At 71.7% G+C, this 56,634-nt stretch carries 55 protein-coding genes and 1 tRNA gene (1 of these 56 only partly in view); 34 read left to right on the forward strand and 22 right to left on the reverse strand.

Features of this window, described 5'->3' with window-relative positions:
• The first annotated feature begins 176 nt into the window (after positions 1-176).
• Together PYR91_RS14800 and PYR91_RS14805 are read left to right on the forward strand one after the other, a co-directional pair.
• Positions 177-404, forward strand: a complete 228-nt coding sequence (locus PYR91_RS14800; protein ID WP_279780764.1) for a cellulose binding domain-containing protein — start codon at positions 177-179, stop codon at positions 402-404.
• A 112-nt stretch (positions 405-516) separates the two neighbouring features.
• On the forward strand, positions 517-1,908 hold the full coding sequence (locus PYR91_RS14805; protein ID WP_279780382.1) for a non-reducing end alpha-L-arabinofuranosidase family hydrolase: 1,392 nt from the start codon (positions 517-519) through the stop codon (positions 1,906-1,908).
• Positions 1,909-2,381: 473 nt separating this feature from the next.
• Here PYR91_RS14805 and PYR91_RS14810 read toward each other — a convergent pair.
• Together PYR91_RS14810 and PYR91_RS14815 are read right to left on the reverse strand one after the other, a co-directional pair.
• Positions 2,382-2,455, reverse strand: a tRNA-Pro gene (locus tag PYR91_RS14810).
• 145 nt (positions 2,456-2,600) lie between these two features.
• Positions 2,601-3,506, reverse strand: coding sequence for a metallophosphoesterase (locus tag PYR91_RS14815; protein ID WP_279780383.1), 906 nt, complete (start codon positions 3,504-3,506; stop codon positions 2,601-2,603).
• Between the two features lie 77 nt (positions 3,507-3,583).
• Here PYR91_RS14815 and PYR91_RS14820 point away from each other — a divergent pair, with 77 nt between their 5' ends.
• Positions 3,584-4,039 carry a GatB/YqeY domain-containing protein gene (locus tag PYR91_RS14820; protein WP_279780384.1) on the forward strand — a complete coding sequence of 152 codons (456 nt, stop codon included), beginning with the start codon at positions 3,584-3,586 and terminating at the stop codon, positions 4,037-4,039.
• A gap of 245 nt (positions 4,040-4,284) precedes the next feature.
• On the opposite strand, the gene PYR91_RS14825 is transcribed toward PYR91_RS14820, so the two are convergent.
• Positions 4,285-6,510 carry a transglycosylase domain-containing protein gene (locus PYR91_RS14825; RefSeq protein ID WP_279780385.1) on the reverse strand — a complete coding sequence of 742 codons (2,226 nt, stop codon included), beginning with the start codon at positions 6,508-6,510 and terminating at the stop codon, positions 4,285-4,287.
• Positions 6,511-6,780: 270 nt separating this feature from the next.
• Between PYR91_RS14825 and PYR91_RS14830 the strand changes: the two genes are divergently transcribed.
• Positions 6,781-7,077, forward strand: a complete 297-nt coding sequence (locus PYR91_RS14830; protein WP_184978494.1) for a WhiB family transcriptional regulator — start codon at positions 6,781-6,783, stop codon at positions 7,075-7,077.
• Positions 7,078-7,269: 192 nt separating this feature from the next.
• Here the strand turns inward: PYR91_RS14830 and PYR91_RS14835 are convergent, their stop codons facing one another.
• Both PYR91_RS14835 and PYR91_RS14840 read right to left on the reverse strand, forming a co-directional pair.
• Positions 7,270-8,421, reverse strand: coding sequence for an ArsA family ATPase (locus PYR91_RS14835; protein ID WP_279780386.1), 1,152 nt, complete (start codon positions 8,419-8,421; stop codon positions 7,270-7,272).
• Positions 8,418-9,422: an ArsA-related P-loop ATPase gene (locus PYR91_RS14840; RefSeq protein ID WP_279780387.1), complete on the reverse strand. Its 1,005-nt coding sequence runs from the start codon at positions 9,420-9,422 to the stop codon at positions 8,418-8,420. Before PYR91_RS14840 ends, PYR91_RS14835 begins: the two co-directional genes overlap by 4 nt.
• Positions 9,423-9,582: 160 nt before the next feature.
• Between PYR91_RS14840 and PYR91_RS14845 the strand changes: the two genes are divergently transcribed.
• The 4 genes from PYR91_RS14845 to PYR91_RS14860 are packed head-to-tail and all read left to right on the forward strand — an operon-like array spanning position 9,583 to position 11,898.
• Positions 9,583-9,738 carry a DUF4177 domain-containing protein gene (locus tag PYR91_RS14845; protein WP_279780388.1) on the forward strand — a complete coding sequence of 52 codons (156 nt, stop codon included), beginning with the start codon at positions 9,583-9,585 and terminating at the stop codon, positions 9,736-9,738.
• Positions 9,735-10,205 carry a RidA family protein gene (locus PYR91_RS14850; protein ID WP_279780389.1) on the forward strand — a complete coding sequence of 157 codons (471 nt, stop codon included), beginning with the start codon at positions 9,735-9,737 and terminating at the stop codon, positions 10,203-10,205. The genes PYR91_RS14845 and PYR91_RS14850 overlap by 4 nt, the downstream gene beginning before the upstream one ends.
• Positions 10,206-10,258: 53 nt before the next feature.
• Entirely contained in the window at positions 10,259-11,104 is an 846-nt protein-coding gene (locus PYR91_RS14855; RefSeq protein ID WP_279780390.1) for an NUDIX hydrolase, read from the forward strand.
• Complete coding sequence (locus tag PYR91_RS14860) at positions 11,101-11,898, forward strand: MBL fold metallo-hydrolase (protein WP_279780391.1); 798 nt, start codon at positions 11,101-11,103, stop codon at positions 11,896-11,898. The genes PYR91_RS14855 and PYR91_RS14860 overlap by 4 nt, the downstream gene beginning before the upstream one ends.
• Positions 11,899-11,905: 7 nt before the next feature.
• Here the strand turns inward: PYR91_RS14860 and PYR91_RS14865 are convergent, their stop codons facing one another.
• The 3 genes from PYR91_RS14865 to PYR91_RS14880 form a co-directional block, all read right to left on the reverse strand.
• Positions 11,906-12,586: a Crp/Fnr family transcriptional regulator gene (locus PYR91_RS14865; protein WP_279780392.1), complete on the reverse strand. Its 681-nt coding sequence runs from the start codon at positions 12,584-12,586 to the stop codon at positions 11,906-11,908.
• A 402-nt stretch (positions 12,587-12,988) separates the two neighbouring features.
• A complete protein-coding gene (locus PYR91_RS14875; protein WP_279780393.1) occupies positions 12,989-13,771 on the reverse strand; it encodes a hypothetical protein in 783 nt (260 codons plus the stop codon).
• A 126-nt stretch (positions 13,772-13,897) separates the two neighbouring features.
• The gene (locus tag PYR91_RS14880; RefSeq protein ID WP_279780394.1) at positions 13,898-15,613 is read right to left on the reverse strand and encodes a serine/threonine-protein kinase; all 1,716 of its coding nucleotides are present in this window, start codon (positions 15,611-15,613) and stop codon (positions 13,898-13,900) included.
• 308 nt (positions 15,614-15,921) lie between these two features.
• Between PYR91_RS14880 and nth the strand changes: the two genes are divergently transcribed.
• The 3 genes from nth to PYR91_RS14895 all read left to right on the forward strand — a co-directional run bounded on the left by nth (position 15,922) and on the right by PYR91_RS14895 (position 18,712).
• Positions 15,922-16,653 (forward strand): endonuclease III, encoded by a 732-nt coding sequence (gene nth, locus PYR91_RS14885; RefSeq protein ID WP_279780766.1) that lies wholly within the window; start codon positions 15,922-15,924, stop codon positions 16,651-16,653.
• 94 nt (positions 16,654-16,747) lie between these two features.
• Entirely contained in the window at positions 16,748-17,395 is a 648-nt protein-coding gene (locus PYR91_RS14890) for a CoA pyrophosphatase (protein ID WP_279780395.1), read from the forward strand.
• A 126-nt stretch (positions 17,396-17,521) separates the two neighbouring features.
• Positions 17,522-18,712, forward strand: coding sequence for a MarP family serine protease (locus PYR91_RS14895; protein WP_279780396.1), 1,191 nt, complete (start codon positions 17,522-17,524; stop codon positions 18,710-18,712).
• Between the two features lie 11 nt (positions 18,713-18,723).
• Here PYR91_RS14895 and PYR91_RS14900 read toward each other — a convergent pair whose 3' ends face one another.
• From PYR91_RS14900 to acs, 4 genes are all read right to left on the reverse strand, one after another.
• Complete coding sequence (locus tag PYR91_RS14900; protein ID WP_279780397.1) at positions 18,724-19,212, reverse strand: DUF309 domain-containing protein; 489 nt, start codon at positions 19,210-19,212, stop codon at positions 18,724-18,726.
• Positions 19,209-20,135, reverse strand: a complete 927-nt coding sequence (locus PYR91_RS14905) for an alpha/beta hydrolase (protein ID WP_279780398.1) — start codon at positions 20,133-20,135, stop codon at positions 19,209-19,211. The genes PYR91_RS14900 and PYR91_RS14905 overlap by 4 nt, the downstream gene beginning before the upstream one ends.
• Before the next feature lie 8 nt (positions 20,136-20,143).
• Positions 20,144-20,647, reverse strand: a complete 504-nt coding sequence (locus PYR91_RS14910) for a phage holin family protein (RefSeq protein WP_279780399.1) — start codon at positions 20,645-20,647, stop codon at positions 20,144-20,146.
• A 302-nt stretch (positions 20,648-20,949) separates the two neighbouring features.
• A complete protein-coding gene (gene acs / locus PYR91_RS14915; protein WP_279780400.1) occupies positions 20,950-22,926 on the reverse strand; it encodes an acetate--CoA ligase in 1,977 nt (658 codons plus the stop codon).
• A 408-nt stretch (positions 22,927-23,334) separates the two neighbouring features.
• Between acs and PYR91_RS14920 the strand changes: the two genes are divergently transcribed.
• From PYR91_RS14920 to PYR91_RS14955, 8 genes are all read left to right on the forward strand, one after another.
• On the forward strand, positions 23,335-24,123 hold the full coding sequence (locus tag PYR91_RS14920; protein WP_279780401.1) for an oxidoreductase: 789 nt from the start codon (positions 23,335-23,337) through the stop codon (positions 24,121-24,123).
• An 821-nt stretch (positions 24,124-24,944) separates the two neighbouring features.
• Positions 24,945-25,985, forward strand: a complete 1,041-nt coding sequence (ssd, locus tag PYR91_RS14925) for a septum site-determining protein Ssd (RefSeq protein WP_279780402.1) — start codon at positions 24,945-24,947, stop codon at positions 25,983-25,985.
• 143 nt (positions 25,986-26,128) lie between these two features.
• Positions 26,129-27,295 carry a TadA family conjugal transfer-associated ATPase gene (locus tag PYR91_RS14930; protein ID WP_279780403.1) on the forward strand — a complete coding sequence of 389 codons (1,167 nt, stop codon included), beginning with the start codon at positions 26,129-26,131 and terminating at the stop codon, positions 27,293-27,295.
• A gap of 270 nt (positions 27,296-27,565) precedes the next feature.
• Positions 27,566-28,306 (forward strand): type II secretion system F family protein, encoded by a 741-nt coding sequence (locus PYR91_RS14935; protein ID WP_279780404.1) that lies wholly within the window; start codon positions 27,566-27,568, stop codon positions 28,304-28,306.
• 491 nt (positions 28,307-28,797) lie between these two features.
• Positions 28,798-29,379, forward strand: a complete 582-nt coding sequence (locus PYR91_RS14940; RefSeq protein WP_279780405.1) for a type II secretion system F family protein — start codon at positions 28,798-28,800, stop codon at positions 29,377-29,379.
• A 277-nt stretch (positions 29,380-29,656) separates the two neighbouring features.
• The gene (locus tag PYR91_RS36400; protein ID WP_347943131.1) at positions 29,657-29,926 is read left to right on the forward strand and encodes a DUF4244 domain-containing protein; all 270 of its coding nucleotides are present in this window, start codon (positions 29,657-29,659) and stop codon (positions 29,924-29,926) included.
• A 123-nt stretch (positions 29,927-30,049) separates the two neighbouring features.
• Positions 30,050-30,394 (forward strand): TadE family type IV pilus minor pilin, encoded by a 345-nt coding sequence (locus tag PYR91_RS14950; protein ID WP_347943132.1) that lies wholly within the window; start codon positions 30,050-30,052, stop codon positions 30,392-30,394.
• A 244-nt stretch (positions 30,395-30,638) separates the two neighbouring features.
• The gene (locus PYR91_RS14955; protein ID WP_279780768.1) at positions 30,639-31,001 is read left to right on the forward strand and encodes an Rv3654c family TadE-like protein; all 363 of its coding nucleotides are present in this window, start codon (positions 30,639-30,641) and stop codon (positions 30,999-31,001) included.
• Between the two features lie 462 nt (positions 31,002-31,463).
• Here the strand turns inward: PYR91_RS14955 and PYR91_RS14960 are convergent, their stop codons facing one another.
• Positions 31,464-33,860 carry a DEAD/DEAH box helicase gene (locus PYR91_RS14960; protein WP_279780407.1) on the reverse strand — a complete coding sequence of 799 codons (2,397 nt, stop codon included), beginning with the start codon at positions 33,858-33,860 and terminating at the stop codon, positions 31,464-31,466.
• Positions 33,861-34,015: 155 nt separating this feature from the next.
• Here PYR91_RS14960 and PYR91_RS14965 point away from each other — a divergent pair, with 155 nt between their 5' ends.
• The 4 genes from PYR91_RS14965 to PYR91_RS14980 all read left to right on the forward strand — a co-directional run bounded on the left by PYR91_RS14965 (position 34,016) and on the right by PYR91_RS14980 (position 38,234).
• Positions 34,016-34,366: an STAS domain-containing protein gene (locus PYR91_RS14965; protein WP_030456213.1), complete on the forward strand. Its 351-nt coding sequence runs from the start codon at positions 34,016-34,018 to the stop codon at positions 34,364-34,366.
• Between the two features lie 2 nt (positions 34,367-34,368).
• A complete protein-coding gene (locus PYR91_RS14970) occupies positions 34,369-34,839 on the forward strand; it encodes an ATP-binding protein (protein ID WP_279780408.1) in 471 nt (156 codons plus the stop codon).
• Positions 34,840-35,340: 501 nt separating this feature from the next.
• On the forward strand, positions 35,341-37,677 hold the full coding sequence (locus PYR91_RS14975; RefSeq protein WP_279780409.1) for a sodium-translocating pyrophosphatase: 2,337 nt from the start codon (positions 35,341-35,343) through the stop codon (positions 37,675-37,677).
• Positions 37,678-37,751: 74 nt separating this feature from the next.
• Positions 37,752-38,234 carry a histidine phosphatase family protein gene (locus PYR91_RS14980; RefSeq protein WP_279780410.1) on the forward strand — a complete coding sequence of 161 codons (483 nt, stop codon included), beginning with the start codon at positions 37,752-37,754 and terminating at the stop codon, positions 38,232-38,234.
• 30 nt (positions 38,235-38,264) lie between these two features.
• On the opposite strand, the gene serB is transcribed toward PYR91_RS14980, so the two are convergent.
• The 4 genes from serB to PYR91_RS15000 form a co-directional block, all read right to left on the reverse strand.
• Positions 38,265-39,503, reverse strand: coding sequence for a phosphoserine phosphatase SerB (serB, locus tag PYR91_RS14985; RefSeq protein WP_279780411.1), 1,239 nt, complete (start codon positions 39,501-39,503; stop codon positions 38,265-38,267).
• A gap of 136 nt (positions 39,504-39,639) precedes the next feature.
• A complete protein-coding gene (locus tag PYR91_RS14990; RefSeq protein WP_279780412.1) occupies positions 39,640-40,185 on the reverse strand; it encodes a hypothetical protein in 546 nt (181 codons plus the stop codon).
• A 72-nt stretch (positions 40,186-40,257) separates the two neighbouring features.
• A complete protein-coding gene (locus PYR91_RS14995; protein ID WP_279780413.1) occupies positions 40,258-41,271 on the reverse strand; it encodes an S-adenosylmethionine:tRNA ribosyltransferase-isomerase in 1,014 nt (337 codons plus the stop codon).
• Entirely contained in the window at positions 41,268-41,945 is a 678-nt protein-coding gene (locus tag PYR91_RS15000) for an SDR family NAD(P)-dependent oxidoreductase (RefSeq protein WP_279780414.1), read from the reverse strand. Before PYR91_RS15000 ends, PYR91_RS14995 begins: the two co-directional genes overlap by 4 nt.
• Before the next feature lie 127 nt (positions 41,946-42,072).
• On the opposite strand from PYR91_RS15000, the gene PYR91_RS15005 reads away from it, so the two are divergent.
• Together PYR91_RS15005 and PYR91_RS15010 are read left to right on the forward strand one after the other, a co-directional pair.
• Entirely contained in the window at positions 42,073-43,206 is a 1,134-nt protein-coding gene (locus tag PYR91_RS15005) for a GAF domain-containing sensor histidine kinase (RefSeq protein ID WP_279780415.1), read from the forward strand.
• Between the two features lie 55 nt (positions 43,207-43,261).
• Positions 43,262-43,906: a response regulator transcription factor gene (locus PYR91_RS15010; RefSeq protein ID WP_279780416.1), complete on the forward strand. Its 645-nt coding sequence runs from the start codon at positions 43,262-43,264 to the stop codon at positions 43,904-43,906.
• Positions 43,907-43,983: 77 nt separating this feature from the next.
• On the opposite strand, the gene PYR91_RS15015 is transcribed toward PYR91_RS15010, so the two are convergent.
• A complete protein-coding gene (locus PYR91_RS15015) occupies positions 43,984-44,781 on the reverse strand; it encodes a hypothetical protein (protein WP_279780417.1) in 798 nt (265 codons plus the stop codon).
• 132 nt (positions 44,782-44,913) lie between these two features.
• Here PYR91_RS15015 and PYR91_RS15020 point away from each other — a divergent pair, with 132 nt between their 5' ends.
• The 4 genes from PYR91_RS15020 to PYR91_RS15035 all read left to right on the forward strand — a co-directional run bounded on the left by PYR91_RS15020 (position 44,914) and on the right by PYR91_RS15035 (position 47,923).
• On the forward strand, positions 44,914-45,714 hold the full coding sequence (locus PYR91_RS15020) for an ABC transporter ATP-binding protein (RefSeq protein ID WP_279780418.1): 801 nt from the start codon (positions 44,914-44,916) through the stop codon (positions 45,712-45,714).
• A 117-nt stretch (positions 45,715-45,831) separates the two neighbouring features.
• Positions 45,832-46,755, forward strand: a complete 924-nt coding sequence (locus PYR91_RS15025; protein WP_279780419.1) for an SPFH/Band 7/PHB domain protein — start codon at positions 45,832-45,834, stop codon at positions 46,753-46,755.
• A gap of 139 nt (positions 46,756-46,894) precedes the next feature.
• Entirely contained in the window at positions 46,895-47,650 is a 756-nt protein-coding gene (locus tag PYR91_RS15030) for a sulfite exporter TauE/SafE family protein (protein WP_279780420.1), read from the forward strand.
• Between the two features lie 30 nt (positions 47,651-47,680).
• Entirely contained in the window at positions 47,681-47,923 is a 243-nt protein-coding gene (locus tag PYR91_RS15035; RefSeq protein WP_279780421.1) for a hypothetical protein, read from the forward strand.
• A 23-nt stretch (positions 47,924-47,946) separates the two neighbouring features.
• On the opposite strand, the gene PYR91_RS15040 is transcribed toward PYR91_RS15035, so the two are convergent.
• Positions 47,947-48,888 (reverse strand): Rieske (2Fe-2S) protein, encoded by a 942-nt coding sequence (locus tag PYR91_RS15040; RefSeq protein ID WP_279780422.1) that lies wholly within the window; start codon positions 48,886-48,888, stop codon positions 47,947-47,949.
• 71 nt (positions 48,889-48,959) lie between these two features.
• A complete protein-coding gene (locus PYR91_RS15045; protein ID WP_279780423.1) occupies positions 48,960-51,161 on the reverse strand; it encodes a molybdopterin-dependent oxidoreductase in 2,202 nt (733 codons plus the stop codon).
• A 329-nt stretch (positions 51,162-51,490) separates the two neighbouring features.
• Here PYR91_RS15045 and PYR91_RS15050 point away from each other — a divergent pair, with 329 nt between their 5' ends.
• The 4 genes from PYR91_RS15050 to PYR91_RS15065 all read left to right on the forward strand — a co-directional run bounded on the left by PYR91_RS15050 (position 51,491) and on the right by PYR91_RS15065 (position 53,770).
• A complete protein-coding gene (locus PYR91_RS15050) occupies positions 51,491-52,312 on the forward strand; it encodes a helix-turn-helix transcriptional regulator (RefSeq protein ID WP_279780424.1) in 822 nt (273 codons plus the stop codon).
• 64 nt (positions 52,313-52,376) lie between these two features.
• On the forward strand, positions 52,377-52,556 hold the full coding sequence (locus PYR91_RS15055) for a DUF397 domain-containing protein (protein ID WP_279780769.1): 180 nt from the start codon (positions 52,377-52,379) through the stop codon (positions 52,554-52,556).
• A gap of 167 nt (positions 52,557-52,723) precedes the next feature.
• A complete protein-coding gene (locus PYR91_RS15060) occupies positions 52,724-52,915 on the forward strand; it encodes a DUF397 domain-containing protein (RefSeq protein ID WP_279780425.1) in 192 nt (63 codons plus the stop codon).
• A 513-nt stretch (positions 52,916-53,428) separates the two neighbouring features.
• Entirely contained in the window at positions 53,429-53,770 is a 342-nt protein-coding gene (locus PYR91_RS15065) for a hypothetical protein (protein WP_279780426.1), read from the forward strand.
• A gap of 61 nt (positions 53,771-53,831) precedes the next feature.
• Here PYR91_RS15065 and PYR91_RS15070 read toward each other — a convergent pair whose 3' ends face one another.
• A complete protein-coding gene (locus tag PYR91_RS15070) occupies positions 53,832-55,283 on the reverse strand; it encodes a catalase (RefSeq protein ID WP_279780427.1) in 1,452 nt (483 codons plus the stop codon).
• Between the two features lie 52 nt (positions 55,284-55,335).
• A complete protein-coding gene (locus tag PYR91_RS15075; RefSeq protein ID WP_279780428.1) occupies positions 55,336-55,752 on the reverse strand; it encodes a Fur family transcriptional regulator in 417 nt (138 codons plus the stop codon).
• A 125-nt stretch (positions 55,753-55,877) separates the two neighbouring features.
• Between PYR91_RS15075 and PYR91_RS15080 the strand changes: the two genes are divergently transcribed.
• On the forward strand, positions 55,878-56,634 hold the 5' portion of the coding sequence (locus PYR91_RS15080; protein ID WP_279780429.1) for a CapA family protein. 428 nt of this gene lie beyond the right edge of the window; only the first 757 of its 1,185 coding nucleotides appear in the window; its start codon is at positions 55,878-55,880; its stop codon lies beyond the right edge, outside the window.

Genomic DNA, 56,634 nt, shown 5'->3' on the forward strand with positions numbered 1-56,634 from the left:
TGAACGCCCTCAACGCCGCCACCCCCAGCCCGAGCCCCACGGCGACCCCGACGGTCACCCCCACCGTGACGCCCACCGTGACGCCGACCGTGACGCCCACGCCGGAGCCCGGGACGTGTTCGGCGACGCTGAGCACCACGAACTCCTGGCCGGGCGGCTTCCAGACCACGGTGACCGTGCGCGCGGGCAGCTCGTCCCTCAACGGGTGGACGGTGCGCTGGACCTGGCCGAGCGGGCAGACGATCGCCAGTCTGTGGAACGGCGAGCACACCGTGTCCGGTTCCAGCGTGACGGTGCGCAACGCCCCCTACAACAGCTCCGTCCCCGCGGGCGGCTCCACGACGTTCGGCTTCACCGCGAACGGCAGCGCCGCCACCCCGACCGCGACCTGCGGCAGCTCCTGACGGCGGCGGAAGGATGAGGAGAGTACAGATGCGTCTACCTTGGCGAAGGACGCCCCGTCCCGCCTCCGTCACCTCGACGGCGTCGCCCCGCCGGGCCGTACGCCGAGGCCTTGTGATCGGTACGATCCCGGTCCTGCTGACCACGGCCGTCGCGCTGCTGACCGCCCCCACCGCGCAGGCCGCCGTGGCCTGCCGGGTCGACTACGCCGTCAGCTCAAGCTGGCAGGGCGGCTTCGGCGCCAACGTCACCATCAACAACCTCGGTGACGCGGTCAACGGCTGGCGGCTGACCTGGTCCTTCGGCGCCGGACAGCAGATCTCCCAGATCTGGAACGCCACCCACACCCAGTCCGGCTCAGCGGTGACCGCCACCAACGTCTCCTACAACGCCGCCATCCCGTCCGGCGGCAGCATCAGCTTCGGCTTCAACGGCTCCTGGAACGGCAGCAACCCCGCACCCACGTCCTTCTCCCTGAACGGCGTGGCCTGCACCGGCGACCCCGGTGAGCCCACCCAGACGCCGACCGTCACCCCGACGGTCACCCCGACGGTCACACCCACCGTCACCCCGACACCGACACCGACGCCGACGGCCACGTGTCCCCTTCCGTCGACGTACCGGTGGAGCTCGACGGGCGCGCTGGCTCAGCCGAGGTCGGGCTGGGTCTCGCTCAAGGACTTCACCGTGGCCCCGTACAACGGTCAGCAGCTGGTCTACGCGACCACGCACGACACGGGCACCAGGTGGGGTTCGATGAACTTCAGCCTGTTCTCCAACTACTCGCAGATGGGCTCGGCCAGCCAGAACGCGATGAACACCTCCACCGTGGCGCCCACGCTGTTCTACTTCGCCCCCAGGAACATCTGGGTGCTGGCCTACCAGTGGGGCAGCTCCAAGTTCTCCTACCGCACGTCGAACGACCCGGTCAACCCGAACGGCTGGTCGGCGGAGCAGCCCCTGTTCACCGGCAACATCTCCAACTCCAACACCGGGCCCATCGACCAGGCGCTCATCGGCGACAGCCAGAACATGTACCTGTTCTTCGCCGGGGACAACGGCCGGATCTACCGGGCCAGCATGCCGATCGGGAACTTCCCCGGCAACTTCGGCTCCAACTACACCACGATCATGACCGACACCACGAACAACCTGTTCGAGGCCGTGCAGGTCTACAAGCTGCAGAACGAGAACCGCTACCTCATGCTCGTGGAGGCGATCGGCTCGCAGGGCCGCTACTTCCGCTCCTTCACCGCCACCAGCCTCGGCGGCTCGTGGACCCCGCAGGCCGCCACCGAGAGCAACCCGTTCGCCGGCAAGGTCAACAGCGGTGCCACCTGGACCAACGACATCAGCCACGGTGAGCTGCTGCGCACCAGCGCCGACCAGACCATGACCATCAACCCCTGCAACCTGCAGCTGCTCTACCAGGGCCGCAGCCCCAGCTCCGGCGGCGACTACGGCCTGCTGCCCTACCGCCCCGGACTGCTCACCCTCCAGCGCTGACCACCTGAAACCGGTCTGACTCAGCCGTCCCTGACGCTCACGACGAAGGCGCATGCCGAAGCGAGAGCGGTCATCACGGCACACGACCAGGACCACGAGGAACTGAAGTAGGCGGGCTCGGCACAAAGCCGAGCCCGCCTAGTTCACGCGGAACACAGAGCACGCCTCCGCGTAGACGTGAAGAGAACGGCCTGGGCGCCCCGCGGGCCGTCTCGGCGGGCTGACCGGTCGCGAGCAGAATCCGGCGCGCCCTACGGTGAGGGCGCGAAATCCCCGAAACTGAACCCTGGGACGTCGAACACCACCGTGCCGTTCACCACGCCCCGGGGGTTGCCCTCCGCTGTCGGCGGTGACCGGATCATTGGCGAAGCGCCCGGTGGGCCGGACGGCGGTAGTGACCCAGTTGGTCGCTCAGCCAAAGCGAAAGGCCGGGTCCGAAGATCGGAACCGGCCTCTGAGCTGGTACTTCTGGGTCGGGGTGGCGGGATTTGAACCCACGGCCTCTTCGTCCCGAACGAAGCGCGCTGCCAAGCTGCGCTACACCCCGGTGCACAGGCGCGTTTGCTTGTGCTCGCATGAGTCTAGCGGACTTTGGCGGTACTCGCGTCACCCCGAGGGGGCCGGGGATCCGCTGTGAGGACGGGGGTGGCGGGGTGGCCGAGTGGGGTCGGCGGGTGGGCGGCGGGGGTGGGTCAGGGGCGCTTGGGGCGGCGGGGGACGAGGGTGAGGAGGGTCGCCTCGGGGGGGCAGGAGAAGCGGGCGGGGGCCATGGGGGAGGTGCCCAGGCCCGCTGAGACGTGGAGCCAGGCGCTCTCGTGGCGGTGCAGGCCCTTGACCCTCGGCTTGTCTATGCCGCAGTTGGTGACCAGGGCGCCGTAGAAGGGGACGCAGAGCTGGCCGCCGTGGGTGTGGCCCGCCAGGAGGAGCTGGTAGCCGTCCTGGGCGAAGCGGGTCATGTTTCGGGGCTCGGGGGAGTGCATGACGCCCAGCCGGAGATCGGCCTCGGCGGGGGCCGGGGCCGCGATCTCGTCGTAGCGGTCTCGGTTGATGTGGGAGTCGTGGATGCCGCCGACGAAGACGTCGAGATCGCCGACCTTGACGCGGGCGGTGGCGTTGTTCATGTCGTGCCAGCCGGCGGCGGTCATGCCGGCGCCCAGCTCCGTCCAGGGGAGGTTGGGGATGTGCTGGCTCTTGTCCTTGGAGGACGGGCCCAGGAGGTAGCGGGCCGGGTTCTTGGGCTGGGGGGCGTACAGGTCGTTCGACCCGTAGACGAACAGGCCCGGGCGGGACAGGAGCGGCTCGACGGCGTGCAGGTACGCCGGGACCGCGTCGGGGTGGGAGATCGTGTCGCCGGTGTTCACCACGAGATCGGGGTTGAGCTCGTCGAGCGAGCGGACCCAGTTGATCAGGCGGGTGCGGCGCGGGGTGAGGTGGAGGTCGGACAGGTGCAGGATGCGGACCGGCCGCTGCCCGGGCGCGAGGACCGGCACGTCGAACCGGCGCAGACGGAACCAGTTGCGCTCGATCACCGAGGCGTAGCCGAGGCCGGCGACGCCGAGGCCGAGCAGGGACAGGGGTATCGCGGCAGCTTTCCTCACCTGTTCATCATGCCCGAGGGGGCGCGATGGTGCCTCATTCATCATGCTGGAGGGGCGAGCACGGCAAGATGGTGGTCATGAGTTCTTTGAAGGACACGCTGAAGGCCGACCTCACCACCGCCATGAAGGCGCGGGACGAGATCCGTACGCGCACGATCCGCATGGCCCTGGCCGCCGTCAGCACCGAGGAGGTCGCCGGGAAGGCGGCGCGCCAGCTCTCGGACGACGAGATCGTCAAGGTGCTGACTCGGGAGGCCAAGAAGCGCCGCGAGGCGTCGGAGGCGTTCGCCGGCGCCGGGCGGGCAGAGCAGGCGCGGGCCGAGCTGGACGAGCAGGCCGTGCTGGAGGAGTACCTCCCGGCGCAGCTCAGCGACGAGGAGCTGGACGCGTTGGTCCAGGAGGCGATCACCGAGAGCGGCGCCGAGGGCCCCAAGGCGATGGGCCAGGTCATGAAGGTCCTCAACCCCAAGGTCGCCGGCCGCGCCGAGGGCGGCAGGGTCGCCCAGGCCGTCCGCGCCCGCCTGGCCGGCTGACCCCTCCACACCCGGCTGCCCCCCAACCCGGCTGCCCCCCAACCCGGCTGCCCCCCAACCCGGCTGCCCCCCAACCCGGGTGCCGTTCGCGGTCTGCGGGCCGCTGGGCTGGTCGCCGCGCGCGGCGCCGGGTTCGCCGTGCGGGTGCGCGTCGTCCCGGCCTCCGATGGGTGCATCGCCGCGACCGTGCGACATTCGGACATGAGCGTGCCCTCCCCGTTGGCGGGGAGGGCACGGTGCTCAGGTCACTCGGTGCCGGGTTCGGGGACCAGGGGGTTCTGGTCTACGCCGGTGTTGTCGTTCGGGGCCGCGGTGCGGTCTTCGGGGACGCGGTAGGCCTCTCCGTCGTTGCCGCGGTCCTCGTCCTCCTTGGGGGGCTTGGGGGCGCAGGAGGTGCTGCAGCCGCCGAAGCGGCTCATGTCGGGGGAGCTGAAGGACGACGCGGAGATGCCCTTGAGGGCTTCGATCATCGTGGCCTTCCAGATCTGGCCCGAGATGGTGGCGCCGAAGACCTCGCCGTAGTACCTGCCGCCGATGCGCACGTTGCGCAGCGGGTGGGTGTAGGAGCCGCGCGGGTCGCCGAGGCTGACGGCGCTGGCGAGGTCGGGGGTGTAACCGGCGAACCAGGCGGTCATGGAGCCGTCGGTGGTGCCGGTCTTGCCCGCGGCGTCGCGGCCGATGCCGCCGACGCCCGACATCGTGCCCTTGGTGAAGACGCCGGACAGGATGCTGCTGGCGGCGTCCGCGACGCCCTCGTCGATGACCTGCTTGCACTCGGGCTTGAACTTGTCGACCTTGCCGTCCCGGTCGGTGATCTGGGTGATCGCCATCGGCGCGCAGTACTTGCCGCGGGCGCCGAGGGTCGCGAAGGAGCTGGCCACGGTGATCGGGTCCATCTCGTTGACGCCCAGCGTGAAGGTCTCGACCTCCTTGAGCCTCTGGCCGTCGGCCCGCTTGATGCCGAGCTCCTTGGCGGTCTCGACGACGTCGCAGAGCCCGACCCGCTGCGTCAGCCTGACGAAGAAGGTGTTCACCGACCTCCAGGTGCCGGTCTGCAGGGTCTCGAACCCGCCGCCGCCCTCGGTGTTGTTGACGGTGTGCGTCGGGTCGCCGACGGCCCTGCCCTTGCAGTCCTTGAAGTCGCCGTAACCGCCGGCCGTGTAGCTGCCGCCGGCGTTGATGCCGTCGTTCAGCTTCATGCCCTCCTTGAGGGCGGTGACCAGCGTGAACACCTTGAAGGTCGACCCCGCCTGGAAGCCTGCTCCGCCGCCGTGCGCGCCGTCGGCCACCAGGTTGTAGTTGGACTCGTTCTTCTTCTTGCTGGCGCCGAACTTGCGGCTGGCGGCCATGGCCTTGATGGCGCCGGTGCCGGGCTCGACGAGGGCCTGGGCCGCGACCGGCTTGTCGGAGGTGTGGACCCACTTCTTGATGGCCTTGTCGGCCGCCTTCTGCATCTTGGTGTCGAGCGTGGTCTTGATGACCAGGCCGCCCCGGGTCAGGAACTCGCGGCGGGCCTTCTCGGTCTTGCCGAACTGCTTGTCGTTGAGGATCTCCTGCTGCACGTAGAGGCAGTAGTACGGGTACGCGCTCGCCTCGCAGCCGCCGGGGATGGGGATGTCCTTGTAGACCAGCTTCTTGGTCTTGGCCTCCGCGGCCTGCTGCGGCGTGATCTTCTTCAACTCGGCCATGCGGTCGAGGACGGTGTTGCGGCGCATGAGCAGAGCGGCGCGGCTCTTCTTGCCGAGGTTCGGGTCGGTCGCGTTGGGGTTCTGGACGGCGCCCGCCAGCGTGGCCGCCTGCTCAAGGGTGAGCTTGGAGGCCGGCTTGTCGAAGAACCGCTTGGACGCGGCCTGGATGCCGTACGCGCTGGCCCCGAAGTAGGCGATGTTGAGGTAGCGCTCCAGGATCTCGTCCTTGGTGTACTTGTCCTCGACCGCCATGGCGTAGCGGAGCTCGTTGAGCTTGCGGGAGACCGTGGGCGCGATCGCGGCCAGCTGCTCCTCTTTGGTCTCCGCCTGGTTCAGCAGCACCTGCTTGACGTACTGCTGCGTGATCGAGGAACCACCCTGCGAGACCGCGCCGGACTGGAAGTTCTTCATCAGCGCGCGGACGGACCCCTCGAGGTCGAGGGCTCCGTGCTCGTAGAAACGGAAGTCCTCGATGGCGATGATCGCCTCACGCATGATCGGCGCCACCTTGTCCAGCTTCACCGATTCGCGGTTCTGGAAGTAGAACTGGGCGATCTGTTTGCCCTTGGCGTCGAGGATCTCCGTCTTCTCCGGAAGAGGATCTTCCTGGAGATCTTCGGGCTTGAGGTTGAGCACGTCGGTGGCGCTCTTGACGCCTACTCCGGCCCCGCCGACGGCGGGCAAAGCGAGGGCGGCCGCGAGCACTCCAGCCGCCGTGGCGGCCGCGATGAGCCGCACGAGGTTGATGATGATCGACCCGAGTCCTTTACCTTCACCTTGCACGTGTCCCAGAGTATGCCGAGTGACTGACTCAATAGGTACTCAAAGTCCATTTCGCATTGACCCGTCCCCGACCGGAGGAGGGGAGGACTAGTCATTCCCGGCCACATGGCCTGACATGACCATGTGGGAAATTGACCCGCCCGGGGTCTGTCGGTCCCATCGTCTGGTTGCGTACGTTCTCCTCTGCGGCAACTGAATAAAGGAGGCTCGACGCCCGCGCCCGTCGGCCGCCTAGTGACGACTGACCACCTATAGGGGAGTGGGGTCGAGATGTGGATCACGGATTGGACCTCCCGTGCCGCCTGTCGAGGTGCGGATCCTGACGCGTTGTTCGTGCAGGGTGCCGCCCAGAACAGGGCGAAGTTGATCTGCCGAGGGTGCCCGGTCCGTACGGAGTGCCTTGCGGACGCGTTGGACAATCGCATCGAGTTCGGGGTCTGGGGCGGAATGACCGAACGCGAGCGGAGGGCGCTGCTCAGGCGCCGCCCCGATGTCACCTCCTGGCGCGACCTGCTGGAGCTGGCGAAGGAAGAGTACGAACGGACCAACGAGCTGATCGCCGGCTGAGGCGAGGGCGGAGGCGCGAGCCGCCTGCCGCCTGCGCCGTGACGCGGAGGGGCTGGAGCTTCAGCCCCTCGTCTGCGTCAGAGGCATGGTCATGGACGTCACCACCGGCTCAGCCGACGCCGTCACCGGCGTCGTCAAGCCGACGACGTCGCCGAATCGATACACGACACCCGGGGCGCCGGCCGCCGGGTGTCACGCCGTGAGGAGTTCGCCGACCCTGCGCAGACCCGCCAGGTCGTGAACGTCCTCCGGCATCGCGAGCACCTGCGCGATCGGGACAGTGGGGTGGGCCGACGCGAAGTGCTCCTGTTCCCGATGCTCGCGCGCGGCGAGCTGCATACGGCCGGCGTGCAGCCGCAGCACGGCGGCCGTGAGCTCGTGCTCACCACGTGACTCCAGATCCTCGGCGGCCGCGGCGCTCCGGGCGGCCGAGAGGGTCGGGGCGAGCGAATGGTGCACGCGGTTCACCACCAGGCCGGCCAGGGGCATGCGCTCATCGGCGAGCCGCTCCACGAAGTACGAGGCCTCGCGCATGGCGTCCCGTTCGGGCGCCGCGACGACGAGGAAGGCGGTGCCGGGCGCCTGCAGCAGCCGGTACGTCTGCTCGGCTCGTTGCCGGAACCCGCCGAACACGGCGTCCAGCGCCGAGACGAACATCTGGATGTCCTTGAGGAACTGCGCCCCGAGGATCTTCGTCATCGCGCCCGCCACCAGGCCGAACCCGGCGTTGAGAAGCTTGAACGCGCTGCGCCCGCCCGCCTTGGCCGGGGCCATCAAGATCCTGATCAGGCGGCCGTCCAGGAACCGGCCGAGCCGTTCCGGGGCGTCGAGGAAGTCGAGCGCCGACCTGCTCGGAGGGGTGTCGACGATGATCAGATCCCACTCGTCCGACCGCCGGAGCTGGCCGAGCTTCTCCATGGCCATGTACTCCTGCGTGCCGGAGAAGCTGGACGACAGCGACTGGTAGAAGGGGTTCGTCAGGATCTGCCGGGCTCGCTCGGGATCGGCGTGCGCCTCGATGATCTCGTCGAACGTGCGCTTCATGTCGAGCATCATCGCGTGCAGCTCGCCGGGCCCGTCCGTGCCGGTGACCGGCCGCGGGGTGTTGTCCAGCTCGGTGAGCCCCATCGACTGCGCGAGGCGCCGGGCGGGGTCGACGGTGAGCACCACCACCCGCCGGCCGCGTTCGGCCGCGCGCAGCCCGAGGGCCGCCGCCGTCGTGGTCTTGCCCACGCCGCCCGAGCCGCAGCACACCACGATGCGGGTGTCGCGGTCGTCCAGCAGGGCGTCGACGTCGAGGAAGGGGGAGATCCTGCGGGGGGCCTCGCCCGTTTGAGGTGTCACGCTGCTCCCTGGGAACGGATGGATCGCGCCAGCTCGTACAGGCCCGCGAGGTCGGCGCCGTCGGCCAGCAACGGCAGCTCGTAGCGCGGGGCGCCGGCCTCGGCCAGCGTCTCCTTCTCGCGTCGCTCCAGCCGCGTGCGCACGGCGTGCTCGGCGATCTCCTCGGCCAGGGAGTCGGCGATGGGGGACGCGTCGGCCGGGCCGTCGGCGAGGCCCGCCGCCTTGAGGCCGAGCGCCAGCTCGGCGGCGTCGAAGTCGCCGTCGGCGGCCGCGTCGAGCGCGGCCTCGGGCAACAGCTCCGGCCGCACCATGTTGACGAAGACGCCGCCGACCGGAAGCTGGGCGGCGCGCAGGCTCGTGATGCCGTCCAGCGTCTCCTGGACCGGCATCTCCTCCAGGAGTGTGACGAAGTGCACGGCCGTCTCCGGGGAGGCGACCACGCCGCGCACGAGGTCGGCGTGGTTGCGCACGGGGCCGATGCGGGCCAGCCCGGCCACCTCGGAGGTGACGTTGAGGAACTTGGTGATGCGGCCGGTGGGCGGGGCGTCCATGACCACGGCGTCGTACACGCGCCTGCCTGCCTTGTCGCGGCGCCGCACGGCCTCGCTGGTCTTGCCGGTCACCAGCACGTCGCGCAGGCCCGGGGCGATGGTGGTCGCGAAGTCCATGACGCCGAGCTTGGTGAGGGCCTTGCCGGCCCGCTTCAGCCCGTAGAACATCTCGATGTACTCGAGCATGGCCTCTTCGGGGTCGATGGCGAGCGCGTGCAACTCACCGCCCCCGGGCGCGACGGCGATCCTGCGCTCCTCGTACGGCAGAGGCGGGATGTCGAAGACCTGGGCGATGCCCTGACGGCCCTCGACCTCCACGAGCAGCACCTTCCGGCCGCCCGCGGCCAGGGCCAGGGCGAGGGCGGCGGCCACCGTGGTCTTCCCGGTGCCGCCCTTGCCGGTGACGACGTGAAGTCGTACGCCGTCCCAATCGGTGTCACGAGCGCTCACGCTTGGAAGGCTACCCAACGGTCACATCGCGATTCCCGGTGCCCGCCACCTTGGGCAACCCTTGGCGGCCGCGGTGGGGCGTCACGCAACGGGCGGGGCCGCAGGTGCCTGTGGGGCGGGGGTGCCGTCCGGAGGCGGTCCGTCCGTCTACAGTTCCACCATGAAGCGCTTCGAATACGCCACCGTTCCTTTGCTGACCCACGCCACCAAGCAGATCCTCGACAACTGGGGCCAGGACGGCTGGGAGCTCGTCGCGGTCATCCCGGGCCCGAACCCCGAGCAGCTCGTCGCCTACATGAAGCGGGAGAAGGCATGAGCGTCCCCGTCACCCCCGAGGAGCGGCTCGCGCAGCTCGGCCTCACGCTGCCCGAGGTCGTCCCGCCGCTGGCGGCGTACGTGCCGGCCCTGCGCACGGGGAACCTCGTCTACACCTCCGGCCAGATCCCGTTCGTCGACGGCAAGCTGGAGGTCACCGGCAAGGTGGGCGGGGAGGTCGACCCCGACCAGGCCAAGGAGCTGGCGCGCGTCTGCGGGCTGAACGCGCTGGCGGCGGTCGCGGCCGCCGCGGGCGGGCTGTCGCAGATCGTGCGCATCGTGAAGGTGGTCGGGTTCGTGGCGAGCGTCCCGACGTTCACCGGCCAGGCGCAGGTCATCAACGGGGCCAGCGAGCTGCTCGGCGACGTCCTCGGGGACGCCGGCCGCCACGCGCGCAGCGCCATCGGCGTGCCGGTGCTGCCGATGGACGCCCCCGTCGAGGTCGAGCTCATCGCAGAGGTCCGCTGATCCGTGACACCATGGTCCGGCCGAGCTAGCGCCGGCTGGACCGTGGAGGTTGCATGAACGGCATCCCCCTGCCCGGGGAGCTCGGTGAACGCGCCCGCGCCATCATCGCCGGGGCCGTGACCCCCGTGCCCGCCAGGGACGCCGCCACGGTGGTGCTGCTGCGAGCCCCCGAGGGCGGCCGGGCAGGCGGCGTCGAGGTCTACATGATCAGGCGCAAGACGAGCATGGCGTTCGCGGCGGGCGCGTACGTCTTCCCGGGCGGCGGGGTCGACCGGCGGGACGCCGACCAGGCGGTCGCCTGGGCCGGCCCGGCCCCCGAGACGTGGGGCAGGATCTTCGGCGCCGACACCGACACCGCCCGGGGCCTGGTGTGCGCGGCGGTGCGCGAGACGTTCGAGGAGTCCGGCGTCCTGCTGGCCGGGCCCGGCGCCGAGACGGTCGTCGCCGACACCACCGCCGCCGACTGGGAGGCCGACCGCGAGGCGCTGATCGACCGCAGCCTGTCGCTGGCGGAGTTCCTGAACAAGCGGGGCCTGGTCCTGCGGTCCGACCTGTTACGGCCGTGGGCCCACTGGATCACGCCCGACGTCGAGCGCAGGAGGTTCGACACCAGGTTCTTCGTGGCGGCCCTGCCGCCCGGTCAGCGCACCCGCGACGTCGGCGGGGAGGCCGACCAGGTCGCGTGGCTGCGGCCGGAGGAGGCGCTCGGCCAGGCGGCGAAGAGGCAGATCTTCCTGATGCCCCCCACGTTCCGCACGCTGACCGAGATGGCGCAGTATGACGATGTGAGTGCCGTGCTGACCGGCCCCCGGGAGATCGTCACCTTCAAGCCCCGCATCGCCGAGGTGGACGGCGAGATGCGGCTGGTCATCCCCGACGAGGACTACCGGATGCCATGAGCGGCCTTCGCATACCCATCGGCGGCCCGGACGGCTCGGGGACGACGTGCGCGGTCGCGCTGCTGGCGCCCAACCCGTCGGCGATGACGCTCGACGGCACCAACACCTGGGTGGTCGCCGAGCCCGGATCTTCCTCTGCGCTCGTGGTGGACCCCGGCCCCGACGACGAGGGCCACCTGCGGCGGGTGGCAGGCCACCTGGCGGGCCGTGCGGTCGAGGCGATCCTGCTGACGCACGGGCACCCCGACCACAGCGCCGGCGCCAAGCGGTTCGCCGAGCTGGTCCGCGCGCCCGTGCGCGCGCTCGACCCGCGCCACGTGCTGGGCGAGGAGGGTTTGGCCGACGGCGACGTCGTGACCGCCGGCGGCGTGGAGGTCCGGGTGGTCGGCACGCCGGGCCACTCGTTCGACTCCCTGTGCTTCTGGCTGCCCGGCGACGCCGCCCTGCTCACCGGCGACACCGTCCTCGGCCGCGGCACCACGGTGATCGCCCCCGACGGCGACCTGGCCGACTACCTGCGCAGCCTCGACCGTCTGCGGGCGAGCGCCGAGATCGTGCAGGCGCGTGCGCTGCTGCCGGGCCACGGCCCGGTGCTCGCCGACCCCGCCGGGGCGCTGGACGCCTACATCGCCCATCGCCGCGAGCGGCTCGACCAGATCAGGCGGGCCCGGCGCGACGGCGCCCGCGACCCCGCCGCGATCGTGGAGGCGGTCTACGAGGGCATCGCCGAGGAGCTGAAGCCGGCGGCCGAGATGTCGGTGCGCGCGCAGCTCGCCTACCTCGACTCGCTCTAGCGGGGCGTCACCGGGAGCGTGCCTGCAGGCGGTCGGCGTCCATGATGACCACCGCCTTGGCCTCGATGCGCAGCCAGCCGCGCTGGGCGAAGTCGGCCAGCGCCTTGTTCACGGTCTCGCGTGAGGCGCCGACGTACTGGGCCAGCTCCTCCTGGGTGAGGTCGTGGTGGACGCGCAGGCCGTCTTCGGTGCGCTGCCCGAAGCGCTCGGCGAGGTCGAGCAGCGCCTTGCCCACGCGGCCGGGCACGTCGGTGAACACCAGGTCGGCCATGACGTCGTTGGTGCGGCGCAGCCGCTGGGCGAGCGCCCGCAGCAGGTGCAGGGCCACCTCGGGGCGGCCGGTCAGCCAGGGGCGCAGGTCGTCGTGGCCTAACCCGGCCAGGCGCACGTCGGTCAGCGCGATGGCGCTGGCCGTGCGCGGCCGGGGGTCGAACAGCGACAGCTCGCCGAACATCTCGCCCGGCCCCAGCACGCTGAGCAGGTTCTCGCGGCCGTCCGGGGCGGTGCGGATCAGCTTGATCTTGCCGTCCAGGACGACGTACAGCCGGTCTCCGGTCTCGCCCTCGCTGAAGAGCGTCTGCCCCTTGTGGAGCTCCACCTCGGAGATCCCCGTGCGGAGCGCGGCGGCGCTCTCCCGGTCGAGCGCGGAGAACAACGGGGCCTTTCCCAGCACATCGTCGGTGTTCACGGTGCCTCCTCGCTCAAGGGGTCGCACCCGAGCGACCCCGCGCCGCGCCTGGGGTTTGCGCTCGCTGCTCAATATTGTGACGTACCGCACCAAGCGGGTCCGAGGGAGCCCGGGCGTCCGCGTCAGCCTTGCTCCGTGCCCCGCGAAGCGGCCCCCGAGGAACCCGCCTCACTGCGGTCCGCCGGGCCTGGCGCATACCCGGAATCCTCGCGGGAAACCTACCGTGGCACCGGCCACGAGCCCGACTCCACCACCCCGCCGGAGCCGCTGGTCGCCACCATCCTCTCAGCGCAGTGTACGGACAAAAGGGGCAATCTGGTTATTCCCGTACTTTTTACCAAAGCCGTAACTCCGGCTGACTATGCCGAAGCCGAACGGGAGGCCGCCCGCCCGGAACCGGCGTCAGACGCAGCGTCCGAACATCTGGACGTAGGTCACGGCCGGCGTGGTGGACCCGGCGGCCGGGTCGGCGCTGCCCAGGGCGGCGCGGGTGTACAGCTCGGCGAAGGACGGGTTGAGAATGGCCTCACGGTGGGGCTTGCTCCCCATCCACCAGGTGACGGCCGCCCGGGGCGTGACCTGCGCGGCGCCCCACCCCACGTAGGCGTTCTCGGCGACCGAGTACGAGGTGCAGCGACGGCCGTAGCCCGCGGCCTGCGCCCGGCTCAGCGGGGTGGAGCCGGTCTCCGGGTTGACGTGCGGGTCGCACTGGGTGGCGTCATGCTTGGTGGGGCGGCAGTTCTTGCCCGGCGCCACGGCTCCCCACCAGCGCAGCCTGACGGCCTCGGCGGCGTGCCCGGCGGCGGCGGTGCCCAGGGTGGGCGGCCCTCCCTTGCCCAGAGTGAGGTACCTCTTCAGAGGCGACGCGCCGACCGCGGCGCGTTCGGCGTTGACGAGGCAGAGAACGGCCGGCTCGATGGCGAGCCGCTGCTTCATGTAGGCGGCGAGTCCCTGGGAGGTGGCGGGGAACGCCGTCCTGGGGCGGTAGACGGTGTCGATGTTCGCGCAGGTGCCGGCGCCCTTCAGCGGATCGGCCGCGGCGGCGGCCGGTGAGCCCTGCGACACGACGCCGGCCAGGCCGAGCAGCAGGGCCCCGGCCATCACGGCGGCGGCCCGCCGGGGGCGGGACATGGCGCCGTCGGTCAACGGCTGCCGGGAGTGACAGATCGGCGAACGGTGGCTCATGGGAGGCTCCTCGTCTGGGTGTCCTCCAGTGATAGGCCTAGGGCCTTGCAAGCCGCCTGACGGTGCTTTGTCGACGCCTTGCATCCCCGCCGGTACACGTGCGGGCGCCTACGCGCCGGAGCGGGATCAGCGAGCGCGGTGCACGGTGAAGTCGTCGAACGACACCGTCACGGCGCCGCCGTCCGACTCGGCCGACCGGATGGCCAGGCCGGCCTGGCTGGGCGGGCCGGCGGGCGGGGGGCTGCTGTCGGTGAGGTCGAGCCGCCGGTCGCCGTCCACCCACAGGGTGAGGCGGGTTCCGGTGCCCTCCGAGCGACATCCGGCCTGCACGCGCAGCTTCTGCCCGGCGTCGATCCGCTGCCCGGCCTGGGCCGGGGCCGCGAGGTCCGTGGGGGTGCCCTGGGCGACGCGGATGATCCGGGCGCCGCCGTCGAGGCGAAGCAGGAACATGTACCCGTTGGGGACGTCCTCGTTCCAGCGGCAGAGAAGGCCGAACGCGCCGGTCTGGGAGGACACCTGACGGATCTCCGCCGTCGCGCCGACGATCACGTTCGTCCCGGAGTCCGACGGCGTGGCGGGCGTCTTGGCCGGCACGGGGGACAGCGCCACGCCGTTCGGATCGGCCGCGTCGGCGAGCATGGTGAAGACGCCGCGCTCGATCTCGTATCCGTGGGTGACGCGCTGGTCTCCCTGGCCGCCCGGAGTGAAGCGGTAGCCGTCCCAGGCGCCACGCTCGCTGAAATCGTCCTGGAACAGCAGCGCGCCGGCCGCGCGGGCCGGCCCCGCGCCGCCCGTCACGTACTGCGTCACCAGGATCACGGCGGTGACCGCCAGCCCGGTCAGGGCGGTGGCCGCGCCGAGCAGCCACCGCCGCCGGGCCCCGCGCGTCTTGGTGCCGGCCCCGTCCGCTTCCGTGCCGCCTGCGCCCGTCTTCGTGGCCCCGTCCGTCGCGACACGCTCGGCGGGCGCCGAGGTTCCGGGGACGGCGAGATCCCTCGCCGGGCGGGTGTCCGTGACCTCGCCGCCCGCGACAGTCTGCGCCTCCTGGCCGGTGAGGTCACGCAGCAGGTCGAGAGCGGTGGGACGTTCGGAGGGGTCCTTGCGCAGGCAGGCGGCCAGGAACGGCAGGAGCTCGGCGGGCACTCCGGCCAGGTCGGGCTCGCCGGAGGAGACGGAGAGCAGCAGGGCGGGGATCGTCGCGCCGGAGAAGGCCAGGCGCCCGGTCGCGGCGAAGACCATCGTGCAGGCCCAGGAGAAGACGTCCGACTCGGTCCTCGGCGGCCGCCCCGCGAGCTGCTCGGGAGAGATGTACGCGGGGGTGCCGACCACTCCTGAGGTGGTGGCGGCCTGGTCGAGCGGCCGGGCGATGCCGAAGTCGATGACCACGGGCCCCTCGGGCCCGAGCACGACGTTGCCCGGCTTGACGTCGCGGTGCACGATGCCCGCCCGGTGGATCGCGGCCAGCGCCGTCAGCGTGGTGACGGCCAGCCGCTGCAGGCCGCTCCCGGTGCGCGGCCCTTCGGCGGCGACGGCCTCGGCCAGCGTGGGCCCGGGGATGTACTCGCTCACGACGTAGGGCCGGCCGTCGACCGTCCCAGCGTCGAGCACCCGGGCGGTGCAGAACGGGGCGACCCGGCGCGCGGTGTCCGCCTCGCGCAGGAACCGCCGTCGGCTCTCGGGATCGGCCGCCGCCCTGGCGTGCAGCACCTTGACGGCGACGCGCGCCCCCGACGGCGCCTGACCGAGGTAGACCACCCCCTGGCCGCCCTCGCCGAGCACGCCGCTCAGCCGGTAGTCGCCTATCTGCTCAGGCTCCCCCGGAAACAGGGAACGCGGGCGCACGGCCCACCCCTTCGGTCGTCTCGGGTCTCCCGGTCGAAGAGCACCATAAGACCAGACCGCGCTCCCGGGGAAGGTTCTGTCGTCGTCAGCCGTGCGTGGCGTCGATCTCGGCTCGCAGGCGTCTCTGTTCGGCTTCGCCGAGGGAGGCGGCGGAACGCACATCCGGGGATGGAACCCAGATGCGAGATGCTCGGACGACACGTCACCGGCTGCCCCCGCGAGGTCGCCGGTGGCGGGCGGCCGGAGTCCTTCCCGCGCTCTTCGCGGCCGGTCGAGGTTGGGCAGGCCGTACGCTGGCGCGTATGGCGATGCAGGTGACCCCGGGAAGGGCGAAGCGGTTTCGGAACGAGACGCGGATCGGGTTGGTGCGGCGGGCTCGCAAGATGACGCGGATCTTGGCGGAGACCTATCCCGACGCGCACTGTGAGCTGGACTTCACCAACGCGTTCGAGTTGTTGATCGCCACGGTGATGTCGGCGCAGACGACCGATGTGCGGGTGAACATGGTCACTCCACACCTGTTCGCCAAGTATCCGACTCCTGAGGATCTGGCGGCGGCCGACCCGGCAGACGTCGAGGAGATCATCAAGTCGACGGGGTTCTTCCGGGCGAAGACCAAGTCGATCATGGGGCTGTCGGCGGCGTTGCGCGACCGGTTCGGTGGCGAGGTGCCCGGGACGCTGGAGGAGATGGTCACGCTCCCGGGCGTGGGCAGGAAGACCGCCAACGTGGTGCTCGGCAACGCCTTCGACGTTCCCGGGATCACCGTGGACACCCACTTCCAGCGCCTGGTGCACCGGTTCGGGTGGACGGACGAGACCGACCCCGTCAAGATCGAGCACGCCGTCGGGGAGCTCATCCCCAAGAGCGGGTGGACGCTGCTGTCGCACTACCTGATCTGGCACGGCCGCCGCAGGTGCCATGCCCGCAAGCCGGCGTGCGGGGTGTGCCCGCTCGCCGCCCTGTGCCCGTCGTACGGCGAGGGCCCGACCGATCCGGCCGTGGCCGCCAAGCTCGTCCGCACGGGCCCGCCCTCCTGACACCGCGGTGGTCGTCCGCGTCCGGGGTGTAATCGGCCGCGCGGGCGGGAAGCAGCGGGACGCCCGCCGATGTTGCAGCCCCCAGGAGGTGTGCATGACCGCTCCCGTACCCGGCTGGCTGAGCGACCTCGCGGCCAACGCCGCCGATCACCCCGTGCCGAGCCTGCTGAGGCCGCCGGCGGACGGCGGGCGTGCCGCGGCGGTCCTGCTGCTCTTCGGCGAGTCGCCCCAGGGGCCCGACATCCTGCTCATCCAGCGCAGCGCCAAGGGGCGCAACCACGCCGGCCAGCCCGCGTTCCCCGGCGGCGGCGTCGACGCCGGGGACGGCGGCCCGGTGGGGGCGGCGCTGCGTGAGGCACAGGAGGAGACCGGCCTCGACCCCCGGGGCGTGCGCGTCGTCGGCACGCTGCCCGAGCTGTACGTCTGGCGCAGCCACAACCGGGTCACCCCCGTCCTCGGCTGGTGGCACACGCCGAGCACCGTGCACGCGGCCTCGCCCGACGAGGTCGACGCGGTGGCGCGCGTGCCGATCGCCGAGCTGTGCGACCCGGGCAACCGCCTGCTCCTGCGGTTTCCCGGCGGTTCGTCCTCCCCGGCGTTCCGGGTGCGCGGGATGCTCGTCTGGGGCTTCACCGCGGGCGTGCTCGACGGCGTGCTCGCCGCCACGGGGTTCGGGACCTCCTGGGACGACGCCCCCGAGGAAGACCTTCCCCCGGACGTCATCCGGCTGGCCCGTCGCTGACCGGCCGGCGTTGCGGCAGGTAGAACCCCTGGCGGCCCCGCGGCGCCCCGCCGGCTCGCGGCCCCGCCGCGACGAGATGGCGCCAACGGGTGCACGCCCCGAGGCCGCGATGGATACCGTTGAAGCGTGAGCGGCGATCTCCTCGATTTCATCCTGATTGCGCTAGTGATCGCCTTTGCCGTATCGGGTTACCGGCAGGGGTTCATCATCGGTGCTTTCAGCTTCCTCGGCTTCGTCGGGGGAGGCTTCCTGGGAGTGCTCATCGCGCCGCCCATCGCCCACGCCGTCGTCAGCGGCGCGACCGAGCAGGCGCTGCTCGCCATCGTGATCGTCTTCCTCGCCGCCGTCGTGGGGCAGTTCGCCTCCTCGACGATCGGCGCCGTCGTGCGCAGCCACATCACCTGGGAGCCCGCCCGCACGGTGGACGCGCTCGGCGGCACCTTCACCAGCGCGCTGTCCGTGCTGATCATCGCCTGGCTGATCGGGTCGCTGCTCTCGGTCGCCCCGTTCCCGTGGCTGCGCCAGCAGACCAACGGGTCGCTGGTGCTGCAGACCGTCGACGCCGCCATGCCCGACCGCGCCAAGGACTGGCGGCTGTCGTTCAAGGAGTTCGTGGACACCTCGGAGTTCCCCCAGGTGTTCAGCGCCATCGGCGGCGGCCAGTTCGTCGACGTGCCGCCGCCGGACGCCAGCGTGGCCAAGGGGCCCGCGATGCAGCGGGCGCGCAAGGCGATCGTCAAGATCCAGGGCACTGCCCCGGCCTGCCGCAAGCGCATCGAGGGCACGGGCTTCGTCTTCGCCCCGCACCGCATCATGACCAACGCCCACGTCGTCGCGGGCGTCACCCAGGATCTCCGCGTCACCGACGAGAACCGCGTGGGTCACGACGCCCAGGTGGTGCTCTACAACCCCGACCGCGACATCGCGGTGCTGTACGTGCCCGACCTGGAGGTCGCGCCGCTGAAGTTCGACTACACCGCCGAAGGGCAGGACGACGCGATCATCGCCGGGTTCCCCAAAGGCAAGGGCTTCACGATCAAACCCGCGAGGATCCGGCTGAAGCAGAACGCCAAGGCCGCCGACATCTACTCCCGCAAGACCGTCACACGCGAGGTCTACTCGATCCGCGGGCTCGTGCAGGCCGGCAACTCCGGCGGCCCGCTGCTGACGCCCAGCGGCCAGGTGTACGGCGTCATCTTCGCGGCGGCGACCGACCAGGAGGAGACCGGCTTCGCGCTCACCGCGTCGGAGGTGCGTCCCGACGCCGACGACGGCAGCGGGGCCATCGCCCGCGTCGACACGCAGGACTGCGACTAGCGCACCGGCCGTCAGGGGCGGAACGCGCCCGCCAGGCGGGCGATCGCGCCGGCGGCGTCCCGCTCCGGGTGGCCCGCGACGTCTCTGGCCACGCGGACCGCCTCCGCGAGGTCGACCCCGGGCGCACCGGGCGCACCGGGCGCCGGGGGCGAGCCGAACCGCACGAGCCGGTCGGCGCCCCGTGTGAGCAGGGCGGACGCCCCCCGGCCGTTGCCCCGTTGCAGGTGGGTCAGGCCGACGCAGATCTGTGCCAGGCCCTGCCACAGGTCGCGCTCGCGCTCCGGCCCGGTCTTCCAGCGGGCCTCCAGCACCTCGTGGGCGTGGAACGGGCGCCCCTCGGCCAGGTAGCGCGCGGCCACGGCGACGGCCTCGTCGGCGCCGGGCGCGTAGTCGTCGGGCACACGTTCGACACCGGGCACGCCCTTGGGCAGCGGACGCCCGAGCGCGTCGCGGGGGCGGGCGTTGCGCGGACGCCCGGCGGGATCCCGGTCTCTGCTCAACGGTCGGGCTCCGGGTCGCCGAGCCACCCGAGCAGCTCGGCGTCGAACTGGTCGGCGCACTCCTCGTGCGGGTAGTGCCCCGCGCCCTCGATCAGCCGCCAGCGGTACGGCGCCGCGACGTACCTGCTGGAGCCCTGCGCGGTGCGCGGCAGCGTGCAGGTGTCGAGAGCCCCGTGCATCTGCAGCGTCGGCATCTCGATCTCGGTGCGCATGAGCCTGCGGTAGCGCAGCCCGTCGGGCCGCATCTGGGAGCGGACGAACCAGCGGTGGTACTCCAGCGCGCAGTGGGCCACGGTCGGGATGCGGAAGGCGTCACGGTAGGTGCGCGAGACCTCCTCGTCGGGCCAGCCCGGCCCCGACCAGGCGTCCAGCAGGGCGCCGACGCGCGCGGCGCCGTCGGCGGTGAGCCGCCGCTCCGGCACCAGGGGGAGCTGGTAACCGAGGAGGTGGCCGCTGGCCCTGAGCTGGCCCATCGGCTCGGTGAGCATGGCCTGGCGCATCCGGAGCGGGTGCGGCGCCGAGACGGTGACCAGGCGGCGCACGGTCTTCGGGTCCAGCGCCCCCATCGTCCAGCCCACCAGGCCGCCCCAGTCGTGGCCCACCACGACCGCGCACGTCTCGCCGAGCGCCCGGATCAGCCCCGCCATGTCGCCCGCGAGCGTGGGCAGGTCGTAGCCCCGCGGCGGCTTGTCGCTGGCCCCGTACCCGCGCAGGTCGGGCGCCACGACGCGGTACCCGGCGGCGGGCAGCGACCGGAGCTGCCGGCGCCACGTCCACCAGAACTGGGGGAACCCGTGCAGCAGCAGCACCAGCGGCCCGTCCCCCGCCTCCACCACATGGAACATGCCGTTGCCGGCGTGGACCGAGCGGTGCGTCCAGGGCCCGGAGATCCGGGTCAGCGACTCGTCGGGACGCGCGCTCATGGCCGGGCTCACGGTCCGGAGGTCGGGCGCCTGTGCGCGGAGCCGTCGCCCGTCGCGTCGGTGACGACCGGCACGCGGTGCCCGCCGATCTCGCCCGCGGTGGGCTCGCGGCGCGCCGGCCGCAGGACGGGGGTCTCCTCCGGCTTGGCCAGGTTCTTCAGGCTCCGGGTGGTGCGCTTCATCCCCGTGAGCCCCTTGAGGCGGCGGTAGCCGATGAACGCGAGCAGACCCGCGACGAGCAGGTAGAACACGGTCACGATGGTGAAGGCCAGCCACGTCATCATGCCGAGCTGCACCAGGCCGTAGGCGATCGCGAACGACCCGAGGATCAGGCACAGGTGGAGCATGAACGCGGCGACTCCGAACAGCCCGGCCGCCGTGCCCACCCGTTTCGCGTCGAACTTGAGCTCGGACTTCGCCAGCTCGATCTCCGAGCGGACAAGGGTGGAAATGTGTTGGCTCGCCTCGGCGACGAGGGCGCCGAGCGATTCCTCCTCGGGCGGACCGGCCATGTCTGCTCTCCTATCAGGATTTCGGGACACACTATCCAGCTTGGCAGTGATCAACGGCGCGCCTCCCCGCTGGACGCTCCAAGACACCGCCGCCCCAGCCCACCACTACCACGGCGACGCCGTCATGGCGGGCACTCCCGATGTCACGGTTGCCTCGCGAACCTCTTCCGGACGGCTCCCGCCGGGCTTGGGACGCGACCGGCGCGGACCCGTCTTGCGGATCCGCGCCGGTGCGCGCCGCCGCGCGCCGCTCGGCCGCTCAGGTGACGGCCGTCCGTGCCCGGCCGGGCGGCGTCAGGGCGTCAGTCCTCGCTCTTGGCCGAGGGCAGCTTCTCGGAGATCAGGCTCATCACCGAGCTGTCGGCCAGCGTGGTGACGTCGCCGATGCTGCGGTTCTCCGCGACGTCGCGCAGCAGGCGGCGCATGATCTTGCCGGATCGGGTCTTGGGCAGCTCGGGCACGACCAGGATCTGCCGGGGCTTGGCGATCGGGCCGAGCGCCTTGGACACGTGGGCCCGCAGCTCCTGGGCGACCTCCGCGCCGTCGACGGCGCTGCCGCGCAGGATGACGAACGCCACGATGGCCTGCCCGGTGATCGGGTCGGTGGCGCCCACGACCGCCGCCTCGGCGACCTTCGGGTGCGACACCAGCGCCGACTCCACCTCCGTGGTGGAGATGTTGTGCCCGGACACCAGCATGACGTCGTCGACCCGCCCGAGCAGCCACAGGTCGCCGTCGGAGTCGCGCTTGGCGCCGTCCCCGGGGAAGTACATGCCCTCGAAGCGCGACCAGTAGGTGTCGGCGTAGCGCTTGTCGTCGCCCCAGATGCCGCGCAGCATCGACGGCCACGGCTCGCGGACGACCAGGAAGCCGCCGCCGCCGTCGGGCACCGACTCGCCGAGGTCGTCGACGACGTCGGCCACGATGCCGGGGAGCGGGCGCATGGCCGCGCCCGGCTTGGCGGCCGTCACGCCGGGCAGCGGGCTGATCATGATGGCGCCCGTCTCGGTCTGCCACCAGGTGTCCACAACCGGGCACCGGTTGCCGCCGATGTGCTCGCGGTACCAGACGTACGCCTCGGGGTTGATCGGCTCGCCGACCGACCCCAGCACCCGCAGCGTGGACATGTCGTGCTTCGCGGGGATGTCGTCGCCCCACTTCATGAACGTACGGATCGCGGTGGGGGCGGTGTAGAGGATCGTGACGCCGTACTTCTGCACGATCTCCCAGAACCGGCCCTTGTGCGGGGTGTCGGGCGTGCCCTCGTAGATGACGCTGGTGGCGCCGTTGGCGAGCGGGCCGTACACGATGTACGAGTGGCCGGTGACCCAGCCGATGTCGGCCGTGCACCAGTAGACGTCGGTCTCCGGCTTCAGGTCGAAGACGGCGCTGTGGGTCCAGGCCGTCTGGGTGAGGTAGCCGCCGGTGGTGTGCAGGATGCCCTTGGGCTTACCGGTCGTGCCGCTGGTGTACAGGATGTACAGCGGGTCTTCGGCGTCGTGCTGCACGGGGTCGTGCCGGTCGCTCTGCCGGTCGACCACGTCGTGCCACCAGACGTCCTTGGCGGTCTGCTCCACCTCCTGGCCGGTCCTGCGCACCACGAGGACGTGCTCGATGCCGGGGCACTCGGCGACGGCCTCGTCCACCGTCGGCTTGAGCGCGCTGGGCGCTCCCCTGCGGTAGCCGCCGTCCGCCGTGATGACGAGCTTGGCGTCGGCGTCCTTGATGCGGCCGCTCAGCGCGCTCGCGGAGAAGCCGCCGAACACCACCGAGTGGATGGCGCCGATGCGGGCGCAGGCCAGCATGGCGATCGGCAGCTCGGGGATCATGGGCATGTAGATCGCGACTCGGTCGCCCTTGCCGACGCCGAGCTCGGTCAGCGCGTTGGCGGCCTTGCTCACCTCACGCAGCAGGTCGGCGTAGGTCAGGGTGCGGGTGTCGCCCTCGGGCTCGCCCTCCCAGTGGTAGGCGACCTTGTCGCCGCGCCCCGCCTCGACGTGGCGGTCGACGCAGTTCTGCGCGACGTTCAGCGTGCCGCCGACGAACCACTTGGCGAAGGGCGGGGTCCACTCGAGGGTGGTGTCCCAGCGCCGTCCCCAGTCGAGCCGCTCGGCCGCCCGCTCCCAGAAGGCGAGACGGTCGGACGCCGCCTCCTCATAGGCCTCCGCCGTGACGTTCGCGGCCGAGGCCAACTCCGCCGGGGGCTCGAAGCGCCGCGTCTCACGCAGCAGGTTCGACAGGGTCTCCTGGGTCTCGCGACCAGGGGTTTCCGGGGCCACAACGTACTCCTTCACATGGCCTGGACCGATTGGGCTGGTCCCCACTTCACCAGGCTGGGGGCGAGGGGGACAAGGGGGGGACGAACCCGCCGGCCCGGCCGGACGCCTTCACAACAACCTTGACGGGGAGTCACAAAAGCTGCGGATTCGATGCGGAAATGATATCGAAGGGTAAATGGGGGGAACGCAAGAGCGTTAATCCGCTGTCCTCGTTGAACGGTGCGAACCGAGCGCCGAGCGGTTCGTGAGATCGGCGGCCGTCGGCCGCGCTGACCGTTCTCTGACCGAATGCTGACACGTTCCGGCTCTTGGCGCCATCTCGAAGGTCGCGGCCTTGTCTGTTCTTGACCCGCCGTCGACGTCGGCCGCCGCGAGTCCCGGGCCTACCGGCGGGTAAGGTCGGGGGTCGTGAGCGATCCACTGGCTGTCATCGCCGGGCTTCCCGGGGTTCCGGAGGTCGTCCAGGACGCCCGTACGGCGGTCGACCGGCTGTACAGGCACCGGATGCTGCGGCGGCGCGGGCCCGAGGTCTCCGCCGAGTCGGCCCTGCGCGGAGCGCGGGCGTCGGCGGCCCTGGAGGGGGAGGACATCCCGCTCGCGGTGCTGCGGTCGGGCGAGGCGGTCTCCGCCGTCGCCCAGGGCGCGCTGCGCGCGTCGGCCGAGGCGGGGAGGCTCGGCAAGGTCTGGCGCACCGCCCCGCGCCAGGTGCTGGCCCGCCTGCACGCGCTGGCCGCGGCCGGTCTGACCGAGGACGACGACCTGCTCGGGCGGCCCCGTACCGGTGCGGCGGCGTCCGATCCGCTGGGGCTGGGCCCCGCGCCGGAGGCCGAGGCCGCCGCCGTCCGCGTCGCCTCGCTGGCCGGCCTGGTGACCGGCCCGTCCGCGGCGCCCGCGCTGGTGCTCGCGGCCATCGTCCACGCCGAGCTCGCCGTGCTGCGCCCGTTCGGGACGGCGGACGGCCTGGTGGCGCGGGCGGCCGAGCGGCTCACGCTGGTGGAGTTCGGGCTGGACCCGAAGTCGCTGGTGGCCGTGGAGGTCGGGCACGCCGCTCTGGGCGAGGCGTACGGCGAGAGCCTGCGGGGCTACCTGAAGGGCACCGCCGAGGGGGTCGCGGGCTGGGTGCGGCACTGCGCGTCGGCCGTGGAGCTGGGCGCCCGCGAGGCGACCGCCATCTGCGAGGCGCTGCAACGCGGCTGAGTGGCTGTTTCGACGGCCAAAGCAAACGGCGTCCCTTGGAGGGACGCCGTCGCCAGTACGCCACGCCGGGTTACCAAGCGTGCACCTCATATTCGTCGGACGGGACAAGCCCGTCCTGACGCGCCTCCCGCGGCTGGTCGCGCGTGGGTACCCGGTGGCCGTACTCGAACACTCGGTCCGTGACTTCTTTCTACGACTAAACCCGCCTGTTGGGAACCCCCCGGTCAAGAGCTTTACCGACTTCTGGACGACCATGCCGCCGTGGCCCGGGGCTTTCACGCGCGGCACGGCCTCCCCGGCCGCCCCGGCGGTGAAGCCTTCACCGGTCACCGTGGGTGACCGGCGTCCCGGCGCGATTTCCCGGGCACTTCTGGTGACCACACCGCTACGGCCGAAAAAAAGCGGGGAAAATCAGAGATTGCGCCTCGACGGAACTCCAGTTCATCGGGCACCATACGGGTGGTGTCCACATGACCGTGGCGATGGGCGATCGGGATATCCATTGCCTTCCCACGCCGCCCCGCACACGGTGTTGAAAGCTTTCTTCTGAAACAGGCCCGGCTCTACCCCCCCGGAGCCGGACCTCCAGGCGACCCCCGCTCTCCCCCCCGGCGGGGGTCGCCCTTTTCTCCCCCTCCACCCGCCGGCCGCGGCACTTATCCACAGAACCACGCTCGACCGGATCGGTGGCGCGTCGCTTCAGCAGGGTGGGTCTCGCATCGCCCGCCGGCCGCGGCACTTATCCACAGAACCGCGCTCGGCCGGATCGGCGGGGCGTCGCTTCAGCAGGGTGGGTCTCCCAACGACAGGGAGGCCACCGCATGCACCGCCCCTTGGTGATCACCGAAGACCAGGAGCTGCTCGACGACCTGCTGCGCATCGCCGCGGCGGCCGGGGTCGAGCTGGACGTCGCGCACGCCGCGGTCCATGCCCGGCCCTACTGGCGGCGCGCCCCGCTCGTCGTCGTGGGCGCCGATGCCGCCGACGCGCTCGCGGTCAGCGCACCGCCGCCCCGGCAGGGCGTGCTCCTGGTCACGCGCGTGGCCGACGATCCGGCCGTCTGGCGCCGGTGCGTCGCCGTCGGCGCCCACACCGTCCTCGAACTGCCCGAGGCCGAACGGCGGCTGGTCGACGAGTTCGCCGAGGCGTCGGAGCCGGCGGTCAGGGCCGGCCGCACCCTGTGCGTCGTCGGCGGCAGCGGCGGTGCGGGTGCGAGCGTGCTCGCCGCGTCGCTCGCCCTGCTCGGGGCCAGGCGCGGCCTGCGCACCCTGCTGGTGGACGCCGACCCGCTCGGCGGCGGCATCGACGTCGTCCTCGGCCAGGAGCGGGCCACCGGCGCCCGCTGGCCCGATGTCGCCGAGCGTGAGGGCCGCGTCAGCTTCGCCGCCCTGCAGGAGGCCCTGCCCACGATCGGGGAGCTGACGGTCCTGTCCTGGCATCGCGGCGAGTCCCCGCCCATCCCGCCCGAGGCCATGCGCGCCGTGCTGGAGGCCGCCCACCGGGGGTGCGACCTCGTGGTGGTCGACCTCCCGCGCCACGTGGGGCCCGCCGAAGCCGAGGCGTTGTCCCGCGCGGTCGCCACCCTGCTGCTCGTCCCCGCCGACGTGCGCGGGGTCCTCGCCGCCTCCCAGATGCTCATCGAGCTGCGCCGCCACACGTCGGCCCTGCGTGTGGTCGTCCGCGACGGCTCCCTGCGCCCCGATGTCGTCGCCACCACCCTCGGCGTCCCCTCCGCCGGTGTCCTGCCCAGCCAACGAGGCGTGACCGACGCCTTGAACAGAGGCGACGCCCCACCCCTGCCCCCCAAATCCCCGCTGGCCCGCCTGTGCGCCGAGCTCCTCACCACCTTGGCCGCCGAATGACCCCCGCCCCGACCCCCCGGAACCACAGCCGCCCCGCCCCCCGCGAGCGCATGCCGCCGAGCCCGCTCGCGGGCGAGGCGCCCCCGGGCGGCGGTTCGGGCCGTGCGGCGTCCGGGATCGGGGTCGATCGTGAGGGAGTGCAGATGGGTGGCCTGATCCGAGGGGTGACGGTCTCACCCGATCTCGTGGAGGCCGTTAGGGTTCGGCTGGCGAAGGCGGGGGCGGCGCCCACCGCGTCGCAGGTGGCGGCGGCGCTTCGCGCCGAGCGGGCCGTGCTGGGAGACGCGGAGATCCTCGCGGTCGCCCGCGCCCTGCGTGCCGACCTGATCGGGGCGGGGCCGCTGGAGCCGCTGCTCGCCGAGCCCGACGTGACCGACGTCCTGGTGAACGGCGCCCGCGAGGTCTGGGTCGACGACGGGCTCGGCCTGCGGCGCACGCCGGTCACCTTCCCGAGCGACGACGAGGTGCGGCGGCTCGCCCAGCGCCTCGCCGCGGCGGCGGGAAGACGTCTCGACGACGCCTGCCCCTACGTCGACGCCCGCCTGTCCGGCGGCGTGCGGCTGCACGCCGTCCTGCCGCCGGTCTCCTCGGAAGGGCCGTGCCTGTCCCTCAGGCTGCCGCCCCGCCGGAGCTTCACCCTGGAGGATCTCGTCCCCGGCGAGGGCGCCGCCGCCGTCCGCGCGCTGGTCGCCGCCCGCCTCGCCTTCCTGGTGACCGGCGGCACCGGAACCGGGAAGACCACCCTTCTGTCGGCCCTGCTGTCACAGGCCCACCCGGCCGAGCGGCTGATCCTCGTGGAGGACTCCGCCGAGCTGCGCCCCCTGCACCCGCACGTCGTCCGCCTGGAGACCCGGCCGCCCAACCTGGAAGGCGCCGGCGGAGTCACCCTGCGCGACCTCGTCCGCCAGGCGCTCCGCATGCGCCCCGACCGCCTGGTGGTCGGCGAGGTCCGGGGTTTCGAGGTTGTGGATCTCCTCGCGGCCATGAACACCGGTCACGAGGGCTGCTGCGGCACCCTGCACGCCAACAGCCCGGCCGACGTCCCAGCCCGCCTGGAGGCGCTGGCCTGCGCCGCGGGCCTCACCCGGGAAGCCGTGCACAGCCAGATCGCCGCGGCCCTGGACGTCGTCATCCACGTGGTCCGCGACCCCCGAGACGGCCACCGCAGGGTCGCCGAGATCTGCCTGATGAACCGCGCCCCCACAGGCTTCGTCCACGCCGTCCCCGCCCTGACCTTCCCGCCCCACGGCCCGCCGACCCCCGGCCCTGCCCTGCCCGCCCTCAGGACCAGAGCGCCGGGGTTGCCGTGAGCGCGCTCCCGACAGCGGGGCCCGCTGAGCATGGGCCCTGGTCTTTGTGGACGGGGCCCGATATCTCCCCGCGCTCGGCGCCATCGGGCCAGGCCTTGCCCGCCGACAGGGCCAGAGCGCCGGGGCTGCTGTGACCGTGCTCCTGGCGGCGAGGCTGTTGAGCAGGGGGGCGGTGTGGTCGTGGGCGGAGCCCGCTATCTTCCCGCCTCGCGGCCCGGTGTCTTCCGGCCCGGCCTTGCCCGCCCTCAGGGCCAGAGCGCTGGGGCTCCTGTGAGCGTGCTCTTGGTGGCGGGGCTGTTGAGCATGGGGGCGGTGTGGCTGTGGACGGGGCCCGATCGGGCGACGGTCCGGGTGGCGGCCCTGGCGCGAGGTTCTGGGGCAGGGCTGTGGCGATGGCCGGTGGGGCTGGTTCGGCTGTGGGAGCGCCCCAGCCGGGCGCGGCAGGCGGCCGCGTGGCGGCTGGCGTCGATCGATCTCTGCCAGGGCATCGTGGCCGAGCTGTCCGCCGGCCGCACGCCCGGAGAGGCGCTGGCCAGGGCGGTGTCGACGCTTGAGGCGCCCGATCCCGGTCTGCTGCGGCCGGTGGTCGCGATCGCGCGAGATGGCGGGGACGTCGCCGCCGCCCTCGTGCGCGCGGCTGCCGAGAACGGTGGCGAGGGCCTGCGCAGGCTGGCCGCGTGCTGGAGGGTGAGCCTCGGTGTGGGCGGCGGGCTGGCCGCGTTGATCGAGCGGGTCGCGGTGTCGCTGCGCGAGGCCGAGGCCCACCGTGCCGAGGTCGCGGCCCAGCTCGCGGGGCCTCGCTCCACGGCACGGCTGCTCGCCTTCCTTCCACTGCTCGGGCTGCTGCTCGCCGCGGGCCTCGGCCTGCGTCCCCTGTCGTTCCTCTTCGGCGGCCCGGCCGGTCTCGCATGCCTCGTCGCCGGCATCGCGTTGGACCTCGCCGGCCTCTGGTGGACCAACCGCCTGGCACACCACGCCCAACGCCTGCACCCGCCCACCCCCACGCCCTGACGTTCTGAGATCGGCGCGGAGGATCTCGGTGGCGGAGGTCACGGTCGACGTTCCAGGCGCGACGGAGAGCGTGAGCGTGTTGCCGGCATCGGGGCTTGCGGCTCTGCCGGGGTCGTGTGGCCGGGGTCGTGTCGACGAGGGCGGGCGCTTGCGTGGTCGGTCGACGTGTCGGGGTGTCGAGGCGGGTGGAGCGCCTGGTGCGTTTCGCGCCCGGGGCCCGCGGTTCTGTCGGGTGGTGTGGCCGGGGGGAGTCGATGAGGTCTGCGGCCGGCGTGATCGGTCGTCGGGTCGGGGTGGCGAGGGAGGAGGAGAGCGTGAGTGTGCTGTTGGCGTCTGGGCTCGCGGCTTTGTCGGGGTGGTTGTGGCCGGGGCGTGTCGATGAGGGCCTACGGCTGGCGTGGATGACGGGGACGACTTCGAGGGGTGGGGGGCGCCCGGCCGCCGCAGGTCAGGGTGCGAAGCCGTCGGCTCGGTGGTTGAGCGGCGAGCCGATGACGGTGGTTCTGGCCATGCTGGCGGGTCTTCTGGTCGTCGGCGGTGCGCCGGGGCTGGTGGTGGGGGCATGTGCCGGTGGGGCGGCGGTGGTGGTCGTCCGCCGCCGGGAGCCGGTCGAGGTCCGGCACAGGCGTGCCCGCCTGGTGGCCGACCTGCCCTTCGCGGCGGACGTCATGGTGGCCTGTCTCCGGGCCGGGCAACCGGTCACCGGTGCGGTCGAGACGGCGGCCGACGCCGTGGGCGGGCCCCTGGGGGACAGTCTGGCCTGGGTGGGCGGCCAGTTACGGCTGGGGGCCGCGCCAGAGGCGGCCTGGTCGGCACTCAAGGGCGACCGTGCGCTCTCCGGCCTGGTGCTCGGCATGACCCGGGCCGCGTCGAGCGGAGCGCCCGTGGCCGACGTGCTGACCCGCCTCGCCGACGACGCGCGCAGGAAAGGGCGGGCCGAGGCGTCCGCCGCCGCGAGACGCGCGGGAGTCCAGGTGGTCGCTCCCCTCGGGCTCTGCTTCCTGCCCGCCTTCGTCCTGCTCGGCATCGTCCCCGTCGTCGCGGGACTTGCCGGTCAGGTCTTCGGCCGCTGAACCGCTCGATGTACGTGCTCCGCCGAGTTATCCACAGAATCGCGCTCGGCCCAGATGGCTTCTTCCGGTTGCGACACCCTGGTTTCACCTGGTGAGAGCGGTGCGGATGATCCGCACGGCTCACGATGACTCAAGGGAGAGGCCGATGCACAGGTGCGTTAAGGAGCCCATCCGGCACACGCCGCGAGCGGTGGCTCCGAGGGACAGCTCAGCCGCCCGGCATCGGCGGCCGGCGCCGCGCTGCCGGGTCCGCAAGCCGGCCCACAGGCTCGCACTCATGGGACGCCGGCTCGCCATGGCGACCGGCAGGCTCGGCCTGATCTCACGCGGGTTCGGCCTGATCTCATGCCGGTTCGCCGCGACGGGCCGCAAGCTGGTGACCACCGCCCGCGTCCGGTCCGAGGCGGGCATGTCCACGGCCGAGTACGCGGTGGGAACCATCGCCGCCTGTGCTTTCGCCGGTCTGCTCTTCAAGATCGTGACCAGCCCCGAGATCCGGAAGATGCTGTCCGACCTCATCGCCCGCGCGCTCAAGTTGGCCGGCTGACATGGACGCCCCCCGGCATCGGTTCCAACCCGCGTCGCCGGTTGGGCGGGTACTGGTGTGAGGGGGGTGCGGCGGGCGAGGGGGTGGCGGTCCGAGGTTGGGGCGGTCACGGCGGAGACGGCTGTGGCGCTTCCCGCGCTGGTGCTTGTCCTGGGGGTCGCTCTGTGGGCGGTCGCGGCCGTGGGGGTGCAGCTTCAGTGCGTCGACGCGGCTCGCGCCGGGGCGAGGGCGGCAGCCAGGGGGGAGTCCCTCGACGCGGTGCATCGAGCGGTGGCGCGCGCGGCACCTCCCGGTGCTGTCGTCAGCGTCAGCCGTGACCTTGGACTGAGCCGGGTCACCGTCACCGCGACGCTGCGTCCCAGCTGGGCGGTGGCCGTCCCCGAGCTGCCCCTGCGAGCCACGGCGACGTCCGCGACCGAGCCCGGAGCGGGGACGCCCGCCTCGGCGACGCAGGTGCCGCACTGGTAGCGGTCGGAAGGATGACGCGGGTGATGGGCGGAGGGGCGGTGTATGTGCGACGAGAGGAGTCGGGGGGTGGTGAGGAGTCTGGGGTGATGGGGAGCCGCGATGGCTATGCGGCTGAGGAGTCGAGGGGTGATGGGGGAGGTCGGGGAACGTGCGGCGCGAGGAGTCGAGCGGTGGTGATCGAGGGAGGGGGGTGAGGGTGTGGCGTGAGGAGTCGAGGGGTGGTGGTCGAGGGAGGGGGGTGAGGGTGTGGCGTGAGGAATCGAGGGGTGGTGATCGAGGGGCGGGGACGGTCTGGGTTCTGGCCTTGATGGGGCTGGTGTGGGTGTCGGCCGTGGCGTTGGTGCTCGTGGGGTCGGCTCGGGTGGCTCGGCATCGTGCCCAGTCGGCGGCTGATCTCAGTGCTCTGGCGGCGGCGGTGCACGCGTTGGCCGCTCCCGAGAAGGCGTGCGGGCATGCTCGTCGGCTCGCCACGGCGAACCACGCGTCCCTGAGGCGGTGTGTCGTGCGAGCCGGGGTCGTGGACGTCAAGGTCGCCGCCCGGTTCGTCCTTCCCGGCCTGGACGGCCCCCTGGAGGCCGAAGCGGAGGCCCGCGCCGGCCCCCGGTGAGGGCCGCGATCAGCCCCGCTCCCCCTCGACAGTGCCGGTCTCAGTGGCCAGGGAAGGCGGCGGCTTGGCGTCCAAGAGTTCGGGTCCCTACCCGGTCACCCTGGCGCGCCGGTGCCCGTGGCCCGCGACGCTGGGGACGGTAAGGCTGCCCGCCACCTCCACTCTCGACCACGCCCGCCATCTCGCCGCTCTCAGTGGCGCTGACTCAGCGGCATCGGGCTCTGTGTGGCATCAAGTCCTGCGTGTCCCGCTCTTTGTGGTGTTCGGTCCGGTGCGGGGGTCCGGTGCGGTGCGGTGTCGGGTGTGCGCGGGGGTCCGGTGCGGTGTCGGGTGTGCGCGGGGGTCCGGTGCGGTGTCGGGTGTGGGCGGGGGTCCGGTGCGGTGCGGTGTCGGGTGTGGGCGGGGGTCTGGTGCGGTGCGGTGTCGGGTGTGCGCGGGTGTTCGGCTGGTGCGGCTTCGGGGCTATGTGGGCGGTCGGCGCTGCGGGGCGTCGGGGGGCGTTGGGCCTGGGTGGACGGCGGTGGGGTTGGGGGTGGGGGGCGGGGTGGGGAGGAGGGTGTCGAGGAGGGTTATGGCGCCTTGTTTGTCCAAGGGGTCGTTGCCGTTGCCGCATTTGGGGGACTGGATGCAGGAGGGGCAGCCGCGGTCGCATTCGCAGGACGCTATGGCCTCGCGGGTGGCGGTCAGCCACTCGTGGGCTCGGGAGTAGCCGCGTTCGGCGAAGCCGGCGCCGCCTTCGTGGCCGTCGTAGACGAAGACGGTGAGGAGGCCGGTGTCCATGTGGAGTTCGGTGGACACGCCGCCGATGTCCCAGCGGTCGCAGGTGGCGAACAGCGGGAGCAGGCCGATGGCGGCGTGCTCGGCCGCGTGGGCGGCGCCGCCCAGGTGGAAGCCCTCGGCGAGCAAAGGCGCCACCGAGGAGTCCGGCAGCGTCCACCAGACCGCGCGGGTGCGCAGGGTGCGGGGCGGCAGGTCCAGCGGCTCCTCGCCGAGCACCTCGCCGGAGTGGACGCGGCGCTTCAGGAAGGACACCACCTGTCTGGTGACCTCCACGGTGCCGAAGTGCAGCTCGCCGGGGCCGAGGGGCTGTGAGCGCAGGGACTCCAGCACCGAGATGTCGGTGACGTCCCTGGCGAAGGTGGAGTAGTCGGGCTCGGCGGAGGAGACGAGTGCGACGCCCGCGTCCAGGTCGAGCAGCTCGACCAGGTAGGTCTCGCCCTGGTGGATGTGGACGGCGCCGGTGTGCACGGCCGTGTGGGCGGACGGCTCGTCCACGGTGCCGAGCAGGCGGCCGGTGGCCGCCTCGACCACCTGCACGGGCGCCCCGCCCGAGCCCCTGATGTCGGCGAGGTCGGCCGCCCGCTCCCGCCGCGTCCAGAACCACCCCTGCGGGCGGCGCCGGAGCATGCCACGGGCCACGAGGTCGTCCAGCGCGGCCCCGGACGCCGGGCCGAAGACGGCGAGGTCGTCCTCGGTGAGCGGGATCTCGGCCGCCGCCGCGCACAGGTGCGGCCCGAGCACGTACGGGTTGTCGGGGTCGAGCACGATCGCCTCCACCGGCCGCCCGAACAGCGCCTCCGGGTGGTGGACGAGGTAGGTGTCCAGCGGGTCGTCCCGCGCGATCAGCACGGCGAGGGCGTCCTGGCCGTCACGCCCGGCGCGGCCCGCCTGCTGCCACAGCGAGGCCCGTGTGCCCGGCCATCCCGCGATCAGCACGGCGTCCAGGCCCGAGACGTCGATGCCGAGCTCCAGCGCGCTGGTCGTGGCCAGACCCATGATCGCGCCCGACCGCAGCCCCTTCTCGAGCAGGCGCCTGTCCTCGGCGAGATAACCGGCCCGGTAGGCGGCCACCCGGGCCGGCAGCTCGGGGGAGACCTCCCCCAGGTGGTCGCGGGCGATCAGCGACACCATCTCGGCGGCCCGGCGCGACCGGACGAAGGCGAGCGTGCGCACGTCGTCCACCACGAGGTCGGACAGCAGGTCGGCGGTCTCCGCGGTCACCGTGCGCCGGACCGGAGCGCCCCCCTCGCCCCGCAGGTCGGTCAGGGGCGGCTCCCAGAGCGCGAAAGTGGTGGAACCCCGGGGAGAGGCGTCCGTCGTCACCTCGGCCATCTCAAGGCCTGTCAGGCGCATCGCCGCGGTCGCGGGGTCGCTCACCGTGGCGGAGACGAGCACGAACACCGGTTCCGCGCCGTATCTTCCGCAGATGCGGCGAAGGCGCCGGAGGATCTGCGCCACGTGCGACCCGAACACCCCCCGGTACCCGTGGCACTCGTCGACGACCACCAGCCGCAGGCGCCGCCAGAACGACGACCAGGCCGAGTGGCGCGGCAGCATCGACCGATGAAGCATGTCGGGGTTGGTCAGCACGTAGTTGGCGTGTTTGCGTACCCACTGGCGCTCGTCGGGCGGGGTGTCCCCGTCGTAGGTCGCCGGGCGCACCTGGGCGAGCTTCAGGTCGCGCACCGAGCGGAGCTGGTCGGCGGCGAGCGCCTTGGTCGGTGTGAGATACAGCACCGACCCCCCTGACAGGATCTCCGACACGGCCGGCACCAGGTAGGCGAGTGATTTTCCCGACGCCGTCCCCGTGGAGATGATCACGTTTCGGCCACGGTGCGCGTGCTCTGCCGCCGTGGCCTGGTGCTCCCAAAGGCCGTCGACACCGAGGTTTCGCAGACGGCTGACAAGAAGCTCGCCCACCCACTCCGGCCATCGCGCTTCACCCGCCTGACGTGCGGGAACGTGCTCTATATGCGTGACGCGCTCCCGACGCGCGGGGGTCGCGAGCAGGCGAGCCAGCGGGGGGCCGGCCCGACGTGAGGGTGATGTAGTCGGAGTCACTGGTTTCCAGTTTGGCATCTTGGGGGAGAGTCGCCCGGAGTCGTGATTTCGTATAGACACGAAGGCGGGGCGTGGTTGAATGCCGCGCGTCAGGGTATTGCGCGCTGGGACTTGGGGTCCCAGCATGTCAGACCCCTCGTCGTGGACTCAGCAGGCAAGGCGCTGGAGGATCTGTGGATCTGAAGTTGGACCACCGTACTGAAGACAGACTCACCATCGTGGAAGTCGAGGGTGAGATCGACGTCTATACCGCGCCGAGGCTGCGAGAGCTGCTGATCGACCTGGTCAACAAGGGTAACTTCCACCTTCTCGTCAACATGGAGAAGGTGGACTTCCTCGATTCCACTGGACTCGGTGTCCTGGTCGGCGGGCTCAAGCGCGTTCGGGCGCACGACGGCTCCCTGGAGCTCGTCTGCACGCAGGAGCGCATCCTGAAGATCTTCCGGATCACCGGTCTGACGAAGGTCTTCGGGATTTACGCCTCGGTCGAAGAGGCCAAGGAAGCTCACGGCCGAGACAAGTAGTCATGGCCACCGTCGAGCTGACGTTCAGTGCACTGCCCGCCCACGTCCGGACGGCGCGGTTGGTCGCCACGGCGATCGCCCGTCGCACGGGGGTGGCGGAGGCGCTGCTGGACGAAGTGCGGCTCGCCGTGGGGGAGGCTTGCTCGCGGGCAGTGGAGGCGCATCGCGTCCACTGCCCGGGCGAGCCCATCCGCATCGAGCTGTGCGACGATTCCGGGCGCTTCGAGGTCACCGTGACCGACTCGGCGCCCAGTGACGATCTGGAGCAGGCGTACAAGGACGAGGAAGGGCCGCCGACCGCCGTCAACGGCACGGCCCTGGCCAGCCTGCTTCCCGCGGACACGTTGATGTCGGGGTTCGGCATCGCCGTCATCGCCGCTTTGGCGGACGACGTCGAGGTCTATCCGAGCGCGAAGGGCCTGCGCATCCGCATGAGCTGGCCCGCCCACGCCACCGGCCTGACCCCCGCCTGACCCGCGGCGTGGCCTACACCGGCCACGCCCGTGCCGTGTCCCGTCCGGGCCGCCCGGCCTTTCCGCATGCCTCGCCCGCGAGGTCGGCGTGCGTCTCTTGAGCGCGCCTTCATACGCGACCGGTCCGCCCGGCCGCGGGCCTTGTCATGCCCGGCCGCCAGATGTTTCGGACATAAAGCTTCGGTAATAACCGCGTGGCCGTAACGTGACCGTCGATCGCGCAAGCACTGGTAAAACCACGTCGTTGCAGGGCAAAGCCTCCGCGCCTACTGGACGTAGCCCTAATTGGCTGCGAGAAGAGGCTTCATATCTGGCCTAGGCCTGCGTAGACTCCCGGCACCGGCCAAGGTTTTGTCCCCGCAGATCGACGTCGCCCTGCGGGAAGGTCTGCGGACGTTACCGGAAGCGGCACCGCCAATCCAGCTCGGATGCGCGCCGCCCCCCGAGTCTTTCGCAGCGCGGTCCGTGCTTTGGACCTACCCGTCTGGCCGAGGAGGACGGATGTCTGGGCTTTACCAAGCCGCTGACGACGCCGCAGCGGTATCCCTTAGTGGCTCCCACCTCACCATCGTGGTCGTGGTGGCCGCGGTGGCGTTGCTGGCGCTTGCCGTCGCAGGTGGTCTCGTACGCGAGGTGCTGGCCGCCGGCCAGGGCACCGAGCGCATGCAGAACATTTCGAGGGCCGTGCAGGAAGGGGCCGCCGCGTACTTGACGCGGCAGTTCCGAACGCTCGCCATTTTCGTGATTCTGATTCCTTTCGTACTTTTCCTGCTTCCCGCGGAGTCGACCGCCGTGGCGATCGGCCGCTCGGTCTTCTTCGTCATCGGCGCGGTGTTCTCCGCGCTTACCGGCTTCATCGGCATGTGGCTCGCCGTGCGCGGGAACGTCCGCGTCGCGGCCGCCGCCCGCGACCAGGGCGAGAAGGTCGCGATGCGCATCGCCTTCCGCACCGGCGGCGTGGCGGGCATGTTCACCGTCGGCCTCGGCCTGCTGGGCGCCGCCATCGTGGTGTTCGTCTACAAGGGCGACGCCCCGAGCGTCCTTGAGGGCTTCGGCTTCGGCGCCGCACTGCTCGCCATGTTCATGCGAGTCGGCGGCGGCATCTTCACCAAGGCCGCCGACGTCGGCGCCGACCTGGTCGGCAAGGTCGAGCAGGGCATTCCCGAGGACGACCCGCGCAACGCCGCCACCATCGCCGACAACGTGGGCGACAACGTCGGCGACTGCGCCGGCATGGCGGCCGACCTGTTCGAGTCCTACGCCGTCATGCTGGTGGCCAGCCTGATCCTGGGCAAGGCCGCCTTCGGCACCGAGGGCCTGGTGTTCCCGCTGATCGTCCCGATGATCGGTGTGCTCACCGCCATCGTCGGCATCTTCGCCACCGCCCCGCGCGCCGGCGACCGCAACGGGATGGCCGCCATCAACCGCGGCTTCTTCATCTCGGCGGCGATCTCGGCCGTCCTGGTGGCGGTCGCGGCCTTCGCCTACCTGCCCGGCTCCTTCGCCGAGCTCAACGGCGTCAGCCCGGCCATCGCCGGCCTCGGCTCCGACCCGCGCCTGATCGCGATCGGCGCGGTGCTGATCGGCCTGGTGCTCGCCAGCGCCATCCAGGTGCTCACGGGCTACTTCACCGAGACCAACCGCCGCCCGGTGCGGGAGATCGGCGAGAGCTCGCGCACCGGCGCCGCGACCGTCATCCTGTCGGGCATCTCGGTCGGCCTGGAGTCCGCCGTCTACTCCGCCCTGCTCATCGGCGGCGCGGTGTACGGCGCGTTCCTGCTCGGGTTCGGCAACGTCACCGTGGCGCTGTTCGCGGTGGCCCTCGCCGGCACCGGTCTCCTGACCACCGTCGGCGTGATCGTGTCCATGGACACCTTCGGCCCCGTCTCCGACAACGCCCAGGGCATCGCCGAGATGTCCGGCGACGTCGAGGGCGAGGGAGCCCGCATCCTCACCTCGCTGGACGCCGTCGGCAACACCACCAAGGCGATCACCAAGGGCATCGCGATCGCGACGGCGGTGCTCGCCGCGACCGCGCTGTTCGGAGCCTTCCGCACGGCGGTGGAGGCCCAGCTCGCGACGGCCACCGCGGACGTCAAGGCGGCGCTCGGCTCGTTCAGCACGTTCAGCCTGAGCGTCGACTCGCCGAACGTGCTCGTGGGCCTGATCATCGGCTCGGCGGTCGTGTTCCTGTTCTCCGGCCTGGCGATCAGCGCCGTGGGCCGGGCGGCCGGGCGGGTGGTGTTCGAGGTGCGCGAGCAGTTCCGCACCAAGCCGGGCATCATGGCCGGCACCGAGCTGCCCGACTACGGCCGCGTGGTGGACATCTGCACCCGCGACTCCCTGCGCGAGCTGGCCACGCCCGGCCTGCTGGCGGTCATGACGCCGATCGCCGTCGGTTTCGCCCTCGGGTACGCGCCGCTCGGCGCGTTCCTGGCGGGCGCCATCGCGGCCGGCACGCTGATGGCGGTGTTCCTCGCCAACTCCGGCGGCGCCTGGGACAACGCCAAGAAGCTGGTCGAGGACGGCCACCACGGCGGCAAGGGCTCCCAGGCCCACGAGGCGACGATCATCGGCGACACCGTCGGCGACCCGTTCAAGGACACCGCGGGCCCGGCCATCAACCCCCTGATCAAGGTGATGAACCTGGTCGCGCTGCTCGTGGCCCCCGCGGTCGTGACGTACGCGGGCAACACCGCGCTGCGCATCGGCGTGACGGTGATCGCCGTGGGCATCGTGGTCGGCGCCATCGTGGTCTCCAAGCGCCGCTCGGCGAGCATCGAGCCGGCGGCGGGCGGTGAGAGCCAGCAGATCGAGACCGAGAAGGTTTCGAGCTGATCGAACAGGCAGGCGCACGGCCACCGCCCGGGTCCGGGTGGTGGCCGTGCGCGCGTGATGGGAGGGTTCGGTAGGTGAAGACGCTCATCGCACTGCGGCACGCGAAGGCCGCGAACGTGCCGGGCCTGGCCGACAGGGAACGCCCGCTGACCGACCGCGGCGAGCGGGACGCCGGGCGGGCGGGGGAGACCCTCAAGCGGCTGGGCCTGTCGCCCGGCCTGGTGCTGTGCTCGCCGTCCGCCCGCACGCGGCGGACCACCGAGCTGGCCCTGGCCGTGCTCGCGCCGGACGCGCTCGTGCGCGTCGAGCACGACATCTACGAGGCCTACCCCGACGAGCTGCTCGAACTGGTCGGGCGGGTCGACGAGGAGGTGTCGACGCTGCTGCTGGTGGGCCACAACCCCGGCGTGCACGAGATGGTGGCCGGCCTCACGCTCACCTCCGTGGAGGAGCCGTTCCCCCCGGGCTCGTTCGCGGTGATCCGCACGGAGTCGTGGGCCGGCCTCGGCCCGGGCGACGGGCGCCTGCTGAGCCGCTGGAACCCCAAGGACCCGTGACGGGCCCTCCGGGCGCGTTCCGGGGCCGGCTCAGGCGGACGGCGGCGCGGGGACGGGGGTGGGCAGGCCGTCTTCGGCGTCGGCCGCCTCCACCTCGCCGCGGGAGATGCCCAGCAGGTACAGGATGGCGTCCAGGTAGGGGACGTTGACGGCGGCGTCCGCGGCCTGCCGCACCACCGGCTTGGCGTTGAACGCGATGCCCAGACCCGCGGCCGCGATCATGTCGAGGTCGTTGGCGCCGTCGCCGATCGCGACGGTCTGGCTGATCGGGATGCCGGCCCGCTCGGCGAAGCGCTCCAGGGCGCGCGCCTTGCCCGCGCGGTCGACGATCTCGCCGACGACCCGCCCGGTGAGCTTGCCGTTCACGACCTCCAGCGTGTTGGCGGCCGAGTAGTCGATGCCGAGCTCGGCGACGAGCCCGTCGGTGATCTGGGTGAAGCCGCCGCTGACGATGGCGAAGCGGTAGTCGAGCCGCTTGAGCGTGCGCACCAGGGTGCGGGCGCCCGGGGTGAGCACGACCTCCTGCCGGACGAGGTCGAACACGTCGTCGGAGAGGCCCTCCAGCAGCGCCACCCGCTCGCGCAGCGAGGCGGCGAAGTCGAGCTCGCCTCGCATGGCCGCGGCCGTGATCTTCTCGACCTCGTCCATGCACCCGGCGTGCCGGGCGATCAGCTCGATCACCTCGCCCTGGATGAGCGTGGAGTCGACGTCCATGACGATCAGCCGCTTGGCCCTGCGGTGGATGCCGGACCGCTGCACCGCGACGTCGACCTCCTGGAGCGCGGCCTCGGCGGTCAGCTCGGTGCGCAGCGCGGCGGGGTCGGCCCCGGAGATCGCCATCTCGATGCAGGTGACCGGCGCGGCGGCCAGGCGTTCGATGCGGTCGATGTTGGCGCCGGCGGCGGCGATGCGGCCGGCGATGCCCGCCATGGCGGCGGGCTGCAGCGGCATGCCCAGGACGGTGACGTGCAGGCGCCCCCGGCGGCGCTGCTCCCCGGCGTCGGTGCCGGTGGACAGCTCGACCTCCATGCCGATGTCGTCGGCGACCCGTTCGACGGCCGCCCACATCGCCCCCAGTGTGCCTCCGGTGCCGGTGGGCGGCCCCCCGGCGTAGGCCACCAGGACGCCGAGCGTGAGCCGGCCCCGGATGACGACCTGCTCGACATCGGCGACGGTCACGGGAAAGCCCGCCAGCACGGTGAACAACCGGGAGGTGACTCCGGGTCGGTCAGGGCCGGTGAGCGTGATCAGGAGCGTGCGCGGCTTCATCGCGCACCACGCTACCGACCGCCCCGGGCCGATGTGCAAGCGGTTCACCATACGGACGGGGCGTGGCCGGGGGAGGTCGGGGGTGGGAACGCCGAAGGGCCGCCTCCGTGGGGAAGGCGGCCCTCCGCCGGGCCGGCTAGCGCAGGATCCGGGTCTTGACCTTGGCGTACTTCACGTCGTCCTGGAGGTCGAGCTTGTCCAGCTCCTCCTCGTTGGTGACGTCCACGCCGCTCGGGACGTCGATCGAGACCGTGCCGAACTCGGCGTAGGCGTTGCCCTTGGTGCTCTTCTTCAGCCACACCCGCACCTTGACGGTGGCCGAGCGGTTCGGCTTGATCGTGTCGAACAGGCAGAACAGGTCGCGGCCCGACGCTTCGCAGAAGGCGGTCGACGGCTTGCCCACCACGCGGATCTTGCTGGCGCCCTTGGGCAGCTTGGCGAGCAGCGCGGCGAGGTCGGTGGGCCACTCGCCCACGTTGGTGCTCTTGATCGTGTAGGTGATCGTGCCGCCCTTCTTGACGGCCTTGGGGTACTGCACCTTGAACTTCAGCGGCGACTGCGGGGCCGTGAGGGCGTGGGACGCGGCGGGGGCGCTTGCCGCGGCGGCGGGGACGGCGAGGGAGGCGCCCGCCAAGGACCCGGCGAGGGCCAGGGCGGCGAGCGCGGAGAGGTGCCGACGCATGGAGTTGTCTCCCGATAGAAGTGATGAAAAAGAACGTGATCCGAAATTATGGACGTGGATCGTTCTTAAGGATCACTTTTCACGATTTTGATCTGCCACGATCAGGTGGAGATCGCCGAATTCATGCCACAGATACCCTTCACGCAACGCCTCGGCATACGAACGGGACAACAGCTCCTCCCCTGCGATGGCCGAGAGCATCAGCAGGTGGCTGGAACGCGGTTCGTGCAGCCCGGTGATCAGCCCGTCCACCACCCGCACGCCGTCCAGCGGCGTGACCACCCGCGACGTCCACCCCTCGGCCGCCCGCGCCCGGCCGGTGCCCGGCACCACCGCCGTCTCCAGCGCCCGCACGACCGTGGTCCCCACCGCCACCACCCTGCCCTCGGCCTGGTTGACCAGGCGCGCGGTCTGCGGCGAGACGGCGAAGCGCTCGGGGTAGGGCGGCTCGTCCTTCTCCGGCGACGCCACCCCGGTGTGCAGGGTGACCGGCGCGACCACGATGCCCCGGCTGACCAGCGCGGTCACCAGCTCGGGGCTGAACGGGCGTCCCGCGCTCGGCATCTCGGCGCTGCCGGGCCGCACCGCGAAGACGGTCTGGTAGGTCGAGAGCGGCCAGTCGCGGTCCACGTAGGAGTAGCGGATCGGCACCCCGTGCTCGGCCAGGTAGCCCGAGACGTCCCGGTCGAGCCTCGCCCGCCACAGGCGCGGCGTCTCGCGGGCCAGCAGGCGCAGCGTCGCGCCCCCGGGCAGCGGAAGCCACTCCCCGGGCTCCCCGCCGGCGTACGGCGCCGTGGTGCCCGCCGTGCGCCGGCGCAGCTCCACCAGCCAGGAGCCGTCCGCCCGCGCGGTGGAGAAGTGCACGGCGAGCCGGTCGAGCGGCACGGCCGCGGGCAGCGTGGCCGAGTCGTTCACCACCAGGACGTCGCCGGGGCGCAGCAGGTCGGGCAGCTCGGTGAAGGCGTGGTGGGTGACGCTTCCGGAGGTCCGGTCGGAGACCATGAGGCGGACGTCGTCGCGGGCGAGCCCGCGCGCCTCGGGCGGCTCGTGCGCCTCGCGGGCCCGGGGCAGGTCGAAGGTGATCACCGGGTCACCCGGCCGCTCCGGGGGCGTGCGGTGACCAGGTCGACCAGGAAGGCGGCGACGATCTCCGGGTCGTCGGCGCCGGCGGCCTCGGTCTCGCCGACGGCGTCCGCCAGCATGCGCGTGCGCATCTCCCCGGGGTCGACCCACCAGACAGCCACGTCCGGCTCTTCGACGGCGAGCACGTTGGAGAGCTGGTCGAGCGCGGCCTTGGTCGCCCCGTACCCGCCCCAGCCCTCGTAGGCCTGGACCGCGGCGTCCGACGAGATGTTGACGACGGCCCCGCCGCGCTCGCGCAGCCCGCGCAGCGTGGCCTGGATGAGGCCCAGCGGCGCGACCACGTTGACGTCCAGCGCGTCCGTCAGCGCGTCGAGGGGGTAGGCCGACAGCGCGGGCAGCGGGGCCGCTCCGAGCGTCGAGGCGTTGTTCACCAGGAGGTCGAGGCCGCCGAGCTCGTTGGCGGCCCGGGCCAGGCGGGCGCGGTGCGCCGGGTCGGCCACGTCGCCGGGCAGCGCCGTCGCGCCGGTCTCCAGCGCCGCCTTCTCCAGGTCGGCGGGGTCGCGTGCGGTGATCAGCAGCCGCCAGCCGCCGGCGGCGAGGGCGCGGGCCAGGGCCAGGCCGAGGCCGCGGGAGGCGCCGGTGATCAGGGCGGTGCGCGCGGTTTCGTGTGGTGTCATGCCTCAGAACGCTAGGATCCGCGCCCTCTCGGGGCATCGGGCGTCGGCCCCGCCCACCGCTGGGCTGATGGGCCTAGGACCATGGGCCGAGCGCGGCCGGGACGTCTTCGCGCCTACAGTGTGGGACGTGGCGGCCGAACCGGAGGCGGAGCGTGACGCGGTGCTGCACGCGGTCAGCTCCGCGGTGCTGGCCGTCACCCGCCATCTGTCGGTGCGCGAGGTGCTCCAGGTGATCGTGCGCTCGGCGCGCACGCTGCTGGACGCCCGCTACGCCGCGCTCGGCGTGCCCGACGACGACGGCTCGTTCGCCGAGTTCGTGGCCGAGGGCGTCAGCGACCGGCAGTGGGAGGCGATCGGCCCGCTGCCCCGCCAGCACGGCATGCTGGCCGCGCTGCTGGGCGACGGCACTCCCGCACGGCTGCCCGACATCCGCGAGGACCCCAGGTTCGGCTGGTGGCCCGCCGCGCACCCGGTGCTCAAGGACTTCATCGGGGTGCCGATCAAGGACGCCGAGCGGGTCGTCGGCATCATCTTCCTGTCCAACAAACGATCTCCCGGCGGGTTCACCGAGCGCGACGAGGCCCTGCTCGTGCTGTTCGCGGCGCACGCGGCCATCGCGCTCACCAACGCCCGGCTGTACGAGCGCGTCCGCGAGCTGACGGTCGTGGAGGAGCGCACGCGCATGGCGCGCGAGCTGCACGACGCCGTGACGCAGAAGCTGTTCTCGCTGCGGCTCACCGCCCAGGCGGCCGCCTCGCTGGTGCGGGCCGATCCCGAGCGGGCGGTGGCCGAGCTCGACCGGGCTCAGCGCATGGCGGGGGAGGCGCTGGCCGAGCTGAGGGACGTGATCGTCGAGCTGCGCCCGGCGGAGCTCGACAGGCACGGGCTGGCCGAGACGCTGCGCAAGCACGTCGCGCTGCTCGACAGGCTCTCGCCGGTGGCGGTGTCCTTCGAGGGCGCCCTGCCCGTCGACGTGCCCGCGCACGTGCAGGTCACGGTGCTGCGCGTGGCCCAGGAGGCGCTGCACAACGCGCTCAGGCACGCCGGCGCCGGCGCGATCGAGGTGCGCCTGGAGGTGCCGGGCCCCTGCCTCACGCTGGAGGTCCGCGACGACGGCGACGGCTTCGAGGTGGACGCGCCGGTGTTCCGCGGCCTCGGGCTGCTGTCGATGCGCGACCGCGCCGAGGCGGCGGACGGTTCGCTCACCGTCCGGTCGAAGCCGGGCGCGGGGACGGCCGTACGCCTGGAGGTCCCGCTGTGACCCGCCGCGCGCGCCGTCCCGGGGCGGTGGCCGCGGCCCGTGCCGTGGGGACGCCGTGATCCGCGTCGTGATCGCCGACGACCATCCCGTCGTCCGGCAGGGCCTGCGCACGTTCCTCGACCTTCAGGAGGACGTCGAGGTGGTCGGCGAGGCCGCCGACGGCGCCGAGGCCGTGACGCTCGTGACCTCCCTGGCCCCCGACGTGCTGCTGCTCGACCTGAAGATGCCCGTGCTGGACGGGCTGGGGGCGCTGCGCGAGCTGTCGGCCCGCGGCGCGGGGCTCCGGGTGATCGTGCTGACCTCGGTGAGCGACCGGGGCGACGTCGCCCCCGCCATGCGCTCGGGCGCGGCCGGCTTCCTCTACAAGGACGTCGACCCCGCGGCGCTGGTGCACGCCATCAGGGCGGTGCACGGCGGGCAGGTGCTGCTGGCGCCGGAGGCGGCCGAGGCCATGCTCGCGCCGCCCGAGACCGGGCCGCCGGTCACGTCTCGGGGGCCCGCGCCGGTCGCCGTGCTGACCGAGCGCGAGCGCGAGGTGCTGGCGCTGATCGCGTCGGGCAGGTCGAACCGGGAGATCGCCCGGGAACTGCTCGTGGCCGAGAAGACGGTGAAGACGCATGTGTCGAACGTGCTGATGAAGCTGGGCGTGCACGACCGCACGCAGGCCGCCCTGTACGCCGTGCGGCACGGCCTCGCCTGACGGGCCGCGGAGCCGCGCGGAGCGACGCCGGTCGCCGGGAGTTCCCCGGCCTGGCCGGCGAGGGCCGTACGCGGCTCTCAGGGGCGGGAACGCCGGATGCGCGAGCCGGGGGAGGGTGTGCCGAGCGTGCCGGCCGGGCGGCCGGGGGTGAGCGGCGAGCCGGGCTCGGTGATCGCGTTGTGGGCGGCCACCCGCGCACGGCGCACGGCGCGGTCGAGGTCGAGGAAGGCCTCCCGCCGCACGGCCACCTGCCCTGAGGTGAGCCCCCGCTCGTCGGCGACGCGCAGGACCGACGCCAGCCGCGCGGTCAGGGCGGCGACGCGGTGGGCGCGGGCGGGGTAGCCGGGGGCCAGGCCGTCGTCGGCGGCGTTGAGCGACGGCTGCGCCCTGCCGGGGCCCTCCACCGACAGCAGGGCGTCGGTGGCGGCCCGCATCGACATGGTGAGCGCGTGCTCGGCCTCGGCCAGGCTCGGGACGTCGGGCGGGGTGGCACTGGCCGGCATGGCGGCCCAGCGGATGCCCGAGTACGACGACCCGCGGCGGTCGGGGCCGGGGATCAGGCCCAGGCACCGGCCGGAGAGCACGGCCGTCGCGGCCTGCCCGGCGTCGACGGCGGCCACGGTGAAGGGGGCGGGGCCGGTGAGGCCCAGGGGGTCGCCCGCGGCGGGCAGGGCGAGACGCAGGGCGGTCATGCCCTCGACCCGGAGGTCGGCGAGGAATCCGCGCAGGGGGGTCTCCGTGACCTCGGTCGAGACGACCTGGGGGCCCGCCGCGCGCTCCAGCCGGTCGACAGCCTCATCGAGGCCGACATGTCCGGCAAGCCAAGCGTTGCCCCATGCGACCAGGGTGGCGGAGATCGGTGAATCGGGGTGCACCGGACCACGATATGCGCTGATGCTGCAATAGGTTTGGTCCGGAGGGACACTGGGCGGGGCGACCCGCCCGGTGGAGAGCCGGGCCGGCATGCGAGCATTCGGCCCGGATCGATATTTCAGGAGGTAGTCGGCATGGGTGGTCAGGTGCTTCAGCTTCAGGACGTCGCCGTCCGCCGAGATGGCGCGGCCCTGCTGCGGGGCATCGACTGGACCGTCGAGGAGGACGAGCGGTGGGTCGTCATCGGCCCCAACGGCGCGGGGAAGACGACGCTGCTCCAGGTCGCGGCCGCGCTGCTGTACCCCACCGAGGGCACGGTGGAGATCCTCGGCGAGCGCCTCGGCCAGACCGACGTCTTCGACCTGCGCCCCCGCATCGGCCTGGCCAGCGCGGCGCTCGCCGAGCGGGTGCCGCCGGAGGAGAAGGTCATCGACCTCGTGCTGACCGCCTCCTACGCCATCCTCGGCCGGTGGAACGAGCAGTACGACTCCGGCGACGTCACCCGCGCCGTGGAGCTCATCGACCAGCTCGGCTGCGCCCACCTCATCAGGCGCAAGTTCGGCACGCTGTCGGAGGGGGAGCGCAAGCGGGTGCAGATCGCCCGGGCGCTCATGCCCGACCCAGAGCTGCTGCTGCTCGACGAGCCGGCCGCCGGGCTCGACCTCGGCGGGCGTGAGGATCTCGTGCGGCGGCTGTCGGGCCTGGCGTACGACGCCACGGCCCCCACGATGGTGCTGGTGACCCACCACGTGGAGGAGGTGCCGAGCGGCTTCACCCACGTGCTGCTGCTCCGCCACGGCTCGGTGGTGGCCCAGGGCCCGCTCGAGTACGTGATGACCGCCGACAACCTGTCCCGCACGTTCGGCGTCCCGCTGAGCCTGGAGCGCAGCGCCGACGGCCGGTGGTACGCCCGGGCGCTGCCCGGCTCCGGCTGAGCCCGAGCGCGCCTCACGATTTGCGGCGAACCCGCTGCGCGGTTCACGAACGGCTAAAGCGCAAACCAAATATCATTTCCGGCCGGGGGTCATCGATATCTCGGGTCGGAGCAGCTCATGACTCAGCTCATCGTCGCGGTGGTCGTCGCGGCCATCGCCGGCTTCGCGCTGTACCGGACGGTCCGCATCGTCCCGCAGGCGCAGGCCTTCATCATCGAGCGCCTGGGGCGCTACCACCGCACGCTGACCCCCGGCCTGAACATCGTCGTCCCCTTCATCGACGGCGTGAAGACCGTCGTCGACCTGCGTGAACAGGTCGTCTCCTTCCCGCCGCAGCCGGTGATCACCTCCGACAACCTCGTGGTGTCGATCGACACGGTCATCTACTTCCAGGTGACCGACCCCAAGGCGGCCACCTACGAGATCGCGAACTTCCTGACCGGCGTGGAGCAGCTCACGGTCACCACCCTGCGCAACGTCGTCGGCGGCATGGACCTCGAACGCGCGCTGACCTCCCGCGAGGACATCAACTCCGAGCTGCGCGGCGCGCTCGACGAGACCACCGGCAGGTGGGGCGTCCGGGTCAACCGGGTGGAGCTCAAGGCGATCGACCCGCCCGCGTCCATCCAGGACTCGATGGAGAAGCAGATGCGTGCCGACCGCGACAAGCGCGCCTCCATCCTGTCGGCCGAGGGGCAGAAGCAGTCGGCGATCCTGACCGCCGAAGGCGAGCGGCAGGCGGCGGTACTCAAGGCGCGGGGCGAGGCCGAGGCGGCCGTGCTGCGCGCCCAGGCCGACGCCGAGGCCCAGGCCATGCGGGCCAAGGGCCAGGCGGACGCCATCGCGATGGTCTTCCGCGCCATCCACGAGGGCAACCCCGACCAGCGGCTGCTGGCCTACCAGTACATCCAGACGCTCCCCGAGATCGCCAAGGGCGACTCCAACAAGCTGTGGATCGTGCCCTCCGAGATGGGCAAGGTCATGGAAGGGCTGGGCGGCCTGTTCGCGCCTCGCGCCCAGGACGGCCCCACCGCCCCCTGACCGCCGCGGCCTGGCCCCCCTGCCGCCGGGCCGTCCCTGACCGTCGAGGCCGCCCCCTGACCGCTCGGCCGCCCCACCGTGGCCGAGCCGGTACGGTGAACCGCCAAGCATCGGGCGAAGCCGTACGAGGGGTGTGTCCTTGACGCCGTGGGAGGTGGTCGCGATCCTCGCGGCCGGGGCCGCCGCGGGGGCGATCAACGCCGTCGTGGGGTCCGGTTCGCTGATCACGTTCCCGACGCTGCTCGCGCTCGGCTACCCGCCGATCGTCGCCAACGTCTCCAACAACGTGGGCCTGGTCGCGGGCGGGGTGGCGGGCGTGCTCGGCTACCGCGCCGAGCTCCGGGGGCAGCGCGCGCGGCTCGTGCGGCTGGGGGTCGCCTCGGTCGTGGGCTCGCTGGCCGGCGGTCTGCTGCTGCTCTCGCTGCCCGCCGAGGCGTTCTCGGTCATCGTCCCGGTGCTCATCGCGCTCGCCTGCGTGCTGGTGATCGTCCAGCCCCGGCTGAACGGCTGGCTGTCCCGGCGCGGGCAGGCCCCGCGCCGGCACGGCGGCCCGTGGCTGTGGGCGGGCGTGCTGGGGGCGGGCGCCTACGGCGGCTATTTCGGCGCCGCGCAGGGGGTCGTGCTCATCGGCCTGCTCGGCACCTTCCTCGACGACGGCATGCAACGGGTGAACGCGGCCAAGAACATGCTCTCGCTGCTGGTCAACACCACCGCGGCCGTGCTGTTCTGCTTCATCGCGCCGGTGGACTGGTGGGCGGTGCTGCTGATCTCGCTGGGCTCGACGCTGGGCGGGTTCCTCGGCGCGAAGGTGGGACGCAGGCTGCCGGCCCGCGTGCTGCGCGCCGTGATCGTGTGCGTCGGAGTGGTCGCGATCGTCAAACTGGTGTACGGATAACGCCTACTGCATCGGGGTATCTACCTAGATGTGAAGGGTGACCGAGTCGAGATCGTCATAGACGCGGGCGACGCGCCGCGTACGTACGAGGTCGTCGCGACGAAGGCGGGGCGTCGCGTCGACGTGGCCACTCGCCGCGGGCTGGTCGAGGTCAGCGAGGTGACCAGGAGCGGCAGTCCGGTACGGACCGCCCGCTTCATGGCCAGCCGCATCCTCGCCCTGGTGGAGTACCCCGCCTCCGACGGGGCCGCCGACGACGGCGAGGCCGAGTAGACCGGGCGCTCCCGGCCGGGACGTCAGGCCTGCCGGGGGCGCACCTGGACGACGCCGTCGCCGCGCACGTTCACGTCGAACGACGGCTGCGGCGCGGTCGCCGGGCCGTGGACCACCGTGCCGTCGTCGATGCGGAACACGCTGCCGTGCCAGGGGCAGATGACACACGCCTCCTCGTCCACGATCGCCAGCCGTCCCTGGTGCAGCGGCCCGGCCAGGTGGGAGCAGCGGTCGGCGAGCACCTTGACCTGGGCGCCGTGCCGCAGCACGAACAGGTGGATGTAGCCGAGCCGCCGGGTGACCGGACGGCCGTCGGGCAGGTCCCACAGCCGGCACAGGTCGTGCCAGCCGAGCGGCATCAGGTGTGTCAGCGGCTCGGCGTGCGAGGGGCCCGCGGCCATGCGGTAGGCCAGGTGCCCGCCCAGGTAGCCGCCGAGGCCGGCGGCGCCGAGGCCGGCGTATCCCAGCAGGCGCCCGGCGCGGTGGTTGCCGGCCATCCGCAGGAAGAGCGAGCCGGAGTAAAGCCCGAGCGCGGTGAGGTTGACCACGGCGTGGACGAACCCCACCCGCTGCTGCTCACGATGCAGGACGGACCAGTCGGTGATGCCGGCCGCGGCGGTCGGCAGGGCGCCGGCGATGCCGGTGGCGAGGACGGCACGTGACGCGCGGGGATCGACGTCGATCATGTCGAGCACGGCGGTCGCGATCCAGCATCCGAGGCTGACGGTCGCCAGCGGCGGATGCAGGGGATGCCCGGTCGGCACGCCGTGCAGCACGTCCCTGACCCGGCTCCCGGCCGGCAGCCGGTGCCGGACGGCGTTGGCCAGCACCTGGTTCACCTTGTCGAGCACGCTGAGGTGCTCGATGCGGTCGGTGATCCCGACCGGCAGGGACGCGCGCCCCAGGCCAAGGGTCTCCCGGAGCGTGCGGCGCCGCGAGTTGATGGATTTCGACGTTTCCTCCACTTTTCGCCCCCTCTGCCTTGGGACGTACCCCGAGATCCAAGGAGAACACCGCTCAGCCGGCCCCGGTGCTCTCAGGCGGGAGAGAGGGTCACCGGCACGCCGTTGAACACGGCGTTGCCCGACAGCGGATCGACCACCGACTCGTCGGTCAGCGCGTTGGCGCTCACCCCCGCGTTCTTGGCGGCGACGAGCTGCGCCGTGCCGGCGTGGCCCCAGCCGTGCGGAAGGCTCACCACCCCCGGCATGATCGTGTCGGTCGGCTCCAGGCGGACGGTCAGCTCGCCGGCCGCCGAGCGCACCACCGCGTGCTCGCCCAGCCCGAGCCGGGCGACGTCCCCGGGGTTGATCTGCAGCGTGCAGCGGTTGGTGCCGCCGACCAGCGGGGCCACGTTGTGCATCCAGCTGTTGTTGGACCGCAGGTGCCGCCGCCCGATGAGGACGAACCCGCCGGCCTCGCGCCCGAGCGCCTCGCGGAGCCGGGGCACGTCGGCCAGGATCGGCCCGGGCGCCAGCTCGACGGTCTTCGAGGCGGTGGCCAGGAGGGCCGGCAGGCGCGGCTTCAGCGGGCCGATGTCGACGCCGTGCGGGTTGTCCAGCAGCGTGGCCAGCGACATGCCCTCGCCGGAGCCGTTCCCGCCCCAGGGCAGGCGCCCGCCCCAGTCGCCGTACGGACCGAGGCGCAGCATGGCGTCCAGGCGCAGCTCGGGCCCGGTCGCCCCGGTCAGCATCGCCCGCAGCTCCGCGGGGTCGCGGCCCTCGACCGGCGATCCCGGCGCGGCGACCGCCGCGCGCAGCATCTGGTCGAGGATGAGCTCGTCGAGCAGCGCGGGGTCGGCGCCCGCGCCCTGTCCCGAGGCGATCATCGCCAGCCGCGCGAAGATCTCGGCCTCGGCGGGCCGCCCGTCGTCCAGCGGCACCACCGGCGGCGAGAAGCGCGCGTAGTCGCGCACCGCCAGGCCGAGCAGCGCGAAGTCGTAGTGGGCGGACTGGACGACACGCGGCGGCGGCAGGATGACGTGCGCGTGCCGCGTCGTCTCGTTGAGGTAGGGGTCGACGCTGACCATGAAGTCGAGCCCGGCCAGCGCCGCGTCCAGGCGCGTGCCGTTGGGCGCCGACAGCACGGGGTTGCCCGCGACGGTCACCAGCGCCCTGATCCGCCCCTCGCCGGGCGTCTCGATCTCCTCGGCGAGCGTCGCGACCGGCAGCTCGCCGTTGGCCTCCGGCAGGCCGCGCACGCGGCTGTGCCAGCGTCCGGTGGCGTACGGCTTGCGCCGGGGCGGGCCTTCGGCGGCGGGGCGGGGGAACATGGCGCCGCCGGGCCGGTCGAGGTTGCCGGTCAGGACGTTGACGGCGTCGACCAGCCACTGGGTGAGCGTGCCGAACTCCACCGTGCTGGCGCCCATGCGGGAGTACACCGCGGCGGTGGGCGCGGCGGCGAGCTCGCGCGCCAGCCGCGTGACCAGCTCGGCGGGCACCCCGCAGACCCGCGCGCACGCCTGCGCGGTGAAGTCGCGCGCCGCGGCCTCCAGCTCGGCGAGGCCGCTCACCGGCACCCGGACGTCGGTGAGGTTCTCGGCGAACAGGGTGTGGACGATGCCCATGAGCAGGTGCGCGTCCGTCCCCGGGCGGATGAAGACGTGCTCGTCGGCCAGGGCGGCCGTGCGGGTGCGGCGCGGGTCGACCACCACGAGGCGCCCGCCCCGGGCGCGCAGCCGCTTGAGGCGGCCGGGGAAGTCGGGCGCGGTGCACAGCGACCCGTTGGACTCCAGCGGGTTGGCCCCGAGCATGAGCAGGTAGCCGGTGCGGTCGAGGTCGGGGACCGGGATGGTCAGCGGGTGTCCGAACATCAGGCCCGCCGACACGTGCTTGGGCATCTGGTCGGCCGTGCTGGCGCTGTAGATCTGCCGGGTGCCCAGGCTGCGGGCCAGCGGAGTGCCGTAGAGCAGACCGGCCATCGTGTGCGCGTTCGGGTTGCCGAGGTACAGGGCGCGCGCCGGACCGGGGATCGGGGCGAGCCCCCGCTCGACCGCCTCGAACGCCTCCGCCCAGCTCACCTCGTGCCACTCGCCGTCCCGCCGGACCAGCGGCCCGCTCAGGCGGTCGGGATCGTCGTCCAGCCGGCCGAGGCTCGCCCCCTTGGGGCAGATGAAGCCCTTGCTGAACGGGTCGGCGTCGTCGCCCCGCACACCGGTGACCCGGCCGCCGTCGTCGATGGTCAGCGTGAGGCCGCAGACGGCCTCGCACAGCGGGCAGGTGCGATGCGCCGTGCGCATGGGGCGACCTCCTGAGTTCGAGACGTGAACCCATCTTTACCGCGCCCCAGCGTCCCAGGGAAGTGCGCGCCCGTCCATTACCTCCGAGTTAGGCGAGGCTGGGACCTCCGGGCCCCAGCCGGGAACTACTCGTTCCAGCTTCCAGGCGTGCGCGGCACATCACGAATCGGCGAATCTCTCTTACCCATATGCAGTGCAATTGACAGTGTAACTTGCACTAGGATGGTCTGATCCCTGGCGGAGGCTCAGTGCGTGTGCCGACCGTCCGACGTCTCGACGAGGAGGCCGGGTTGCCTGATCGTGGGAGTCCCAGCCTCCGCCGGCGCCGCATGGGTAGAGAGCTGCGCAGGCTACGGGAGAGCGCCGACATGATCGGTGATGACGTCGCGGCGCGGCTCAAGTGGTCGGCCGCCAAGGTGAGCCGGATCGAGACAGCGAAGACCTTTCCCACCGTCAGGGACGTCGAGGATCTTCTGAAGCTCTACCGCGCCGACCGGACGACCGCCCAGCGACTCCTGGAGCTTCGGCGCGGTGCTGCGCAGAAGGGCTGGTGGGAGGAGTATCGCGCCTCTCTGCCACCGGAGACCATGGAGCTCATCGATCTCGAGTCCGAAGCCATGGAGATGCGTAATTGGGAACCCCAGATCGTTCCTGGTCTCCTGCAGACCGAGCAATACGCGGACGCGTTGTTTGATTCGCTCCAACCTGTCGTATTGATTCCGCCCGAGACCCAACGCGATCGCGCCGAGGTGCGTATGCAGCGCAAGCGGAGTCTGCTTCTGGAGCCGAGGCCCGTAAGTTTCTTCGCCGTCTTCGAGGAGTCGGTGCTGCGGCGCCAGTTCGGCGACGCCACCGTCATGCGGCGACAGTTGGAGCACATAGTCGAGCTATCCGAGCTGCCGCACGTCGAGATGAGGATTCTGGCGCAGGATACGCCACCCCTCATGCCTACAGGCCCTTTCTTATACTTACAGTTTCCTGACTTTCCCGCGACTGTTTATCTGGAAGAATTCTTCGGGTCACGGCTGCTCGAGGACCGGGAGCAGGTTTTCGCGTACAAAAGAGCCTTCGACCACCTGCTGGCGATGGCGTTGGACGAGGCCGCATCCCGGTCGTTGATAGCTAGAATCATCGAAGAGCGCTGGAAATGAGCTCCGTCGGCATGGCTCGCATGCTCGCGGGGGTACCTGACAATCGAGTACGAAGATGGATGAGATGAACGAGAAAGATCGCCAGTGGCGTAGAAGCAGCTATAGCACCAATGGAAACTGCGTCGAGACGGCATCCGCTGGGCAGGGCCGAATAAAAGTGCGGGACAGTAAGAACGCGGACGGGCCTCACCTGGTCCTGGGGAAGGAGGCGTGGATCAGCTTCACGTCGATGCTGAAGGCTTGAGGACGGTGCGGCTGCCCCGCCCGCCTCGGTTGACGAGCGGGGGTGGGTTCGAGGTCTCACCCGGTATCGCCTGCAGCGACCACTTCAACTCATCTGTCACAGTAGCGGGCGCCCGTCCCCTTCACACTGTCAGGACTCCTCGCCTATAGTCCTGGACGGGAGGGCGTATGACCCTGCACAAGGATCTTATCGACGCTACCTGGCGAAAGAGTAGTTACAGCGCGAACGGCAACTGCGTCGAAGTCGCGTGCCTCACCCATGGTCGTTTCGCTATCCGAGACAGCAAGTATGCCGGCGATGTGGTGCTTCTTGTCTCAAGGCGGGAAATGGTGAGGTTCCTCGCCTGCTTGAAAGCGTGAATCAGCGCCAGGGTCTTGCGTCCCTCCGGGGGCGCAAGACGGACCGCTGCATCAAGCATCGATGATGCTCAAGTGCCTCCGGTGACGAATTAGACGCGCGTTGCCCCTGTGCCTAGGGGAACTTCGGGCCTGGACGGTCGCCGTTCACTTTCGCGATCACATCTCGTGCAAGCATCATCGCAACCAAAGCGGGTAAAGACGACATAAGATGCACTGCAAGCACGTCTGCAAGTTGCACGCCCACGGGTCGGAGCGCGTGACCGGATGCCTCGACCACCTCGGAACTCGATGAGGGGGGCCTCGATTGCACAGGTAGCAGATTCGTGACATGTCGCCGGTGGCCCGGCCGCGATGAACACCGGGGGCAACGGGGTACTCCTTGCTCCCACTCGTCACCTCGGCACAGCATGTTCGGAACGGACCCAGGGAACAGTGATGACGCAGAATCGTCCCCCTTCTCGGGCGCCGGTGAGCAGCCGGTCGTTCGGATTGCCGCTTCCTGGTCACACGCCGGTGGAGCGGTACCTGTCTTGGATCAAGAACAACCTCAGTGCCTCCGGCTTCTCGTCGGTGCATATGGAGGTGAACGGCTTGCATACCGAGGACGTCTCACCCGACAGAGTGGTGTTGTCCGTCGATCGAGGGGTCTTCCGGTCCTACGTCCGGTATGAGGTGTACGGGCCGACGGCTGAGGAGAACAGGCGGAAACTCCTGGCATGGCACTACGAGTTCGTCGGCGGTGTAGTGGCCCGCGGCTGGTGGTGGCGCTTCCTGCTGCACCTCGGGAAATGGCTTCTCATGGTGAGTGTCCCCGTAGCGGCCGGGCTGCTGCTCTGGTGGATCACCGCCCGCTGAGGCGGGCGGGAACCAAAGCGGCCCGCGCCGCGAGGGCGCGAGCCGCGGGGGTGCCGGACGGTCAGGGGGTGACGCCCAGGCCGCGGGCTACGCCTTCGCCGAGGTCCTTGTGGACGTTGGTCCAGTACTCGACGACGCGCTTCTTCATGTCGCCGGTGACCTCCGGGGAGGAGGCGTGGCCAACGATGTTGCTCACCAGGTGTCCGCGGTCGACCTCCGACAGCACGTTCTCCCACAGGGCGCGCGGCTGGACGAAGTCGTCGTCCTCGGCGTGCTTCTGGTAGGCGCTGCGGATGATCTCCCCGGTGACCTGGTAGTTCTCGCCGGCGAACAGGGCCGCGTCGGCCGCCGGGCCGCCCGCGGTGTTGGGGGCGTACACGGGGTCGCCCGGGTTGCTGTAGCGCATCGCGCCGTCCTTGTTGTAGCTGTGGACGGGCGACTTCGGCGCGTTGATCGGGAGCTGCAGGTAGTTCGCCCCGATGCGGTACCGGTGGGTGTCGGGGTAGGAGAACAGCCGGCCCTGGAGCATCTTGTCGGGGGAGGCCGCGATGCCGGGCACGAGGTTGGCCGGCTCGAACGCGGCCTGCTCGACCTCGGCGAAGTAGTTCACCGGGTTGCGGTTCAGCGTGAACCTGCCGATCGTGATCTCGGGGTAGTCGCCGTGCGGCCACACCTTGGTGAGGTCGAACGGGTTGAAGCGGTAGTCCGCGGCCTCCTCGAACGGCATGATCTGCACGTTCACCGTCCACGACGGGTGGTCGCCGTTCTTGATGGCGGTGTGCAGGTCGCGGATGTGGTGGTCGGCGTCCTGGGCGATCACCGCGCCGGCCTCGGCGTCGGTGAAGTTCTCGATGCCCTGGTCGGTCCTGAAGTGGTACTTCACCCAGAACTTCTCGCCGGCCGCGTTGTACCACATGAAGGTGTGGGAGCCGAAGCCGTGCATGTGGCGCCAGCTCGTCGGCGTGCCGCGGTCGGTCATCAGGAAGGTGACCTGGTGGGCCGACTCCGGCGACATCGTCCAGAAGTCCCACTGCATGTTGTGGTCGCGCAGGTTGGTGTCCGCGCGGCGCTTCTGGCTGTGGATGAAGTCGGAGAACTTCGACGGGTCGCGGATGAAGAAGATCGGCGTGTTGTTGCCGACGAGGTCGTAGTTGCCGTCCTCGGTGTAGAACTTGATCGCGAAGCCGCGCGGGTCGCGCTGGGTGTCGGGGCTGCCCAACTCGCCGGCGACCGAGGAGAAGCGCAGGAAGAGGTCGGTCTCCTTGCCCTTCTGGAACAGCTTGGCCTTGGTGAACTGGCTGACGTCCTCGGTGATCTGCAGGATGCCGTGGGCGCCGCCGCCCTTGGCGTGCACCACCCGCTCCGGCACGCGCTCACGGTTGAACTGGGCCATCTTCTGGATGACGTAGTGGTCCTGCAGGAGCAGGGGGCCGTTCGGTCCGACGGAGAGCGAGAACTCGTCGCTCGGCGCGGGAATGCCCGCATCCGTGGTGGTGATGGGACGCTCGGTCATCGCGCGATCCTCCGGGTCTCGATGAGGGGGCACGGCTTCGCCGTGGGCTCCCTCAGGTGCTTTTCACGCGGCAGTTAGGACAAATGCCCCAGTAGGTGATGTCGGCCTCGTCGACGAGGTAGCCGGCGGCGTCCACGGGATCGAGGCAGGGGGCCTGCCCGGTCGCGCAGTCGACGTCGGTCACCGTGCCGCACGCGCGGCAGACGAGGTGGTGGTGGTTGTCGCCCACCCTGGCCTCGTAGCGCGCGGGGCTGCCCATGGGCTCGATCCTGCGGACGAGACCCGCTTGGTGCAGCGCGTGCAGCCCGTCGTAGACGGCCTGGAGGGAGACCTGGCCCACCCGCTCGCGCACCCCTCGGTAGACCGCGTCCACCTCAAGGTGGTCGCCGTCCCGGACGGTCCGCATGATCGCCAATCGAGCCGCGGTGACCCGCAGGCCCGCTTCGCGAAGTCGGTCGGCATCCCCCATGTCCAGCACACTAGAGGCTAAACCTGAATGATTCAACTTAAGGAATTATCCCAGATAAGGTCAGGAGTGATCCCTCTCGGGTGGCGGTGTCCCCGGACGGGGGAAAGATGGCATGCTCTGGAGCGATGAGAAGTCACCCAGCCACCTCCCCGCTCCCCGACGCGCCGCTGACCACCTCCTCAGCCCCCGCGCCCCGCCACGGGCCCGCCGTGGCCGGCCCATGGCGCCGCGCCGCCGCGGGCGTGCTCGCCGCCTCGCTGGCGGCCACCGCCGCGGCGTGCTCGGCGGCCGAGTCCTCCTCCCCCGGGGCCTCCAGCGCCAAGCCGGCGCCCGCGTCCGACTCGGCCACGGAGTCGGCTCCCGAGGAGGCGGCGCCGGAGCGCAAGCCCTTCACCATCTCCTTCGGCGGCGACGTCCACTTCGAGGGGGTCCTCAGGAACCGCCTCGCCACCCCGCGCACCGCCCTCGGCCCGATCGCCTCGGTGCTGCGGCGGGCCGACCTCGCCATGGTGAACCTGGAGACCGCGATCACCACGGGCGGCACCCCCGCGCCCGGCAAGCAGTACACCTTCCGCGCGCCCGCCACCGCGCTCACCGCCCTCAAGGCCGCCGGCGTCGACGTCGCCTCCATGGCCAACAACCACGGCATGGACTACATGCAGAGCGGCCTGCGCGACTCCCTGGCCGCGATCCGCCGCGCGAAGTTCCCCGTCGTCGGCATCGGCAGGAACGCGGCGGAGGCCTACAAGCCCTACCGCAAGACCGTCAACGGCAACCGGGTGGCCATCATCGGCGCGACCCAGGTGCTCGACGCCGAGTTCATCCAGTCGTGGACGGCCACCAACGGCCAGGGCGGCCTGGCCTCGGCCAAGAACGAGCAGC

Source organism: Sphaerisporangium sp. TRM90804, assembly GCF_029846175.1.
Taxonomy (GTDB): domain Bacteria; phylum Actinomycetota; class Actinomycetes; order Streptosporangiales; family Streptosporangiaceae; genus Sphaerisporangium.

Coding starts and splice junctions, on each gene's coding strand:
- PYR91_RS36400 (WP_347943131.1), top strand. CDS start 29,657: ATGGGACGCCGGCTCGCCATGGCGACCGGCAGGCTCGGCCTGATCTCA.
- PYR91_RS14855 (WP_279780390.1), top strand. CDS start 10,259: ATGAACGGCATCCCCCTGCCCGGGGAGCTCGGTGAACGCGCCCGCGCC.
- PYR91_RS14970 (WP_279780408.1), top strand. CDS start 34,369: ATGGCCACCGTCGAGCTGACGTTCAGTGCACTGCCCGCCCACGTCCGG.
- serB (WP_279780411.1), bottom strand. CDS start 39,503: ATGAAGCCGCGCACGCTCCTGATCACGCTCACCGGCCCTGACCGACCC.
- PYR91_RS14975 (WP_279780409.1), top strand. CDS start 35,341: ATGTCTGGGCTTTACCAAGCCGCTGACGACGCCGCAGCGGTATCCCTT.
- PYR91_RS14990 (WP_279780412.1), bottom strand. CDS start 40,185: ATGCGTCGGCACCTCTCCGCGCTCGCCGCCCTGGCCCTCGCCGGGTCC.
- PYR91_RS14875 (WP_279780393.1), bottom strand. CDS start 13,771: ATGAGCCACCGTTCGCCGATCTGTCACTCCCGGCAGCCGTTGACCGAC.
- PYR91_RS14960 (WP_279780407.1), bottom strand. CDS start 33,860: ATGCCAAACTGGAAACCAGTGACTCCGACTACATCACCCTCACGTCGG.
- ssd (WP_279780402.1), top strand. CDS start 24,945: ATGCACCGCCCCTTGGTGATCACCGAAGACCAGGAGCTGCTCGACGAC.
- nth (WP_279780766.1), top strand. CDS start 15,922: ATGCAGGTGACCCCGGGAAGGGCGAAGCGGTTTCGGAACGAGACGCGG.
- PYR91_RS14930 (WP_279780403.1), top strand. CDS start 26,129: ATGGGTGGCCTGATCCGAGGGGTGACGGTCTCACCCGATCTCGTGGAG.
- PYR91_RS15050 (WP_279780424.1), top strand. CDS start 51,491: ATGGGTAGAGAGCTGCGCAGGCTACGGGAGAGCGCCGACATGATCGGT.
- PYR91_RS15020 (WP_279780418.1), top strand. CDS start 44,914: ATGGGTGGTCAGGTGCTTCAGCTTCAGGACGTCGCCGTCCGCCGAGAT.
- PYR91_RS14845 (WP_279780388.1), top strand. CDS start 9,583: ATGAAGCGCTTCGAATACGCCACCGTTCCTTTGCTGACCCACGCCACC.
- PYR91_RS15045 (WP_279780423.1), bottom strand. CDS start 51,161: ATGCGCACGGCGCATCGCACCTGCCCGCTGTGCGAGGCCGTCTGCGGC.
- PYR91_RS15075 (WP_279780428.1), bottom strand. CDS start 55,752: ATGGGGGATGCCGACCGACTTCGCGAAGCGGGCCTGCGGGTCACCGCG.
- PYR91_RS14850 (WP_279780389.1), top strand. CDS start 9,735: ATGAGCGTCCCCGTCACCCCCGAGGAGCGGCTCGCGCAGCTCGGCCTC.
- PYR91_RS15055 (WP_279780769.1), top strand. CDS start 52,377: ATGAACGAGAAAGATCGCCAGTGGCGTAGAAGCAGCTATAGCACCAAT.
- PYR91_RS14860 (WP_279780391.1), top strand. CDS start 11,101: ATGAGCGGCCTTCGCATACCCATCGGCGGCCCGGACGGCTCGGGGACG.
- PYR91_RS15000 (WP_279780414.1), bottom strand. CDS start 41,945: ATGACACCACACGAAACCGCGCGCACCGCCCTGATCACCGGCGCCTCC.
- PYR91_RS15070 (WP_279780427.1), bottom strand. CDS start 55,283: ATGACCGAGCGTCCCATCACCACCACGGATGCGGGCATTCCCGCGCCG.
- PYR91_RS15025 (WP_279780419.1), top strand. CDS start 45,832: ATGACTCAGCTCATCGTCGCGGTGGTCGTCGCGGCCATCGCCGGCTTC.
- PYR91_RS14890 (WP_279780395.1), top strand. CDS start 16,748: ATGACCGCTCCCGTACCCGGCTGGCTGAGCGACCTCGCGGCCAACGCC.
- PYR91_RS14905 (WP_279780398.1), bottom strand. CDS start 20,135: ATGAGCGCGCGTCCCGACGAGTCGCTGACCCGGATCTCCGGGCCCTGG.
- PYR91_RS14820 (WP_279780384.1), top strand. CDS start 3,584: ATGAGTTCTTTGAAGGACACGCTGAAGGCCGACCTCACCACCGCCATG.
- PYR91_RS14830 (WP_184978494.1), top strand. CDS start 6,781: ATGTGGATCACGGATTGGACCTCCCGTGCCGCCTGTCGAGGTGCGGAT.
- PYR91_RS15060 (WP_279780425.1), top strand. CDS start 52,724: ATGACCCTGCACAAGGATCTTATCGACGCTACCTGGCGAAAGAGTAGT.
- PYR91_RS14940 (WP_279780405.1), top strand. CDS start 28,798: ATGACGGTGGTTCTGGCCATGCTGGCGGGTCTTCTGGTCGTCGGCGGT.
- PYR91_RS14910 (WP_279780399.1), bottom strand. CDS start 20,647: ATGGCCGGTCCGCCCGAGGAGGAATCGCTCGGCGCCCTCGTCGCCGAG.